The 57,671-nt window shown below is 35.7% G+C and carries 48 protein-coding genes (2 of these 48 cut by a window edge); 16 read left to right on the top strand and 32 right to left on the bottom strand.

Annotation, left to right across the window (positions count from 1 at the left end):
• A protein-coding gene (locus tag VBZ51_RS00860; RefSeq protein ID WP_305522671.1) for a thioredoxin family protein crosses the window boundary here: on the bottom strand, nt 1-324 show its 5' portion. It extends 189 nt beyond the left edge of the window; the window shows 324 of its 513 coding nt (coding positions 1-324); its start codon is at nt 322-324; its stop codon lies off the left edge, out of view.
• 81 nt (nt 325-405) lie between these two features.
• Nucleotides 406-1,644, bottom strand: coding sequence for a diaminopimelate decarboxylase (gene lysA, locus VBZ51_RS00855; RefSeq protein ID WP_058103540.1), 1,239 nt, complete (start codon nt 1,642-1,644; stop codon nt 406-408).
• Between the two features lie 153 nt (nt 1,645-1,797).
• Here lysA and VBZ51_RS00850 point away from each other — a divergent pair, with 153 nt between their 5' ends.
• The 3 genes from VBZ51_RS00850 (at nt 1,798) to VBZ51_RS00840 (ending at nt 4,483) form a co-directional block, all read left to right on the top strand.
• The gene (locus tag VBZ51_RS00850; protein ID WP_058104291.1) at nt 1,798-2,436 is read left to right on the top strand and encodes an LON peptidase substrate-binding domain-containing protein; all 639 of its coding nucleotides are present in this window, start codon (nt 1,798-1,800) and stop codon (nt 2,434-2,436) included.
• Between the two features lie 153 nt (nt 2,437-2,589).
• The gene (sucC, locus tag VBZ51_RS00845; protein WP_416575779.1) at nt 2,590-3,783 is read left to right on the top strand and encodes an ADP-forming succinate--CoA ligase subunit beta; all 1,194 of its coding nucleotides are present in this window, start codon (nt 2,590-2,592) and stop codon (nt 3,781-3,783) included.
• A 364-nt stretch (nt 3,784-4,147) separates the two neighbouring features.
• A complete protein-coding gene (locus VBZ51_RS00840) occupies nt 4,148-4,483 on the top strand; it encodes a hypothetical protein (RefSeq protein ID WP_286813343.1) in 336 nt (111 codons plus the stop codon).
• Between the two features lie 46 nt (nt 4,484-4,529).
• Here VBZ51_RS00840 and VBZ51_RS00835 read toward each other — a convergent pair whose 3' ends face one another.
• Nucleotides 4,530-4,907 (bottom strand): DUF1456 family protein, encoded by a 378-nt coding sequence (locus VBZ51_RS00835; RefSeq protein ID WP_416575778.1) that lies wholly within the window; start codon nt 4,905-4,907, stop codon nt 4,530-4,532.
• Nucleotides 4,908-5,138: 231 nt separating this feature from the next.
• Here VBZ51_RS00835 and VBZ51_RS00830 point away from each other — a divergent pair, with 231 nt between their 5' ends.
• Nucleotides 5,139-5,540, top strand: coding sequence for a hypothetical protein (locus VBZ51_RS00830; RefSeq protein WP_071341593.1), 402 nt, complete (start codon nt 5,139-5,141; stop codon nt 5,538-5,540).
• Here the strand turns inward: VBZ51_RS00830 and VBZ51_RS00825 are convergent.
• Complete coding sequence (locus VBZ51_RS00825; RefSeq protein ID WP_416575777.1) at nt 5,537-6,805, bottom strand: DUF2254 domain-containing protein; 1,269 nt, start codon at nt 6,803-6,805, stop codon at nt 5,537-5,539. The two genes, VBZ51_RS00830 and VBZ51_RS00825, sit on opposite strands and share 4 nt — an antisense overlap.
• Before the next feature lie 206 nt (nt 6,806-7,011).
• Between VBZ51_RS00825 and VBZ51_RS00820 the strand changes: the two genes are divergently transcribed.
• Nucleotides 7,012-7,437, top strand: coding sequence for an Hsp20/alpha crystallin family protein (locus tag VBZ51_RS00820; protein ID WP_058103534.1), 426 nt, complete (start codon nt 7,012-7,014; stop codon nt 7,435-7,437).
• Nucleotides 7,438-8,092: 655 nt separating this feature from the next.
• On the opposite strand, the gene uvrB is transcribed toward VBZ51_RS00820, so the two are convergent.
• The 7 genes from uvrB to VBZ51_RS00785 all read right to left on the bottom strand — a co-directional run bounded on the left by uvrB (nt 8,093) and on the right by VBZ51_RS00785 (nt 28,509).
• Nucleotides 8,093-10,081 carry an excinuclease ABC subunit UvrB gene (gene uvrB / locus VBZ51_RS00815; protein WP_091605868.1) on the bottom strand — a complete coding sequence of 663 codons (1,989 nt, stop codon included), beginning with the start codon at nt 10,079-10,081 and terminating at the stop codon, nt 8,093-8,095.
• Nucleotides 10,082-10,140: 59 nt separating this feature from the next.
• Complete coding sequence (locus tag VBZ51_RS00810; RefSeq protein WP_416576252.1) at nt 10,141-10,281, bottom strand: T9SS type B sorting domain-containing protein; 141 nt, start codon at nt 10,279-10,281, stop codon at nt 10,141-10,143.
• 156 nt (nt 10,282-10,437) lie between these two features.
• Entirely contained in the window at nt 10,438-11,904 is a 1,467-nt protein-coding gene (locus VBZ51_RS00805) for a T9SS type B sorting domain-containing protein (protein ID WP_416575776.1), read from the bottom strand.
• Nucleotides 11,905-11,916: 12 nt separating this feature from the next.
• Nucleotides 11,917-13,686 carry a T9SS type B sorting domain-containing protein gene (locus VBZ51_RS00800; protein ID WP_416575775.1) on the bottom strand — a complete coding sequence of 590 codons (1,770 nt, stop codon included), beginning with the start codon at nt 13,684-13,686 and terminating at the stop codon, nt 11,917-11,919.
• Nucleotides 13,687-13,786: 100 nt separating this feature from the next.
• Entirely contained in the window at nt 13,787-14,620 is an 834-nt protein-coding gene (locus VBZ51_RS00795) for an ABC transporter permease (RefSeq protein ID WP_058103531.1), read from the bottom strand.
• A gap of 12 nt (nt 14,621-14,632) precedes the next feature.
• Complete coding sequence (locus VBZ51_RS00790) at nt 14,633-15,535, bottom strand: ABC transporter ATP-binding protein (RefSeq protein ID WP_099189095.1); 903 nt, start codon at nt 15,533-15,535, stop codon at nt 14,633-14,635.
• A 140-nt stretch (nt 15,536-15,675) separates the two neighbouring features.
• On the bottom strand, nt 15,676-28,509 hold the full coding sequence (locus VBZ51_RS00785) for a T9SS type B sorting domain-containing protein (RefSeq protein ID WP_416575774.1): 12,834 nt from the start codon (nt 28,507-28,509) through the stop codon (nt 15,676-15,678).
• A 162-nt stretch (nt 28,510-28,671) separates the two neighbouring features.
• On the opposite strand from VBZ51_RS00785, the gene VBZ51_RS00780 reads away from it, so the two are divergent.
• Nucleotides 28,672-29,760: a hypothetical protein gene (locus VBZ51_RS00780; RefSeq protein ID WP_091605853.1), complete on the top strand. Its 1,089-nt coding sequence runs from the start codon at nt 28,672-28,674 to the stop codon at nt 29,758-29,760.
• Between the two features lie 84 nt (nt 29,761-29,844).
• Here the strand turns inward: VBZ51_RS00780 and VBZ51_RS00775 are convergent, their stop codons facing one another.
• The 7 genes from VBZ51_RS00775 to VBZ51_RS00745 are packed head-to-tail and all read right to left on the bottom strand — an operon-like array spanning nt 29,845 to nt 36,254.
• Nucleotides 29,845-30,903, bottom strand: coding sequence for a nucleoid-associated protein (locus tag VBZ51_RS00775; RefSeq protein WP_058103527.1), 1,059 nt, complete (start codon nt 30,901-30,903; stop codon nt 29,845-29,847).
• A 57-nt stretch (nt 30,904-30,960) separates the two neighbouring features.
• Nucleotides 30,961-31,458 carry an IS1096 element passenger TnpR family protein gene (locus tag VBZ51_RS00770; RefSeq protein WP_416575773.1) on the bottom strand — a complete coding sequence of 166 codons (498 nt, stop codon included), beginning with the start codon at nt 31,456-31,458 and terminating at the stop codon, nt 30,961-30,963.
• Between the two features lie 26 nt (nt 31,459-31,484).
• A complete protein-coding gene (locus VBZ51_RS00765) occupies nt 31,485-32,519 on the bottom strand; it encodes a COX15/CtaA family protein (RefSeq protein ID WP_416575772.1) in 1,035 nt (344 codons plus the stop codon).
• A 14-nt stretch (nt 32,520-32,533) separates the two neighbouring features.
• Nucleotides 32,534-33,958 (bottom strand): CCA tRNA nucleotidyltransferase, encoded by a 1,425-nt coding sequence (locus VBZ51_RS00760; RefSeq protein ID WP_416575771.1) that lies wholly within the window; start codon nt 33,956-33,958, stop codon nt 32,534-32,536.
• A gap of 4 nt (nt 33,959-33,962) precedes the next feature.
• Complete coding sequence (locus VBZ51_RS00755; RefSeq protein ID WP_416575770.1) at nt 33,963-34,523, bottom strand: L-threonylcarbamoyladenylate synthase; 561 nt, start codon at nt 34,521-34,523, stop codon at nt 33,963-33,965.
• Nucleotides 34,520-35,353 carry a glycosyl transferase gene (locus tag VBZ51_RS00750; RefSeq protein ID WP_416575769.1) on the bottom strand — a complete coding sequence of 278 codons (834 nt, stop codon included), beginning with the start codon at nt 35,351-35,353 and terminating at the stop codon, nt 34,520-34,522. The genes VBZ51_RS00755 and VBZ51_RS00750 overlap by 4 nt, the downstream gene beginning before the upstream one ends.
• A gap of 1 nt (nt 35,354) precedes the next feature.
• Nucleotides 35,355-36,254: an ATP-grasp fold amidoligase family protein gene (locus VBZ51_RS00745; protein ID WP_416575768.1), complete on the bottom strand. Its 900-nt coding sequence runs from the start codon at nt 36,252-36,254 to the stop codon at nt 35,355-35,357.
• Between the two features lie 72 nt (nt 36,255-36,326).
• Between VBZ51_RS00745 and VBZ51_RS00740 the strand changes: the two genes are divergently transcribed.
• A complete protein-coding gene (locus tag VBZ51_RS00740) occupies nt 36,327-37,145 on the top strand; it encodes a glycosyltransferase family 2 protein (RefSeq protein WP_074672750.1) in 819 nt (272 codons plus the stop codon).
• Here the strand turns inward: VBZ51_RS00740 and VBZ51_RS00735 are convergent.
• Both VBZ51_RS00735 and glf read right to left on the bottom strand, forming a co-directional pair.
• A complete protein-coding gene (locus VBZ51_RS00735) occupies nt 37,127-37,921 on the bottom strand; it encodes a glycosyltransferase family 2 protein (protein ID WP_416575767.1) in 795 nt (264 codons plus the stop codon). The genes VBZ51_RS00740 and VBZ51_RS00735 overlap by 19 nt on opposite strands.
• Nucleotides 37,922-38,080: 159 nt before the next feature.
• Nucleotides 38,081-39,193 carry a UDP-galactopyranose mutase gene (glf, locus tag VBZ51_RS00730; RefSeq protein ID WP_416575766.1) on the bottom strand — a complete coding sequence of 371 codons (1,113 nt, stop codon included), beginning with the start codon at nt 39,191-39,193 and terminating at the stop codon, nt 38,081-38,083.
• 216 nt (nt 39,194-39,409) lie between these two features.
• On the opposite strand from glf, the gene VBZ51_RS00725 reads away from it, so the two are divergent.
• Entirely contained in the window at nt 39,410-40,372 is a 963-nt protein-coding gene (locus tag VBZ51_RS00725) for a beta-1,6-galactofuranosyltransferase (RefSeq protein ID WP_416575765.1), read from the top strand.
• A gap of 3 nt (nt 40,373-40,375) precedes the next feature.
• Here VBZ51_RS00725 and VBZ51_RS00720 read toward each other — a convergent pair whose 3' ends face one another.
• Nucleotides 40,376-41,191, bottom strand: coding sequence for a 2,3,4,5-tetrahydropyridine-2,6-dicarboxylate N-succinyltransferase (locus tag VBZ51_RS00720; protein ID WP_058103517.1), 816 nt, complete (start codon nt 41,189-41,191; stop codon nt 40,376-40,378).
• Nucleotides 41,192-41,290: 99 nt separating this feature from the next.
• Here VBZ51_RS00720 and ruvX point away from each other — a divergent pair, with 99 nt between their 5' ends.
• Genes ruvX through VBZ51_RS00705 form a run of 3 tightly spaced genes read left to right on the top strand, consistent with a single transcriptional unit; the run spans nt 41,291 to nt 42,781 of the window.
• Nucleotides 41,291-41,701 carry a Holliday junction resolvase RuvX gene (ruvX, locus tag VBZ51_RS00715; RefSeq protein WP_091605838.1) on the top strand — a complete coding sequence of 137 codons (411 nt, stop codon included), beginning with the start codon at nt 41,291-41,293 and terminating at the stop codon, nt 41,699-41,701.
• Nucleotides 41,702-42,292: a peptide deformylase gene (gene def / locus VBZ51_RS00710; RefSeq protein WP_058103515.1), complete on the top strand. Its 591-nt coding sequence runs from the start codon at nt 41,702-41,704 to the stop codon at nt 42,290-42,292.
• A gap of 60 nt (nt 42,293-42,352) precedes the next feature.
• Nucleotides 42,353-42,781, top strand: a complete 429-nt coding sequence (locus tag VBZ51_RS00705; RefSeq protein ID WP_416575764.1) for a DUF5606 domain-containing protein — start codon at nt 42,353-42,355, stop codon at nt 42,779-42,781.
• A gap of 71 nt (nt 42,782-42,852) precedes the next feature.
• Here the strand turns inward: VBZ51_RS00705 and VBZ51_RS00700 are convergent, their stop codons facing one another.
• The 6 genes from VBZ51_RS00700 to VBZ51_RS00675 all read right to left on the bottom strand — a co-directional run bounded on the left by VBZ51_RS00700 (nt 42,853) and on the right by VBZ51_RS00675 (nt 48,769).
• Nucleotides 42,853-44,463, bottom strand: coding sequence for a family 20 glycosylhydrolase (locus VBZ51_RS00700; RefSeq protein WP_416575763.1), 1,611 nt, complete (start codon nt 44,461-44,463; stop codon nt 42,853-42,855).
• A 12-nt stretch (nt 44,464-44,475) separates the two neighbouring features.
• Nucleotides 44,476-45,165, bottom strand: coding sequence for a GDSL-type esterase/lipase family protein (locus VBZ51_RS00695; RefSeq protein ID WP_416575762.1), 690 nt, complete (start codon nt 45,163-45,165; stop codon nt 44,476-44,478).
• Nucleotides 45,166-45,171: 6 nt separating this feature from the next.
• Nucleotides 45,172-46,047 carry an alpha/beta hydrolase gene (locus VBZ51_RS00690; RefSeq protein ID WP_416575761.1) on the bottom strand — a complete coding sequence of 292 codons (876 nt, stop codon included), beginning with the start codon at nt 46,045-46,047 and terminating at the stop codon, nt 45,172-45,174.
• Nucleotides 46,048-46,057: 10 nt separating this feature from the next.
• Nucleotides 46,058-46,819, bottom strand: coding sequence for an MIP/aquaporin family protein (locus VBZ51_RS00685; protein ID WP_262497230.1), 762 nt, complete (start codon nt 46,817-46,819; stop codon nt 46,058-46,060).
• A gap of 204 nt (nt 46,820-47,023) precedes the next feature.
• Entirely contained in the window at nt 47,024-47,926 is a 903-nt protein-coding gene (locus VBZ51_RS00680) for an SMP-30/gluconolactonase/LRE family protein (RefSeq protein ID WP_416575760.1), read from the bottom strand.
• Between the two features lie 9 nt (nt 47,927-47,935).
• Nucleotides 47,936-48,769 (bottom strand): sugar phosphate isomerase/epimerase family protein, encoded by an 834-nt coding sequence (locus tag VBZ51_RS00675; protein WP_416575759.1) that lies wholly within the window; start codon nt 48,767-48,769, stop codon nt 47,936-47,938.
• Nucleotides 48,770-48,943: 174 nt separating this feature from the next.
• Here VBZ51_RS00675 and mazG point away from each other — a divergent pair, with 174 nt between their 5' ends.
• Nucleotides 48,944-49,720, top strand: a complete 777-nt coding sequence (gene mazG / locus VBZ51_RS00670) for a nucleoside triphosphate pyrophosphohydrolase (protein WP_099189065.1) — start codon at nt 48,944-48,946, stop codon at nt 49,718-49,720.
• 3 nt (nt 49,721-49,723) lie between these two features.
• On the opposite strand, the gene VBZ51_RS00665 is transcribed toward mazG, so the two are convergent.
• Nucleotides 49,724-50,128: a response regulator gene (locus tag VBZ51_RS00665; protein WP_083414260.1), complete on the bottom strand. Its 405-nt coding sequence runs from the start codon at nt 50,126-50,128 to the stop codon at nt 49,724-49,726.
• 350 nt (nt 50,129-50,478) lie between these two features.
• On the opposite strand from VBZ51_RS00665, the gene VBZ51_RS00660 reads away from it, so the two are divergent.
• The 4 genes from VBZ51_RS00660 to VBZ51_RS00645 are packed head-to-tail and all read left to right on the top strand — an operon-like array spanning nt 50,479 to nt 54,357.
• Nucleotides 50,479-51,846, top strand: a complete 1,368-nt coding sequence (locus tag VBZ51_RS00660) for an MATE family efflux transporter (protein WP_416575758.1) — start codon at nt 50,479-50,481, stop codon at nt 51,844-51,846.
• A 53-nt stretch (nt 51,847-51,899) separates the two neighbouring features.
• Complete coding sequence (locus tag VBZ51_RS00655; RefSeq protein ID WP_071341621.1) at nt 51,900-52,127, top strand: hypothetical protein; 228 nt, start codon at nt 51,900-51,902, stop codon at nt 52,125-52,127.
• Nucleotides 52,128-52,132: 5 nt separating this feature from the next.
• The gene (locus tag VBZ51_RS00650) at nt 52,133-52,702 is read left to right on the top strand and encodes a phosphatase PAP2 family protein (RefSeq protein ID WP_321826832.1); all 570 of its coding nucleotides are present in this window, start codon (nt 52,133-52,135) and stop codon (nt 52,700-52,702) included.
• Nucleotides 52,699-54,357: an ArnT family glycosyltransferase gene (locus VBZ51_RS00645; RefSeq protein WP_416575757.1), complete on the top strand. Its 1,659-nt coding sequence runs from the start codon at nt 52,699-52,701 to the stop codon at nt 54,355-54,357. The genes VBZ51_RS00650 and VBZ51_RS00645 overlap by 4 nt, the downstream gene beginning before the upstream one ends.
• On the opposite strand, the gene VBZ51_RS00640 is transcribed toward VBZ51_RS00645, so the two are convergent.
• The 4 genes from VBZ51_RS00640 to VBZ51_RS00625 all read right to left on the bottom strand — a co-directional run.
• On the bottom strand, nt 54,354-55,250 hold the full coding sequence (locus VBZ51_RS00640; RefSeq protein WP_416575756.1) for a lysylphosphatidylglycerol synthase transmembrane domain-containing protein: 897 nt from the start codon (nt 55,248-55,250) through the stop codon (nt 54,354-54,356). The genes VBZ51_RS00645 and VBZ51_RS00640 overlap by 4 nt on opposite strands.
• A complete protein-coding gene (locus tag VBZ51_RS00635) occupies nt 55,234-56,193 on the bottom strand; it encodes a glycosyltransferase family 2 protein (RefSeq protein ID WP_071341625.1) in 960 nt (319 codons plus the stop codon). Before VBZ51_RS00635 ends, VBZ51_RS00640 begins: the two co-directional genes overlap by 17 nt.
• An 83-nt stretch (nt 56,194-56,276) precedes the next feature.
• The gene (gene meaB / locus VBZ51_RS00630) at nt 56,277-57,266 is read right to left on the bottom strand and encodes a methylmalonyl Co-A mutase-associated GTPase MeaB (RefSeq protein ID WP_416575755.1); all 990 of its coding nucleotides are present in this window, start codon (nt 57,264-57,266) and stop codon (nt 56,277-56,279) included.
• Between the two features lie 38 nt (nt 57,267-57,304).
• Nucleotides 57,305-57,671: the 3' portion of a DUF2911 domain-containing protein gene (locus VBZ51_RS00625; protein ID WP_416575754.1), read on the bottom strand. It continues 206 nt past the right edge of the window; the window shows 367 of its 573 coding nt (coding positions 207-573); its start codon lies off the right edge, out of view — the gene reads right to left on this strand; its stop codon occupies nt 57,305-57,307.

The raw sequence follows: 57,671 nt of genomic DNA, 5'->3' as shown, positions 1-57,671 counted from the left end.
AAACTCATGATATCCTTTTCTTCCAGATGGTACAAATTTGTACGTCTTACCTTTATACTCAATAGGTTCTTTTCCTTCCCCATCGAATTTTACCATATAGTAGTTTTCCTGCATGTATGCAGCAACTTCTGGGTTTTGAAAGGTGTCTTTGTCCATTTTTTTACACCACCCACACCAATCTGTGTACACATCAATGAATACTTTCTTTGGGTTTTCTTCCGTTGCGGTAAGCTGGGCTGCTTCATCCCAAGTAATCCATTTAACATCTTGTGCATTACTAATGGTTACAACAAAGACAAGGGCTAAGAACAAAAATGATTTCATAGTATATAAAAAAGACGCTTTCATATTTTTTTATTGGATTAGTCCAACTATTATACCAAAGCTAACGTATTTATAATTGCTTTATTTCACTTTTGCCGTTTCTTTAACAGCGAACAAATCTTTTACATCTACTTGGTTTCTAATTAAATCATCAAAATTCTCCCTTTCTCGTATTAGAATTGCTTTGCCCTTGTGCCAAAGAACTTCTGGTGGTCTAAATCTTGAGTTATAGTTACTTGCCATAGTAAAGCAATATGCACCTGCATTTTTAAAGCATAGAATATCACCTTCAGTAATTTCATTTATTCTTTTGTTACTGGCAAAAGTATCTGTCTCACAGATATAACCTACGACAGAATAGTAGCGTTCTCTTCCCTTGGGGTTAGATATGTTTTTAATGGTATGTGTTGCACCATAAAGCATTGGTCTGATCAAGTGATTGAAACCGGAATCAATGCTTGCAAATACTGTTGAGGTGGTTTGTTTAACCACGTTTACTTTAGCAAGGAAAACACCTGCTTCACTCACCAAAAACTTGCCAGGCTCAAAGGCAAGGGTTAAATCTTTACCGTATTCTTTACAGAATTCATTAAAGCGTTTGCTTAATTTTTTACCAAGTTCTTCAACATTGGTTTCAATATCACCTTCTTTATAAGGTACTTTAAATCCGCTACCGAAATCAATGAAATCTAGATTTTTGAAATTTCGTGCAGTTTCAAATAGAATTTCAGAAGCATATAAGAATACGTCAATATCTAAAATGTCACTACCGGTATGCATGTGAATACCGTTAATATTCATTTTCGTTAATTCTACTATTCGAAGTAAATGCGGAATCTGATGAATACTGATACCGAACTTTGAATCTATGTGCCCAACAGAAATATTGGAATTACCACCTGCCATAACATGTGGATTAATTCTAATGCAAACAGGAATATTTGGATGTTTGCTACCAAACTGCTCTAAAATTGAAAGGTTGTCAATGTTTATTCTAACACCTAATTTTGCGGCTTCTTCTATCTCTTCTAGAGAAACTCCGTTTGGGGTAAATATGATGGATTCTGGTTTAAAACCAGCTAATAATCCTAGTTGTACTTCTTGTATAGATACAGTATCTAAGCCACTACCAAGACTGTTCATTAATCTTAATATAGTAATGTTAGATAGTGCTTTGGCGGCATAATTAAGCTTCAGTTTCTTTACTGAACCAAATGCCTTGGTCAATCTATTGAATTGTGAAACTATTTTTTCCGAGTCATAAACATACACCGGATCACCATAGGTTTTTGCAATCTGCAATAAATCCTCATTTCTCATACTATCTGTTTTTATGCGAATTTACTTTTCTAGATGTATAAGTACAAAAATAATAACATAAAAACATTAAAAATAACAAATTGTGATATTTACAACATTATATTGGCGTTATATCTTTTGGAGCAACGTAAAGACCTTTGTACTTTTAGCCATATGAAACTACCATTATTACCATTACAGTCCATTTTTTTTCCGGGAGAAACCGTTCCGCTACATATTTTTGAAGATCGCTATAAGCAATTGATCAATGATTGTAGAGATGAGGCTATTACATTTGGTATCCCCGTTTTTATTAATAACAAGATGGAATATGGTGTTGAAGTGCAGTTGGTTGAAGTTGTAAATACCTATGAAAGTGGTGAAATGGACGTGGTTTGTGTGGCTAGGCAAGTCTTTAGGTTATTGGCATTTGATAATATTATGGATGATAAACTTTACGCTGGTGGTATTGTTAAGCTTATAGAATACGATTACGTTGCCACAGATGAAAAAAAGCAGACCATTATAAATGGTATAAAGCAGTTATATGAAATTATGGAAGTGCCTTATACACCTATTAATGTGCAAGAATTCAATAGCTTTACATTGGCGCATAAAATAGGATTGTCATTTGATCAGGAGTATCAATTACTGCAAATACCCACTGAAAATGATCGACTAAATTTCATAGGCTTGCATTTGACATCTACCATTACGGTATTGTCAGAAGTTGAAAGAACAAGAAAAATAATAGAACTAAATGGTCATTTTAAGAATTTTGATCCTTTAGATTTTAAGGATATAGAGATGTAGTTGTCAATTTATACTGGGTTTTAATCACATTTTAAATAAATTATGAGCTTAAAGCCTCATTTATATAAGTAACCTTTCAATTAATCTCAACTATTTTTAGATTATTACCTACTGTTTCCTATTTTTGCTTAACAATTAAAATTCACCATATATATGAACCTTCACGAATATCAAGGAAAAGAGATATTAGCAAGTTTTGGGGTGCGCATCCAAAGAGGAATAGTTGCCCATAATGCAAAAGAGGCTGTTGAGGCTGCAAAGCAATTGACTGCTGAAACCGGAACTGGATGGCACGTTATTAAAGCACAAGTACACGCAGGTGGTCGTGGTAAAGGTGGTGGTGTAAAATTAGCCAAAAACCTTAAAGAGGTAGAAGAGATAGCAAACCAGATCATTGGTATGAACTTGATTACCCCGCAAACTTCTGCAGAAGGTAAAAAAGTACATCAAGTATTGGTTGCGGAAGATGTTTATTACCCAGGCGAGAGTGAAACTAGCGAGTTCTATATGTCAGTTTTATTAAATAGAGCTACTGGTAAGAATATGATTATGTATTCTACCGAAGGAGGTATGGATATTGAAGAGGTTGCAGAAAGTACTCCGCATTTAATATTTACGGAGGAAATTGATCCAGCAACGGGTCTTTTAGGATTTCAAGCAAGAAAAATTGCTTTTAATCTAGGTTTGTCCGGTACTGCTTTCAAGGAAATGACAAAATTTGTTGCTTCTTTATATAAGGCATATGTTGAAAGTGATTCTAGCATGTTCGAGATCAATCCAGTATTAAAGACATCGGATGATTTGATCATGGCTGTTGATGCTAAAGTTTCTATTGATGATAACGCTCTATACCGTAGAAAGAAATATGCAGAAATGCGCGATCTTAGAGAGGAGAATCCTATTGAAGTAGAAGCAAGAGAAGTAGGACTAAACTATGTTGACCTTGACGGTAACGTTGGTTGTATGGTAAACGGTGCAGGTCTTGCGATGGCTACAATGGATTTGATTAAAATGGCAGGTGGAGAGCCGGCTAACTTTTTAGATGTTGGTGGTACGGCTGATGCTAAAAGAGTGGAAGAAGCTTTTAGAATTATTTTAAAAGATCCTAATGTAAAAGCAATTCTTATCAACATATTCGGTGGTATCGTTCGTTGTGATCGTGTAGCTCAAGGTGTTGTAGATGCATACAAGAACATGGGTGATGCCATGCAAGTGCCAATTATTGTAAGATTACAAGGTACAAATGCTGAATTGGCAAAAGAAATTATTGATAACTCAGGGTTGGCGGTAGAATCTGCTGTACAATTCCAAGAAGCTGCAGATAAGGTAAAAGCTGTATTGGCTTAAAGTAACTTATTTATAAATTTTAAAAGACCATTCAAAATGAATGGTCTTTTTTTTGTTCAAGTTTTGTAGATGAACTACTGCTTTTATATTTATTGTCTTTACAGTTTTAATTTATTGTAATCAATAAAGGACTAAATCTGTAGTTTAGGTTATTGGAATGAAATAATAGTTAAGACTCAAATTACTTGTTTTTTCATTGGTTTGAATTTCTAATTTTGGGGTGTAATTATGAAATTAGTATTAAAGAGATGTTAAAAGTGGGTTTAATTGTAACATTATCATTTTATCATCGTCTTTTTAGTAATTCATCATCAATCAATTATTAATCAAGCTTCAGGAAATCTGAAGTAAAAAACAAAAAGTCATGAGAAAATTAAGTTTAGTAGTCGTAGCTGCAATGCTACTTGCAACAGGTAATGTATTAGCTAATGATGTAGTAAATGAAAACCCTACAAAAAAATTATCTGTACAGATTTCAGAAATGCTATCGGAAAACGATTTTTCTGTTGAGCATGACGATTTAACAGCCCAGGTTCGATTTACATTGAATGCAGACGGGGAAATCGTTGTGTTGTCTGTACATACAGAATTTGACAAAATGGAAGGTTTTGTCAAAGCTAGATTAAACTATCAAAAAGTTAATTTGGCAAATGTAGAGGAAGGTAAAGTATACACTATTCCTGTGCGTATTCAGGCATAACCTTTAGGGGTATTGCTTTAAAAAGATCTTGATATACAGAGGTGTATCAAGATCTTTTTTTGTTTTTATATTTTACATTGCTAATTGCGGTATCTACCTTTTTCATTTGCTTGGATTTGAAATCCCTTTTCTCGGTATTCTTTGTAGCAGGTCTTGATGTTGCGGTCGCCATACCTAGTAAAACCTCCCCAGGAATCTTAGGGTGGTCTTTAGTGCCACGTAAATGAATAACCAATCCATTTAAAAAATTACGTAACACTTGATCGCCACACTCCATGTAATTAGGGTGATCTTCTTTTCTAAAGAAAGCACCTAATTCGCTTTTAGAAATTTTAAAGTCTACTAGTTGTAAAATTTCAACAATATCGTCATCTCTGAATTTTAAGGCAACTCTTAGTTTTTTAAAAATATCATTATTTGTCATACTGCAAATTTAAGGACTGCAAGTTATCATAAAATTGTGACCTGATATATACTTATGTTGTTATTCGTATGATAGTGGGTAGAAAAGTGTCAATTGAACAGCCAACAAAGTTGGTGCCTTTGTTTAAATTATCAGGTTTATTTATAAAGTTATATGGTATATGAGTGAAGCTTATACTTTTACTCTAAAATTTGAGTTATAGTATTAATATATAATTTATTAAGTATTCGTATGCCTACTGAGAAAGAGAAGCTTAGTATATTGTCAGAAATGATTTCATTCGCTAAAGTGAACAATGAAATTAAGGAATCTGAATATGATTTCTTGTTTTCGGTAGCGCAGCAATTGAATGTTACTAAGAAAACGTTTGACAAGCTCTTTACTACGAATGTGGAGCATGTTATACCTAAATCTCAATCAGATAGGCTTCTGCAGTTTCATAGGTTGGTGTTATTAATGAATGTTGATGATAAGCAAGATGATGAAGAGGTGAACAAAATTTATGATATTGGTTTGAAAATGGGATTGCCGCCAGGGGCAATTCAACAAGTTTTGACCATAATGCATAAGTATCCTAATAAGGTTGTGCCACCTGAGATTTTGATTGCTATTTTTAAATCACACTACAATTAGGACCAAGAGAAGTAATCTGCTTCTAATTGTTCAAGATCTCTCTTGTTCATGATACTAGTTATGGCGTCTTGTCTTAATTGATCAATTTCTGCCTCAATTATTTTCAATTGATCAGAATGTACTACATGTAGTTTTAACGTTTTTAGTTTATGCATTAATTTTCGCATGACCGTAATATCATGTTTGCAGTACTGACGATAAGTAGCCATTACATTAAATAGTATTTCTGAAAATTCTGGACAGTTCAAACTTACCCAATTAACACCGTTTTTGTCCGTTAGAAATTCATGGTCTTTTTTTAGCAACAAATCAATAAATAATGAGGAAAGGTAGTCTATGGTATTCAAGGCGGTGCCAGGATCATTAATACCTGGTGACATGGCTTTAATGCCTATTTCTGAAATTTGTCTAAAACCATAAATAAAATTTTCGCCAATAAGTTCTGTATGGCTGAACAGTAAAGTTTTTTCAATTTTTTTCTTTAGTTCGTCTTTAACCGGTTTTTCTGTTAAGAAACCTACGGTTCCATCTATTATAAACTGCCCTTTATGTAGTGAAATCATTGCTTTTAAGTTATTCTCTTTACAAAGCTCTATTAGGTCATCTTTAAGTATTCCGTAAAAGTACCCTCTCTGGGTAATTTTATGTTTTTCCCAATGATCGGTGCTTGGAAAATCTTGATTTTTATCTTCTTGATTTTCTATAATGATCGCTAACTCTTTTTTAGTTCTAGAATGAATTGCAGTTAGTATGTTTCCTACTTGTATGGCTTGGGAAATATGGTGAATAAAATAAATGAAGGCGGCTAAACATAAAACTGTTAGTATAATGCCGATAAGTACAGAGAAACCTGGTGTTTGGTATTCATTTTCGGTGGGTTCAATGGAAATCAAAATAAAAATATTGTAAAGGATGGTGCCAATATAAAGTCCAAGCACTACTTGATGTTTTTGATCAGAGATTATACCTGGTAGCACTCTTGGCGAGAAATTGCTTGAAGCTTGATTGAGCAGTACCATTACCATGGAAAAACTAAAAACGGTTAGAGATATTAAACCGCCAATTAAAGTACTTAAAATCGTTTTTGCGGTATCTGTGTCATCAATAACCAAAAAGGGAGCAACATCAATTAGAAAAGAAGAAATATTGATGGATTCCAAATAAATCAACAGAAATGCCAAAGCAAGACCGCCTAAGGCTATTAAAGAAGGGTAGAAGGCAATTTTAGAGCGTATTTGTTTAAAAATATTCAGAAGTCTGTCCATGGTCAAAAATATGTCATAAAGCTAGTTTAAACGGTATTTAAAACTGGACTGATTTGAAGAAATAACAGACTCCTTTACTTAAAGAATGTCAAAATGTCATTATTAATATTGTTAAATAAGACAAAATGACAGTATTTTGCTGTTGGTATGTATTTTGTCTATTACTAAGAGAATTTAAAAATCAATTAATTTAAAAAAATATAGTTATGAGTTTAGTAAAAAGAAATGACGTTTTGTTTCCAGCTTTTATGAATGAAATATTTAAGCCAGATTGGTTTGGAGGTATAGAGAATAATAGAAATTCTGTACCTGCCGTAAATATCAAGGAGAACGAGAAGGAGTATTATTTGGAGCTTTTTGTACCCGGTAGAAGTAAAGAAGATTTTACCATTGAAATTGATGAAGCTGTGTTGACCATTTCATCTGAAATTAAAAAAGAGAATGAAGAGGTGAATGATAATTATACTAGAAAAGAATTTAGTATTTCATCTTTCAAAAGATCGTTTACATTACCAGATACAATTGCAACCGATAAGATCGATGCAAATTACGAAGGGGGAATTTTAAAATTCAATCTTCCTAAAAAAGAAGAGGCTTTACCAAAGCCAAAAAGAATGATTGAATTAAAATAGTTTTTTAGGTTGGTTTGAGTTGTTTAGTTAAGTGCTTTGAGAAATCAAAGCACTTTTTTTATACGCTCTATTCATAAAATTATTTAAAATTTTGGGCTACAAATTCAGTGATTGATGTGTTGGAGTTTTCATTTTTTGTAACATACAGATTATCTCATATGAGGTTTTTTGAACATCAAATTTACCTTTTCTTTTTAAATTGTAAATGTTGTTTCCAACATCTTAATATTTTTTAAAATTTTATGTTCATAGGGTAGGCGGTTAGCTTGAATGTTAAACTGTATTTTTAAGAAGTGGTTTTCAGAATTAGGAACATATTTAATGTCGAATCTTTAGTTTTTGGAAAGTGAAGAATGGTTGAATTTAAAGTTTGAAAACTAAACATAAAATCGTAATATTAATACTTGGATTTACGAGGCAAAGTCGTCTTGTTAAAGGCGAAATCAGAATTTATATTCTTGAAGTTAAGCTCACTGGAGAGAGATTCAAAACTTGTTGAAATTTGACCCTAATTTACCTTTCATAGTCAAAAATAACCGTTTTAGTCTTGTCTAAAAATATTATATATAAATTTGTTTTCCAGTAATTTATATGCTTTAAATTAAAGCATTGGTGTTAATTTTAAGAATTTTGCTTAAAATAGGGTTTTTCTGAGTTATTCTTGGTCTTGTAGGGACTTTATTTCATCTCTTAACTTTGCTGCTTGCATAAAATCGAGCTCTTTTGCAGCTTTTTCCATCGCCTTTCTTTTCTCCTTGATCAACTTTTCAATTTGCTCTTTTGTTAGATAATCCATATCAGGTTCGGCTGCTCTTAACTCCTCTTTTATGAAGTGATAAGTAGACACGGAATTTTTAGATAGCACATTGTCCAAGCTTTTATTTAATGCTTTTGGAGTTACGTTATTATCGGTGTTGTATTTGATCTGTTTTTCTCTACGATAAGCTGTCTCGTCAATAGTTTTTTGCATGCTTTCCGTTATCTTATCTGCGTACATGATCGCCTTGCCATTTAGGTTTCTTGCCGCTCTACCAACAGTCTGTGTTAACGATCGGTTACTTCTTAAAAATCCTTCTTTGTCGGCATCCAATATTACGACCAAAGATACCTCTGGTAAGTCCAGTCCTTCACGTAATAAATTCACGCCGATCAGTACATCAAAAATACCTTTTCGTAAATCTTGCATGATTTCAACACGTTCTAAAGTGTCAACATCACTATGAATATATCTACATCTAATGTTAATTCTATCTAGGTATTTTGCCAATTCTTCTGCCATTCTTTTGGTCAATGTTGTAACCAAAGTCCGTTCGTCTTTTTCTACCCGTACCTGTATCTCTTCAACCAAATCATCGATCTGGTTTAAACTAGGTCTTACTTCTATAATAGGATCTAAAAGTCCGGTTGGTCTAATTACTTGTTCCACATAAACACCTTGACTCAATTGCAATTCGTAATCTGCCGGAGTTGCACTCACATACAACACCTGATTTTGCAATGCTTCAAATTCTTCAAATTTCAAAGGTCTGTTATCCATTGCGGCGGGTAAGCGAAAACCATATTCCACTAAATTGACTTTTCGTGAACGGTCACCACCATACATGGCATGTACTTGTGGTATGGTTACATGACTTTCATCGATCACCATTAAATAATCATCTGGAAAGTAATCCAACAAACAGAAGGGTCTTGTACCGGGTTCCCTACCATCTAAATATCTTGAATAATTCTCAATACCTGAACAATAACCCAATTCACGAATCATTTCTAAATCAAAATTAGTTCGCTCTTCAAGTCTTTTAGCTTCTAAGGGTTTTGCAATGTCCTTGAAATAATCTATTTGCTTAACTAGGTCATCCTGTATGTTATGAATGGCATTCTGTAACACATCTTTAGAGGTTACGAACATGTTAGCAGGGTATATGTTCAAATTTTCATAAACTTCTATAATGGTATTGTTAAACGGATCAAACGCCTCGATTTCCTCTATCTCATCCCCAAAGAAATGTATTCTAAAAGCGTGATCGGCATAACTAGGGAAAACATCTACTACATCTCCTTTTACCCTAAAGTTTCCATTTTTAAAGTCTGCCATAGTTCTTGAGTAAAGAGATTGCACCAATTGATGCATTAACTTAGTTCTAGCTATTACTTGATCTTTTTTAATGGAAATAACGTTTTTCTGAAATTCAATGGGATTACCAATACCGTATAGACAGGATACGGATGCGATAACGATAACATCTCTTCTGCCAGATAATAAGGATGATGTAGCGCTTAAACGTAACTTTTCTATGTCCTCGTTTATAGACAGATCCTTTTCAATATATACACCACTAGTGGGTATATATGCTTCTGGCTGGTAGTAATCATAATAGGACACAAAATACTCCACGGCATTATCAGGGAAAAACTGCTTAAATTCAGAATAAAGCTGTGCGGCCAAGGTTTTATTGTGAGCCAATAGAAGAGTTGGTTTCTGAACGTTTTCTATAACATTGGCTACAGTAAAGGTTTTACCTGACCCTGTAACACCTAATAAAGTCTGGTATTTTTCCTTTTCATTTATGCCCTTTACTAATTCTTTTATGGCATTTGGCTGGTCACCAGTGGGTTTGAACTCTGATACTACTTTGAATTTCATGCTATAAAATTACGAAAGAAGTACCATTTATATGAGTTGGATAAAAAGATTCGTTACACCTATCGCAACAGTGAGAAATGTCCTTTTATTATTTCTCGGTTTTGGGAATTTTCAAAACGATACCAAAAATCAGAAGAAGGTAATGGTTTACCATTAAAAGTGCCGTTCCAATAATTGTCCAATCTATTGGTTTGAAAAATAAATAATATTTAAATCCTTTTAATTAAGCTTATATGTTTTGATAATATTTATTATCGAATGATGAATCATATAAATACGTATAATTAACGATTACTTTGAATTGGTTTCTTCTTGAAAGGTCACTTAAAAAAAGAAGATGTTTTACTATTATGTAATTATCTTTTCAAAGTAAAATGACCTACGATTTCTTGTCTATTTAAAAAACTAGCTTTAAACCAATAGTCTGCTTGTGGCATGGATTTGTTATTGAAAGTACCGTCCCAGCCTTTATCTTTAGGATTTATTTGTTTTATTAAACTTCCGAATTGATTAAAAATATAAATGATATCAATTACCGATTCATAATTTTCAGGAGGAGGAACATACTGCCAATAATCGTTAATACCATCTCCGTTGGGAGTAAAAAAGGCAGGAAAATCTCTTGAGGTAATGTCTCTATCTACAGATCGCTCTGTAATTCCACAACCATTTTTATCCCTAACAAAGGCAATGTATTTACCTTGGGAGATCTCAGTAAATAAAGGGGAGTCTTGATATGGTCCATTTAGGTTGTTGAGGGCATATTCATATTGCCCAGTTCCGGTAACTGAAATTAAAATAGTTTTTCCTTGTGGAAGATTTGTAACATCTATGGCGGTAATGGTAGCTGGCTCAGAGGCTACAACATCTATTAATTTAGAGCTCGTACATTCAATGTTTCCAGCATCTGTAGAAATTATATTGTACGCCTCTAGCCTATATTTTCCTGGCGAGGATATGGCAACGCTAGAAGTTTCTGATATAAGTTTTTCGTCGCTACCAATATTTGTAAGGTACCATCTAAACCCTTCAGCAGTATCATCTGTCGAAATAGTATATGGTAAATCATCGCTACAAATGCCTACTACATTAGGCAGATTAATTTTAGGCGACCTGTATATTAGTTCACCTGTTGTTTCAGAAATAAAAGGGTCACAAACATAAACTGCAAAACTGGTAGTAAAGACTTCTTCTGTGCATGATGTAGTGGAGCCAAAATTATTATAGGGTTCTATTTTTACGTAAATGTTAGAATTTTGCGGCAAATCATCTAAGGGGTCATAGCGCAATGAATTTTTGACATCAAGCTTATTTACTATTTCGTTACCATTGGGTGTGGTACCTATAGAAATATAATAGCCGGTAGCCGTTGGTGCATATTGCCACTCAATATCTGTAACTATGGTAACGCTACCAGCATTATTGTCTGGTGTTATCAATAGGGTACAAGGTGGAATTGTAGTTGTTTTTAACGTGGTAAATGAAATTTCTTGACATAGAATTGGTGGTCCGTCATAAGGTACTATACTTAAACTTGCATATAGGATAATACCATCTGGTAAACCTGTAGGTGCTGTGTAAGACGTGTCGTTTCCAATAGGTTTTCTATCTAAAATATCTTTGCCCTGTGGTGTAGTGCCAATTGAGAGAAGGTAACCATTAAACCCTGAAATCTCTTGCCAAGTAATGGTGGCGTTTACTTCAACATTTCCAGTTCCGTTCGTAGGGTAGGTAAAACTTGTACAATCTTGTGCATGAAAAAATGAAGGTGTCAATAAGAGCAACACCCACATCAAGACAACTTTCAGTTTTTGTTTAACCATTATTGCAATATTTTATCGTTTCAAACTAAAATGACCCTTAACCTCCTTATTTGAAATCGTTACCGCTTTAAACCAATAATCAGATTCAGGCAGTGGTCTACCGTTGAAAATACCATTCCAACCCTTTGTGTCCGGTGATAATTGTGCCAAAAGTGAACCGAATCTATCATAAATATAAATCACCGAAATATTGCTTTCTCCTGTTTCTATGGGGGGTATAAATCTCCAAAAATCGTTAACACCATCTCCATTAGGAGTAAAGAATTTTGGAAAACCATTAACGGTTAAATCTTGCTCTACCTGCCATTGCGCTGTTCCACAACCTTCTTTATCACGCACATAGACAGTGTGATTTTGAAGTGATATGTTGTTGAATCTATTGCTATCTTGATAGGGTCCGTTTTCATTGTCCAAGGCAAATTCATAATTACCTAGTGTAGTGGTATTGATGATGTAGTTTAGTGAGTTGGCGCCTATGTCAACAGATACGTCTTCTATTTTTGGAGCTTCTGATATGGTGACTTCAAACATTTTAAAAGAGGAACATTCAAACGTACTGCCGGAATCTTCTAATACTACATAAGCTTCATAAATATACTTTCCTTCGGTATCAATGAATACTTCTGAGCTTGAGGATAATAGAGATTCGTTTCCTCTTTCATCCAATTGGTACCATCTATAACCATCCGCTTCATCAGTTGCGGTAATTCTGTTTAATTCATTTCCATCACAAATAGAAATTGTATCTGGAAATGTTAACTGGGGGTTTAAAACGATTAAATCTCCGCTTGTTGGATCAAAATAGGGACCGCAACCCAATATAGTGGAGAACGTTTCTTGACTACACCCAATGGCTTCACCTGCATCATTAAAGGGAATAATAGAAATAAAAAATGTGCGATTATGCTCTAGGTCAATAATTACGGTCGAATTTTTAAATAGTATGGCATTCTCCAAAATATTGGTCTCAAAGGGTGATGTGCCTATAGATACTCTGTAACCCGTTGCATTTGGTACTGGGTTCCATTCCAGAAATTTGTCTAAAGGTACATTGGTTTCCCCATCAAAGGGAGTGATCATACTTGTGCATTGGGGTAATATAGCTGCCTCAGCTGTCGTAAAAATTATCGTATTGCAACCCGTTGCCATTCCTATGCTATTGTAAGGTATTATGTTTACAAAAATATTGGCTTCTGAAGGTAAGTCTGTGGGCGGATTATAAGAAAGATTGTTGCCAATATCTAAATTGTTGAGAATCTCACTACCGTTCAAGGTAGTTCCAATAGATAAAATATAACCGGAAGCACCTGAGGCTGCGCTCCATGAAATATTGGTGCTTGTATTTATATTGTTGGCATTGTTTGAAGGCAATGTAGATGGTACACAATCTGGTACTTCGGTTAAAGCTGCCGTGGTAAAACTTTGGATATCACAAACAATATTTGGTTGGTTAAAAAAGAATAATGTGATGGTTACGAATATTTCGGTATTCTCCGGTAGCCCGGTGGGTGGACTAAAGCTGGTAGATGTTCCTACATTTCTTTCGTTTACAATGTCATTACCACCAGCGGTTGTTCCAAGTGAAATAATATATCCAGGTACACCGGTTACAGATTCCCAAGTTATAGGCGAATTAACAGGAACTGAGATCGCTCCATCAGTAGGGTTTAACAATGAGGGACATTCTTGTGCAATTGATTTTAAACTGGTGAAAAATAAAGCTACAAAAAGTATGGGCAAAGCCAATAGCTGGGGTAATCGTATGTCCCATATTTCTTTCATAGCATTTTTGTAAACAATACAATATACTATATTATGAAAATTTATGGTTGGTTATCCTTGTTAAATAGGACCATGTGTTGCATCTGGTAGATGAATTAAATTAGAGGTCGCGCCTTTTTAATATTTTGTATGAGCCGTAAATGAAAATAGCTGTCCAAAATAATACTATGATGACTTCGTACCAATGAACGTGATAGTTCAAAGCTAATTTTTCTCCCATTTGATTAGCTACCGATTGTACTGCGCCTAACCTGGAAAAAGGTTCTTTAATGAGATTGAACATGGATTGTAGCGGAAACAAATTCATAATGGAATCTGTAGTTTCCCCGTCAAAAAACTTCCAACGTAAGATGCCTCTAAATATACCTTCAAAAACTTGCCAAAGGATCAAAAAACCTAAAGCAAATGCGGATCGTTTAACCAATACTCCTAAAAAAAGACAGAAGGAAAAGAAACCCGTTAGTTTAACAAAAAATGCCAATAGAAACTCTAAATCGGTAAAAATGATAGATAATTCATTAAAATCGGAATAAAACAATCCCAAAATGAGCGAAACTATAAACACGAATATTGTGGATACTAAAGAAAATGTAATTACGGTCAAAAATTTAGAAAGTATAAACTCTCTTTTTGAGAGTCCGTCTATTAGGTTCTGTTTTATCGTTTTATTGCTGTATTCATTAGACATCATTGAAACGATCACTATGGCCAAGAACAATTTAAAGAACGCGGTTATAAATGTGTTGAAATGCCATATATAGGGAAAGTTGAATATCCCTTGGTCTGCCAAATGAAATTTTATGGGACCTATATCAAATTTAATTGCCGCTACCAAAGCGATTGATGTTAATAAAGCGAAGTAAGAAATAATTAGCACTTTGCTAGCCCTGTTATTCCACAATTTTATAAATTCTATTTGAAGTAATCGTATCATTTGCAAGGGGTATTAAGCGTTAACATTTTTGGTTAGTGCCAAGAATTGCTCTTCTAGACTTTCTTTTCTTTTCACTAGGTGTGAAGCAATTATGCCATTGTCAAAAAGAAGTTTGTTTAAAGTTTGGGCATCTAACTCAGAAGTTAAAAAAGCTGTGACCAGACCATTTTCTTCTTTTATGTTACCAAAATGTTCATTGTTGTTTAAGTAGGCAAAAAGCTTATCCGTATCTGAAGATTTAAGTTCAAAAAAGCCAAAACTTGCTTGTAAACTGTCTACTCTGCCAGAATACAATTTTTCTCCTTTTCTTAAAATAACTACATGAGAGCAAACTTTTTCAACTTCGTCCAATAAATGCGATGCCAATAGTATAGTTGTGCCCTTTGCTGCGATAGTCTTAATAATCTCCCTGATTTGATGAATTCCTTGTGGATCTAGTCCATTGGTAGGTTCATCTAGGATTAAGATTTCAGGATCGTTCAGTAGGGCAGAGGCAATGGCTAAACGTTGCTTCATCCCCAAGGAATATGTTTTGAACTTGCTGTTTTTTCTATCCAGTAAACCAACAAGTTCAAGCTTTTCTTCAATTTTATCTTCAGGTACTTCTTTAATTTTACAAACCAATTTCAAGTTTTGTAAAGCGGTCATGTACGGGTAGAAATTTGGACGCTCAATAATAGCTCCAACTTTTTTCAAGGCTTCATGTGTAGAAGTGCCCCCACCAAACCAAGCAAAATCTCCACTTGATTTATTGACGACATTTAAAACGATGCCCAATGTAGTGGATTTTCCGCTGCCGTTGGGACCTAGAATACCGTAGACATTTCCTTTTTCAATTGTGAACGAAAGATCTTTAACCGCAGTTAGATACCCAAATTTTTTAGTAAGATGATTGACTGATAGAATAGTACTCACGTCAAGTGTTTTTTGATTGATTATGCTTACTTGACGACTTACTTGACAGTTTGTTACAAATTCATACTAAATTCTTGGTGTATAAAATTGGTTTTATATGAAAGTAAATAAAGACAGTTGCTTAACAACTGTCTTTATTTTTATCTGTAAAGGGTGAAATTACCTACCATTTCCCTTGTGTCAGCTTCACCATTTAATTTAATGATGTACCAATAGTCTCCGGTTGGTAATTCTGTGTTTTGATAAAAACCATCCCAGCCATCTTCATTGTCCTTAAAGGTATAAACGGTTCTACCGTATCTATCATAGATCGAAACAAAGATTTCAGGGTATATCTCTATGTTCAATGGCATCCAAATATCGTTTTCTCCATCACCATTTGGTGTAAAGAAATTTGGGATTTCAATATCAATGAATTCTATAAATATACTTGCAGTAGATTCGCATCCGTTTTCATCTACCACGGTTACATCGTATGTATTGGTTTCGGTAATGTAAAATACATTTTCAGAACCCATATCCCTATCGCCTAAATAGAACGTATAGTTTTCTCTACCTCCGGTAACAGTTGCGGTTATTTGGTTAATATTACTTTCTTCAACACTAATCTCTAGAGGTTCAAAAGCTTCTATTTCCACTTCATAAGTAGTTAAACAGCCGTTAGCATGGGAAATACTGATATAGTGACTACCTGGTGTCAACTCTCTGAACATTGGTTTCAGTTGCATCTCCAAAGGATCAACGGTGTCTAATCCAAACAGTACATCATTTTCTATACTTGGGTCGTTAAGTACAATATTTACATAATTACTTGGGAAGTTACCGTTACAACCATATACCGGTTCAACCGTTGCGCTTAAGTCAACCCCCGGATCAATAGTAACTATAATCGTTTCATCGCAGCCTTGCGCGTCTTCAATAAAGATGATATAATCACCCGCTGCCAAGTCTGTAAAGCTCAATCTATCCTGTACAAAATCTGTTTCGCTTTCCAAACGTGTACTGTAAGGTGCAGTACCGCCAATAATAGTCAAATCAATTGTACCATCTTCTTCGCCCACGCAAATCTCGGGTGTACTGGTAATGGTCACTTCAAGAATTTCCGGTTCGGTGATAGTTGCCTCAATCAACTCAAAACAACCATTAGAGTCTTGAGCAATAATGGTATAATCACCAGGTGCCAATTCATCGAACGTATTATCATCACTAAAGCGATCTAAGTTAGGCGAAATAGCATATTGATAAGAGCCTGACCCACCAAGCATATTTACAGTTATACTACCATCATTAGCTCCGTTACAAGTAACATTTACAATATTGGTATTGTTGGTGTCAATTAAAAGTTCATCTGGTTCTGTAATATTGATCATTGCCGAAGACACTTCACAATCATCGCTCTGTACTCTAACGTAGTAGGTACCGGCCATCAAGTTTGTGAACAAACCGGTGGATTGATTAGCGCGTACTTCTACAGTTAGACCGGCGTCCGAAAATAAAGCATATTGGTAATTACCCAAGCCGCCTTGTGCCTCTGCATCGATTACTCCGGTATTATCACCATAACAACTAATTGTTGGGTTATCGTTTTCAAGGTTGACCGTTAAAGGTGTAATCGGGTTGATCGTAATACTATTGCTTAATACGGATACACAACCAAGATTATCTTGAATGTAATAAACATAAGTGCCTGGTTGAACACCTGTAAATAAATGGGTGTTGGGTCCATTGGTTTCGTTCATTGCATTGAATGTAGATGAGCCATCTTCATTCCACATATATGGACCTGTACCACCAGAAGCTGTCAGTAACAATTCGGCATCGTTTAAACATGTTGCTCTTTGTGCAGTTACTAGTTGACCCTTAACCTCAATAGGCTCTACGATCTGAACAATTGCAGTTTCGTCATAACAATTTAAATCGTCTAGAACGGTAATACTGTAATACCCTGATCTTAAATTGCTGAAAGTAGCAGTAGTCTGGGTGCTTGTTGTTTGCAATAGGGTTGCTCCCGGTCCGTCGCCATCATAGGTGTTAAGAACATACCTATAGTTAGTGGAAACCGACCTAGGTGTAAACCCGGCTGTTATTTCCCCATCTGCATCACCTTCGCACTCTAAACCTTGAACAGATTGAATATTAGCTATAATTGGTTCTGGGGGAGTTAATGTAAATGCATTGGTGAAAGTTTCTGTACAACCTAAACTATCGGTTACTTCTACAGTATATTGACCGTCGCTTAATCCAGTAAATAAATTGCTATTTACTTGGTTGGCAGTATAATTAGTACTTGTGCTAACATGTGTTAATATAATATTGAACGGCCCTTTACCACCATTAGGTGTAATGTTGGCACTTCCCATATCATTGCTACAGCCCACATCTGTAGTGGCAATAGTAGCTAACGTTATAGGTGCGCTAGGAGAGGTAATCGTAAACGACCTTTCTTGTACACATTCTGGAGTACCCACTTGTGATGCTCTCAATATATAACTTCCGGCAGCAACCGGTATGGCAGCTGTAGTTCCTGTTCCATTGAAAATTCCAGTATCATCCGTTCTTGTGGTAGATGTGCCGTCGGCATGTAAAACTTCCCAATTGAAATCTCCGGTATACGTGGCATCTGTAAATGTTACTTCTATGGCCCCGTCTGTTCCAAAACATACCACATCTGAAAGTTTATTTACTTCAATATCGAACGTATTTGGGTTTTCAACGATATGGGTTCTAGTAATTTCACAACCAGTGGTCACATTCCTTATTCCTATGGTGTACGTGCCAATTGCAAGATTTACAAAGGTATTGTCACCTGTTTGATAGGTTGCAGATGGTAAAATTCTAAATTCGTAATTACCTAGGTTTGCAGTTGTATTTGTTACGGTGCTATTTACATTTATAGTAATGTTTTCTCCACTGTTTACACAGTCTAAATCTCTATCCACTATGATGGTTGCATCTATGAAAGTGTCATACGGGTCAATAGTTACAATATGTTCGGCAGAACAACCTTCATCGTCATAAACACGAACAATGATATCACCACCTGCCGCGTCTGTATGGGTATAGGTTAAACTACTACTGTTTTGTAATACGGTAGAAGTTGCGTCATCTATAAACTCAAAGCGGTTGTAGGTTCCACTACCGCCACCAATAGAACTTGCATTGATGCTGATAGTTGCATTGTCCGAATCATTTCCTGTAGCACATCCAAATTGATTAGGTACCGGTGCGGTGAATGTTATTGCTGTATTTTCGTCTACCACAACAGTCTTTACTGTGGTACAGTTATTTTGTCCCGTAGCGGTTACGTCATAAGAACCACCTGGTAAATTTATAAAAGATTGTGTGCCGGCATCCCATGATGCACCAGCGGGCATAGGGGTTAGGGTATATGAAAGCGGATTATTTCCATTGTTAACTTGAACCATTTCAATTTTTCCATCTTCAGCCCCGGCACAACTAACTTCAATTGGAGTTGGTGTAAAATCCGGGCGAACGGTCGCAGGAATGGTGACATCAAAAGTTCTGAAGCAATTTGGTGATGCAGTACCTATATCATATACATTTACCGTATAAATGGTATCTATAGTATTGTCTGGAACGCTTACCGGTACGTTCATGGCACCGCCCGTAAGAGTTTGTCTTGCTTCCACATTTGAAGATGCACTATCTAAAATTTCGAACTCATAATTACCTGAGCCAGAAATACCTTCTATAGCTATTTCAGCTTCATAACCTGCACCACAACCTAATTGCTTATCTAAGCTTGCAGAGGCTTGTAGGGTAGGGTGTACCACAATATTTGTGTCTTCGGTACAACCAGATTCATCTTTAATGAATACACTATAACTACCTGCTGGTACCGTGTTATAGATACCTCCATTATTTTGATAAGTAGTACCACCATCAATGGAGTATAGAATTGTACCAGAACCTGACGCAGTGATATTTACAGATGCGTTTGTACTACAATTTGAAATATCTATACTGTCAATAGTAGGTGCAGCCGTAAAGCTCATGGTAACATCATTAAGTGGGTAAGAGCAACCATATTGATCTTCTACCGTAACGGTATAAATGCCTGCTGGTGATCCAGCTGCAATCTCAATAGGGTTATCACCTGTAGCCGTAATAGTGCTAAAAGGTGAAGGTCCTGTAATGGTGTATGAATAAGTGCCGCCGCCACCTTGCACATTGTCTATTAAGATCAACCCGGGGTTTTCACACGAAATATCTTGAATAGATTGTGGGTTTCCGGTAATAATATCCAATTCATCTAGAATAGCATTTTCACTGGCACTGATACATTGTTGGACACCACTACCATCTATTTGGGTTACTTCTATATAATATTCGTTTGGTGAAAGACCAGTAATTGTAATGGTATTGCTATAGGTTACTATACCTGCACTTTGATCAATTACATTATTGTCAGTATCAAATAATGTCCATTGCATACTTGGTTCGGTAAAACCGTCTTCATCAACTATAGTATATGTTATTTCTCCATTGTTAGATAAATTACAAGAAGGATTAATTTCTGGAGTAATGGTCATTGGTAGACCTCCGACAATTTCGTTAACATTTACTGTACTTTGTCTAATACATGTTACTGGTGTATTGTTATCTCTAACATAGAAAACATAGGTTCTACCAGGTATCAAATTTGTAAACTCGTACATACCATGTCCTGCAGGTACTGTACTACCGTCTAAGGCAGTAGTGCCACCTGGGTACCACGTGGCGGTACTTTCATCAAAATTTGCAGGGTCACTTGAAAAAGTATATTCGTATCCTGGAACTCCTTCGCCACCTTGTACTTTTACTTTTAATTCATCACAATTTTCAACTACGGATGTAGTCGTAATATCTAAATCATCTAATGGGTAAGGAATGATTTCTCTTGGTAAATCTGTTTGACAAATTAGATTGCCACTACCGTCAATTGATCTAATGGACGGGAACACTTCATCACCAGAAGACAACCCAGTTCTAAAACTAGTGCCTGTTTGCCATGTGCTACCGCCGTCTTGACTATATTCTATTGTACCTGGCAAACCAGTAGTAACGTTGGTGAAATCGAAACCAAAATCAGTATCCGCTCCGCTACAATCACTTGCATAGGCTAATACAATATCTGCTGTAAGTTCAGCTGGTGCTGTGATTGTTACAGATTCCGTTTCAGAACATCCGGCTTCATCGGTAATTATTACATCGTAATCACCTGGTGCAAGATTATAATAGGTTTTAGTAGAACCAACAACATTGGTTTGTACTTGGTCTGGTGTGCCGTTGCTATTATCCACTAATCGGTAATCGAAAGGAGATAATCCGTCGTTAATAGTAACTTCAATATTACCTGTGCCGTCATGACATTCTGGGTCAGTTGCTACAGCAGCGATGTCCAATACCGGATTTGCCGATATGGTTTCGGTTACCATAGTTTCGCAAGCATCCGTACCATTTGCTTTATCCCTTACATAGATATCATAGTCTCCAATATCCGCCAAGGCAATTGTTGTAGAATTACTTGCTGAAAAATCAGCATCCGTAACCGTAGTTCCAGATGGAACAAAAGCATACATGAAATTGCTATCTCCGCCCGTTGCCGTTGCCGTCAAGCTTCCGTTGGCACATACACTTGCATTTACCGGTACTACACTAAGGGAAATTGTAGGTGCAATGGTAATGGATTGTATGGCTGAAACACAGCCATATTCATCATTTACCTCTACATCATAAGTACCTTCGGATAAGTTGCTGAATGTATAGGTAACGTCGGTTATTGGAGAAGGTGTTTGCCATGCTCCGCCGTTAATTCTAAATGAATAATTACCGTTACCATCGGTTACCGTGGCTGTAACAGTACCATTGTTTTGACCGTCATAACATTGTGTTGCCGTTAAACCAAAAGCAATAGTCTCTGGTTGAGTTACGGTTACGGTTGCCGTTGAAACTGCTTCACAATTATTATCATCCCTTACTCTTACATGGTAGGTACCTGCCGGAACGTTCAAGAACTGTGTTGAGGTAGCGTAGGTCCTTATTACGGTATTATCTGTTAATTCCAACTGATATTCATAACCTGGTGTGCCTTCATTTGCAGATGCTTGTAAAGTTGCCCCAGTATTAAAGCAAGTAAATTCAGCAGTTTGTTGAAGATCTGCCGTTAAAACGTTTGGCGAAGTCAACGTAGCAGATGTTGCTGAGGTTGCGGTACATGAATTGTCATCTACTTTTTCAACCATTACAGTGTACGTACCATCTGCTAATGTTGCAGGGGTTGTAATAGGTGATGTAGTTTCCGTTGTCCAAGTTACACCATTATCAACAGAATACCGGTAACCAAAAGTTGGGTCAAAGTTAGATACTTCAAAACGTATGCTACCATTATCACTACCGTTACATGTAGGATCGGTGCTACCTAAAATGGCAACTTCAAAAGTTTTGCCAGATTCTACGATTACTGTAATGTCTTCAGTTTTTTCACATATTTCCGGAGTTTGAGATGCCTGGATATCATCTAGCACCAAGAAATTACCGTTATCACTATCAAGGTTGGTACGTAGAACCACTCCTACTGCAGTATTTGCACCTGGATTGAATGTAACGGTTCTTAAGTGCCAATCATCGGCATTATTATTTTGGGGAATAGCAGCGGTAGCTTGACTGCTGATAACATTTCCAGAACCGTCTACCAATTCTACCAATACTTCTGGGTCGTTGCCAGAGGCATTGTCCACCAAAATATTGTAAGCGTAGAATGATATGGTGATATCTTGATCGGCAAGAGCTTCCAATCCGGTTCTAGACCATAATACATTGTTGTTTCCTGCAGACGTACTAACGCCAATTGCCATAAACCTGCCATCTGTTATGCCCGTATGGTCATTAGGACTTCTCCAAGATGTGTTAGGGTTGGTAATTCTGTTCGTTATTGCATATTCCGCATTTACAAGTATTCCTGCAGGACCTAAGTTACAATCCGTTTCAGTTCCATCTTGTGGTTCGTAGCAATATCCTGGTCCTATTTCTGCAATTTGTGTAGTAACCCCAGCACCAAAATTCTCTAAAAATAAGGTACTTTGCTCCGGAGCAACAGTACTGGTATACCCAACAGTTATCGTTTGGGTACCAGAAGCCACATTGTTAAAAATATTGTTATCTATTGGGGCATTATCAGTACCGTTTAATTTATAGGTATAGGTAAAGTCGGTCGTGTTAGAAGGCGTGATCGTCACTATGCCGTCTCCATCACACTCATAAGTAATAGCATTGGTGAACGTAGGAGCTATAGCAGAGCTTGGTACCGTAATCTCTAAAGGTGTTTCACAACCTAGGGCATCTTTGATGGCTAATTGATAGTTACCGGGAGCCAAACGTTGCTCATCAACGCTGGAGAATGTGCTACCACCATCAAAACTGTAGGTGTATGGTGCTTGACCACCACTTGCATTTAAAATTTTTACTAAGGCGGTTGGTGTTGCGGCCCCAGAGGTATCACAAGAAGCATCTTCTATTATAGAAGGTGATGCTGTAAGAATGAACGGTTGGGTTACTTCATATTTTAAGGTTTCCGTACAAGCATTACCTGGGTTACTGTTAGTATCCATTACGGTAATGGTATACACTCCTGCGGCTATATTATTAAAGAAGTTTTCTGTCTGATAAGTTACTCCGCCATCTAAGCTGTATTGATAAGGAGCATTGCCACCAGTTGCAGTAATCGTCAAAATAGATGTAGCTGAATCTGCACAGGTAATATCTGTGTTCGATGCCGAAATGCTTATGGTACCTAAATCTTCCATTGATACGATATTGGAAAATCCATAACATCCGTTATCATCCCTAATTACAAAAACATAATCACCATCTTCATTTGGAATATAGGTAGAAGGCGAACCTCCATAACCGAATAGGAATGTTGGGTTAGAGGTGAACTCCGAATCTGGAATAGTAGTTTCATCAGCATACGGAGCTACACCATCTTTACTATAGATGGCATATTCATAACCTGTTGTTCCACCAGTTGCCGTTAAATTAATTACTCCGGCAGAACACGTGATATTATCTTGATTTGTTGCGGTTAATCTTAATTCTGGAATTTCGACTACCTCAATTGTTTGTTCGTTGGTACAACCGTCTACAGTAGTGGTTACAATAACATAATCATCTGCTGCAAGCCCCGTAAACGTATGTGTATTATCCGTAGAAACTAAATTATTGGCTACCAGTGCGCCTGGGCCACCACTGCCATTGTCAAAATATAGTTCATAGCTATATTCCGGTGATACGTTTAAGGCTTGTATCGCTATGGTTCCAGCATCGGTACAATCAAACGGGGTGGAACTAGCGGTTACTTCGAAAATTCTTTCGGAAATACCAATTTCTTCCGTTTCAAAGATACAACTGTTGGCTATTGGGTCACCTGTTGAAGGATTTAGTTGTGTAATCTGTACTTTGTATGTTCCGCTTGTCGCAATTTCAAAGTTAGGACCTTGACCTGCGCTGAATGGTACTGATACCGTGTTGTTCTCTACATCGTATAATTGATATCCGTAACCTGAGCCTAAATCTATAACTCTAATGGAACCATTGGTGTCGCAAATGATATCAGATGAATCTGGTTCAGGAATATCCAATGTATTTTGATATGCATTAAAATAGAACCTACTGAAACAACCGCCTTCATAACCAATAACTACTCTATATTTACCACTTTCGGTAACGGTAAAATTATTTTCATCGGATTCCTCTTCCCATGTCCAATTTCCATCTGTATTGGCACAGTTGTCGCTTACATCGCCACAAGTTGCGTTGTCACAACTTGTTTCGTCAAGTTTTTCCCAGGTAATGCTCAAAGCATCGGTAATGCCCAATTGTATAAATGCACTATCCAAATCACCACATAGAAAGATATGTGGCATAGAACTGTTGTCATTAGAACAAGTTACCGTCTCACCTTGAATGTCATTATCTGGATTACTGTCACTATTTACTTGATTTAAATAGCTGATGATTGGGTTGGTCTGTGTTTCTCCATAACGCTCAACCGTAATTAATTCTGTATGGTTTGCACACCCTGATGTTGCTGTTTTTTCAACAATATAGTTACCTATAGTAGTTACGGTTAGAGTGTTAGATGTACCATCATCTAAAATAGTATCTCCAGAATCTATAACACCATTATTGTTATTGTCGATTGCCCAAGTATACGTATCAAAACCTAGACCTGCGGAAAGCGTGCCGCTTGCACCACAAAGTTGAACGGTACGGGCTACGTTACAATTTGCCAAGGCATCTGAAACATTGTTGGCTGCAACTTCTAAAGTAGTGGTACAAGCACCTGCCGGATTACTACCATCTTCATCAGAAAATGTATTGGTGTTCAATGTACCCGTGTAATTGGCATAGGCATGGTTTTCTAGTTGTGAGGCACAGGCCGCAACAAACTCAGAACAGTCCCCAGCTACAGATACCGTTATCTTTATTTTGTACTCAGGGTCGTCAATTTGAACCAGACCGTCCGGTATGGTAAAGGTTATTGTTCTGGTGCTTTCGTCGTAACTGTTGGTTACTCCCGGGGCATCATCAATGTTAATATCATCTAAGCTAACGTTATCCGGTAAAACATTTTTAATCGTAAAATTGGTAGCATCATCATCACCGGTATTCTGAAAACGTATGACATAATTGAATGTGTCTCCTAAGTCTACATTTTCACCGTTGATGTCAGTACCACCTAATAATTCTGAGGTATTACCTAAAACAATTACCGGTGCAAATACTTGAGTGTAAGTTGCCGCATTTACCGTACCATCCGTTGGGTCCACTGCAGGAACTCCTGTGCCATATTCACCACCATCACCACCGTCGGCAGCATCATCTTTGTAATATTCGTTAGCATCGCTACAACCATCGCCATCACTATCTAAGTCTAAGTGATCTGGAAAACCATCCAAATCGGTATCTAGATTTGCACAAAATCCGGAAAAGGACGCTGTATTATAGGATAAAAAGGCAACATCTGCATTTGAACTAAGTTGTAATCTTAGATAAGCAACGTCAGCTAAATTGGCGGTAGGTATGCCAAATTCTGATAACTCTACAGTTGCCAAGCGGTAATCTCTAGTAGTATTATTGAAAAAAATGCTACCATTAGCGTTGTAAATATCCAATCTGTAAGAACCAACTATATTTGCAAGTGCGCCGCCGCTATAGGCTTGAACACGTACTGCATTTCCTAGAGGTGCACCTGTAGCATCATAAAGACTAACTACGTGACCAACACCATTTGGGTCTGCCACTTGGGTCAGTAATATATCTGGTATACCATCACCAACATTGGTAGCTACTATAGGATCTATTTCATACGTCCATGTGTCACCAATATTGACAATACCAGAACCAAGATCTAATCCATTTTGTCCGTGGGTCAATAAAGGATTTAATGGGTCTGTGGTAGGGTCGTTAATAATGGTCAACCCTAAGGCATTATCGTTGTTTCCGTCATTTAAATTCGCTTCAAATGTTCCTTCGCCATAAATATTATTTGAAGGGGTTAAGGCCATCCAGCTAGATTCTGTAGCTGAAATATCTGAAAATCCATCATTGTTGGAGTCTATTCCATCTAATAAACCATTACCGTCAGTATCAAAAAGATTATCGTCTGCAACCCCTGTGGAGAAAGTAGTTCCGCCAGACGTGAATGCCAATAATTCATGTGATAAGTTTGGTAAAACCGGATTTCTTGATGTTGTAGAACTTCGCCAAAAACCGGAGTAGTTAGAGAAAATTTCTGTTACCGCAGTACCACCTTGAACAGTGCTGGAGGGTGAACTGAAATTAACTTCACTGGATATAATACACATTTGTTCAACAGCATCATAAATTCCATCATTGTCATCATCTAAATCAACACTATCTACAACCCCGTCATTATCAAAATCATTATGTACTATAATTCGTGCAGAAGGCTCATCTCTTGTAAGATTGGCGTCTGTTTGGTCTTGAGTATTGGTTGCTGTATTGACGAGGTTCAGTAAAGGTAAAATGTCAATTTCGTCTGCAATTACCTCTAAAGTTAAAAATGCTACTTCACCGGGAGCCAACGTTCCAATATTCCACACACTGCCATTAAACGTACCTGTTATTGTTGTCGCTTGTACTAATGAAAGACCAGCGGGAATATTATCCGTAACCTGTAAGTTGGTAATATCATTAAAGTATAAATTCTCTGCCCTAATGGTAAAAGTTGCGGTTTCCCCTTCAACTATTTCAGGTTTGTCCACTGTTTTTTCTATAAGTACGTCTGGTTCACAATAGAAAATTTTAATGGTTTGTGAATCATAGGTACAAGGACCTTTGGTACCTCTAACGTAGTAATCACCTGCAATAGTAGCGGCATATTCAAAAGAATTAGCTCCAGGTATGATCTCACCATCAAAATACCACTGATATGCATCAAAATTGTCATCTGACGCCTCAAATATACTTGAACCGGAAAAACACTCGCCTTCAACACCGCCATTAATTCTTAATACAACTTCTGGTACGGTATCAAATCCTGAAAAGTATCCTGCAACTCCTTGAGCGCCATTATAACCAAAAAAGCCAATAGCCATTGGTCCGGTTGAGGTTACACTGATATCACCATCTAAGTTAGGGATGTAAAAAGTTTTCCAATCATCAGAACCGGCAACAGGATCAGAGGCAGGTTTTGAAATTTCAACGCCGTCTTCAAACACCTTAACATTAGAATCCGCTGTATTAACCGAAGCAATAATAGTTAACCCGCCTGTAACCGTAGTACCTGCTATGTTCCTAATATCTGGAATGTTGTCCATTACATCTGGTAAAAGACAGTTGACCGGAGCAACGAAATTTAAACCTTGGGTATACAAATTACTAGATCCCGCCATAGATTGGTAGGCATAGACGTCTTTTGAGGTTTGAACGAACATGTTAGCACCTACTGAATTAGAAGAGTAATAACTGCTAGGAATTTTAAAGTACTCGCCATTATCAATAGTTGCTAAAGGTGTTGTGCTTCCATTCACGTATACATGAGTGTTGTCTGCAGTGGCAATAACTAAAGGAAACTCCGTAAGACCGTTGGTGTTACCGTTTCCTCGTATAAATACATATTCCTTACCAAGTTTATTGATCGGTACAGGTTGATCAATGCCGGCATCTCTATGGCTTTGTCCGTCTTGACTTCCAAAGTTTATAGAACCATTACTTATTACAATATCTTTGGTAGATACGATAGAGGCACCTATCCAACCGTCTTCATGTGCCTGTGTATGTGTATTGCCAATATATGTTTCATACACGAAAGATTCATTGGCGTTCAATGTTATAGTATGCGAGTTGGCAGTTATACCAGCTCTGTTGCCGCCTACCCTAAATTCACAACCAGGATCATAACCGGATAATACAACGGTTGTATTATCTTCCGTGGCCATAATGCCCAATGTATTCGATTTTGATGAATGGGTACCTTTGTTTGGAACACCGCCCCATTTAAAGTTGGTTCCCATTGCTTGTCTACCTTTGGCGGTTAACGATGCTGCCTGTGAACCAGATTTACCTCTATAGTTCACATAAAACTTTTCTCCACCGGCTGATACAAAGCGCAACCCGCTATTGGTCAATACTACTCCGGTATTGTTGTTGTCTACAAGGGTGATGTTATTGTCTCCATTACCCAAAGTCCAAACACCAGGGTTTAGATTGTCTATGGTAATAGTCCTTTCAATGGTATTAGATGTACCTCTGTACACGTATACGTTGAAAGGCGTAGTTTCTGGAGTAGATAAATAAATTGCCTGGTTTTGAATACCTGCATTATTTTGACCTTGCTTCATTGGTGGTAAATAATGCAAGTCGCTCAACTGGGCAGTTCCCAAAAAAGAACTGAAAGCAAGCAGAAAAAATAAATAGGATTTGGTAAGGTGTTTAATCGAAGTAATCATCAGTTTGGTTTCAAGTAGTACTTAAAACAAATAACGATACCTTTTACCTGCTTTCTAAAAAATTGTTGTATAACCGCGTATTATGTCAATGTATGGCCAAATTCTATATGCATGAAAAAATTTATTGGAATGAATTGTGTATTTTGTTAGTAAATTCGTGCTATGTCAGAAGAAAAATTAATGTCGAAAAAAAAGCCGGCTTACCCCGTAAGCGAAGCTTTAGATGGCTACCTGGAACATTACAGTAGAAAAATTGAAATTCCTATATTTTATGACGATTTACTAAGGTTTTCAGGGTCGGTCGTTGTCTATGATAAAAATGATGAAGATACGCTTTGGGTACGCGCATATTATTCTGAATTCGATAGAAAGGAAATAGATGATAGTTTAAAGAAAGTATATTCCATTTTATTATCTGATGGTAGTGATAATATTCATCAATATTTAAATGTTGACGCGGTGGATTTTTGCACGTTTGGGAATTCAAAACCATTTCGGATAAAAATTCGAAATGTTCTAAACGATAACTTTACTTATTTCTATATAAAAAAGACCGATGCATCTCGTATTTATGGGTTGGAATTGGAGCATATGCTTTCTCCCTACAACCTTAATTTTTTGGTTTATAAGGATACCTTGATTGAAGAACATATTGCCGGTATTCCCGGAGATGAATTTATCAAGAATAATTTACCTAAGTGTACCCCACGAGAAAAGGCGCAATTGGCGAAGGAATTTGTTAAGTTCAATGAGCGATGTATGATTAGGCTTTTGGGAGATATGCGATCATATAATTATGTCATTGTACCTACACATGATTTTGACCATGTAGTATATAAAATACGTGCTATTGATTTTGATCAACAGTGTTTTGAAGGGAAATTAAAGGTGTATAGACCTCAGTTCTTTAAGGAGAACTATCAAATGGTAGAATTGGTTAGAAGTAAGCTTACCCATGATTCTGTTGATCAATATAAACTGGAAGAACGTTCTATGGTAGCTAAGCGTATTTTAAGTTCTGGTAATAGAATAAAGAAGTTACGTGCTATTTGTAAGACCGATGAAATATCTACACCAGATAATATTGCCATGTTAAGGGAACAAATTGAGGTATTGACCATGGATATGGATTTTCAGAATTGTAAGACCATGGGAGAGGTGCTAGACCTAGCTTTGAACTTTGTTCGTAGAAATTATGAAGATGTCAGTGTAAAGCAGATTATTGAGCATAATATTAAAATAAACAGCTAGTATATATTATGATAGTCATAGTATTAAAAAAGCCATTTTTCGTGTGATGAAAAATGGCTTTTTTAATACTAAAGTTAGACAAGGCTAGCTTTTCTGTTCTTTGTTGAAATACACTAAGTAATAGTACATTTGTCTTTCCTCGTCCCAGCCTTTTTCTACAAATTTTTCAGCAGATTCAGGATTTATGAAATCCATTTTGATCTGTATGTTGGTGTCAAGATTAATAACGTTCTTAATTTTTTTACGAGCATCTGATACCGCTTTATTGGCAATGTCAAAATTGGATACATCTTCAATGCTGAACTTAGGTCCTTTTTCCGTTTTGTAATGTTTGAACTCAGGAATCAATTCTGGGTTTTCCATTACTTCATTTAAGAAAGAAGACTCTTCAAAAGAATCGTTTTTTGCAAAATGGTTAACCGCTCGGTTCATAAAAAGAACCTCTTGTTGTTTATCTTCCGCTGGTAAAACCACGTCCTTTGCAAAATTCTGACAGAACTTTAAATAGTTTTTGGTCTTGAAATTATCATCTGAAAGCGGGTCTACACCCAAGAAATTTTCTAACCAATATTTGGTGTCATATTTATTGCTATCTACTGAAAGTACTTTGTAACCTTCTTCTTTATCAACATTGAATATTAAACAACCTTTGTCAAGCTTGTTAATGTTTATACCCTGTTGAATAACAATATCCAAATTGCTCCCTTTTTCTTCAAACTGAATAAAATCATGCTTGAGCTCACTTTTAAAGATACCTATGGCATCTACTTTTTTATTGTCCAACAATAGACCGGATAGGTAAGCTACGTATACCTCACCACTTTTAATATGTGGGTGATTAGATTGTTCAAATAATAAAGAAGCTACCTTTTTAGAGTTTAAATGTGCTTTAGAAGGGTCCTCAAAAACTTCACTGACAATTTTGAACAATTCGTTGAATTCCACATCAACTTCATTGGCCAGTTTATAATAATTTTCTTCCTTTTCCCTAAAAGGCTTAAAGAAGTATTCTTTTAATAGACCTGTAGTTTCGTCATTAAGTCTAAATGGTTCTTCAGAAAGAAATATACCTTCATTTTTATTTTTGTTACCAACTCTGTGTATAGAGATACTTTCTATTTGGGTAGCATATAGGTTGATCATAAAATGTTCTAAATTAAATGGTTATACGTGACTTTGGTTCATTTGGTAACTGGTAAATTAATTCCAGTTCTCATCAAAATCCAAGTCATCATAATTATCAAAGGTATCATCAAAATCAAAGGCACTGTTCTCCGCCTCAAAGTTTTTTTCTGGTGGGGTCTCAGGTAATTCGCCAAATGTGAATAGTACATTAGGGTAAGCACGACCATCTTCTTTTGGTTGTATATCCGCCAGTTCTACAAAGAAGGTCCACATGTTCATGAAATCATAAACGTAAATCAACTTTGGGTTGTTTTCGTTCATGATGTCCTCTAAAAAAGTTTCGTTCATTAAACGAACGTCAGAACCAGATTCGCTCATATCAAAAAGTGCAATTTCTTCGTCTTGTTTCCACTCTTCATCGCAGGTGTAAAAAGATGCCATTTCATTGCCTAAAAAGCCAAATGCCTGGGTAATAGTATTATGAAAGTCCTCTAAAGAGTTATGAGCTTCAATTTCTAAATCTCTAAAAATATCTTCTTCGGCGTCTAGAATCACACGAATTTTATAAATCATACCTTAAATTTTGCGGGAGGGCAAAGTTACGAAGTTTTGATGTTTTTCCTAGGCTTTAATGCATCTAAAAGTATGTAGAATTGAACTCCAAATAGAATTGAAGCCAATACCAAGTGTAACGGCTGACTTGCAAAAGGAAAATCTAAATAGTTCATGGCTATACCTGTAATTACCTCTACTACCAATAAAAACAAGACCCAGTAAATTTTAAAATGTCCTAAGTTTAATTTGGTAATCCGGTAAACCAAGTATACATTGATTAAAAGTACGATGATTGAAAAAGATCGATGTATATAGAATAAAACCTCAGGATTTTGTAGCCATAGACTTTTAGCGTCATAACCAAATATATCTATTTGCTCGTCTACAAATTGACGAACCTGTGTGCCCATACCAATTTGTACTAAGGTTAACACTAATGCTATTAGACTAAAATACAGTACCGTCCTGTCATACCTTAAACGTTTGTTTTCTTTATTGGCCAAATAAATGATGTACAAGAGCATGGCAACAATGACCAATGCCATGAGCATATGTATGGTAATTTTGGCAGGTTCTAAAACTGAGTATACTACCGTAGCGCCTAACCATGCTTGAAAAACCATACCTACTACCACTAACCATGATAATATAGAAATACGCTTTTTCTTTTTCCAAAATTTTAATGATATAATGGCTAGCAAAAGTGTAGCCAACCCAGCTAGGGCGCCAAACAATCTATTAATATATTCGATCCAAGTATGCCAAGGGTTGAATTCGGCGTAGTCATGCTTGGTATACATTTCCCAGTTTTCTTCATTAAATGAATTTGTAGTGGTAAATGTTTCTTTTGAAACTTGTAAGGTTTCGTTCCAAATAATCACTTGTCCTTTTTCAAACGTTCTATCTGCTTGCCACTTAATTTCCGTAACATCTGTTGGCGGAATATAATAACCAAAGCATTTGGGCCAGTCTGGGCATCCCATGCCACTGCCTGTCATTCTTACTACTGCACCGGCAACAATTACCAAGTAAACTAAAACTAACGATATTTTGGCAATTTTTCTAAATGTAATATCCATAAAAAGTATCCATTCTATTTAGTAGTCTGTAAGCCTAGTTCTGCACCTTTAAGATACATAAATTCTTGTGCAGCTTTATATTCATTTGGAATTTCTCCTTCTAAAATAGCCTCTTTGATCGCTTCTTTGATAATCCCGATTTCTTTAGACGGTTTTAGGGAAAATGTTTCCATAATTTCTTCTCCACTTATAGGTGGTTGAAAATTTCTAACATGATCGCGAGCTTCTACTTCCTCAATCTTTTGGCGAACAATTTTGAAATTTTGATGATACCTTCGCTGTTTTTTAGGATTCTTTGTAGTGATATCCGCTTCGCATAAGGTCATTAAATCTTCCACATGGTCACCTGCATCAAATATTAACCTTCGTACGGCAGAGTCTGTCACAAAATCTTCTGATAAAACTATAGGTCTAGAACTCATAAGTACGAGCTTTTGTACATATTTCATTTTATCGTTCAATGGCATGCGTAACCTTTTGAACAGCTTATAGACCATTTTAGACCCCACAAATTCGTGCCCATGAAATGTCCAACCTATTTTTTTATGGAATCTTTTGGTTGGTGCTTTTCCAATATCATGTAATAACGCTGCCCAACGTAACCAAAGACTGTCTGTAGCTTCAGATATATTATCGACCACTTCTAGCGTATGCCAAAAATTGTCTTTATGTTTTTGCCCTTCTATTTCTTCAATGCCCTGTAACGCAGTAAGCTCTGGTAGAATTAAAGCTAAAAGTTCTGTTTTATGAAGCAGTGAAAACCCTACGGACGGTTTTTTGCACAACATAATTTTATTGAGCTCGTCTAATATTCGCTCGTTGGATACGATTTTTAAACGGTCTTTGTTTTCGGTAATAGCTTGTAAGGAGGGTAGTGCAATTTGAAAATCTAATTGAGTTGCAAACCGTATAGCCCTCATCATGCGTAAGGGATCATCTGAATAGGTTACCCCTGGTTCTAAAGGAGTTTTGATTATTTTGTTCTCAAGATCCGTTATACCGTTAAAGGGGTCCAATAACTCACCATAGTTAGATGAATTTAAAGAAAGTGCTAATGCATTAATGGTAAAATCCCTTCTTTTTTGATCATCTTCCAAGGTGCCGTTTTCAACAATTGGTTTACGGCTATCCCTGGTATAACTTTCTTTACGGGCGCCAACAAATTCTAGCTCAATGCCATTACTTTTGATCATGGCGGTGCCAAAATTCTTAAAAACAGAAACTTGAGGTTTTCCCTTTAATTTTGAAGCTACTTTCTCGGCAAGTGCTATGCCACTGCCAGTAGCAACGACATCTATATCTTTAGGAATGGATCTCTTTAAAAAATAGTCTCTGACAAAACCACCAATAACATAGCAGTCTACAGAAAGTTCTTCTGCAGCTTCTGAAATAGTTTTGAAAATAGGGTTGTTTAAAGCGTCTATATGGCTCTCTTGCATGTTCTTATTCTCGAATAACCTTCACCGTATTGTCATTAGAAAGTCTAATAATTGATGAGGCGGAGCTATTCTGTTTCTCTCTGTGCAAATTTACCACATAGTCTACACCTTTTAAAATGGCTTGATCTATATTTTGGAAAGAATTTGGAGTGTTGTTTCCTGATATATTGGCAGATGTTGATACAATTGGTTTTTTGAACTTACCAATTAGGTAACTGCAAAATTTGTCAGAAGCTACTCTGACGGCTAGGGTATTGTCCGCTGCAATTAGGTTTTTGGCAATACCACGTGGATTATCGTAAATTATAGTGGTTGGTTTTGTAGAAAGGTCCATAAGGTCATAGGCCAGGTCAGGAACTTTTTCTATGTGCTTCTCAAGCATTGCGTCATTGGCGACCAAACAAATTAATGCTTTACTGTCTTCTCGTTGTTTTAATCGAAATACTTTTTGAACCGCTTCTTCATTGGTGGCATCACAACCTATTCCCCAAACGGTATCGGTAGGGTAGAGTATGAGTCCGCCATTTTCTAAAACTTCTATGCATTTGTTGATTTCCTCGATCATTGAGATAAAATAATTTTGTTAATACCGTATTCTTGATCAATGGCCTGCCATTGAACCGTATTCTTATCTTTTTGTAAATTATCTTTTTTTAAAGCTACTTTTTGTGTTCCAATAATTGGTATGGGCTCTTTAGGCGTTTCGGTTGCTTGAATTGAAATAGTATTGTTCAGAATAGCCATAGCTTTAAACCATAGGTCATCTGCTTTTGGGGCTAAGGTCATCATCTTATCTAAATTGAAAACCTCTTTATGAAGCGATTTTGCTGGGTATAGAATACCCCATGCACCTATTGGTACAAATGCTTTTTGATTTATAGTAGTCTTAAATTCATTTCTCCATTTCTTAAAGGGTAGGGAATTACCATTTTCAAAATTTATATGAGATGTTTTTATGCCGATGATATAGTTAGGGTTTTTTTGATGTTCCTTATATATTACATTCAGCCAATTCTTCCGGTACATTAAGTCATCATCGCAAGTAATGATTGCTGTTTCTGGATAATCCGTTAATGTATGGATCAATTTTTTATGAGAACAATGAAGCTTGGTAAAACGAATTTCAAAAATAGATGACTCTAGTTTTTTTACATTTTTAGGAATAATGCCTTTGTGCTCTTCATTTAACCAGAGTATTACTTTCTTAGGTAATATGTCTTGGTTCAATATGCTTTTAATAACTAAATGTAATGTACCAAACCTTTGTGGAATTGAGGTCAATGAAACTATAACCGGAGCTGTAGGCTTATTTTTTTTGGTAAAAAAAATTGTAGGTAAAACTGTGTACTTTATACTGTATAATATAGATAACGGTAATTCTTTTATTACTTTCATACTATAGGGAGGTAATAAATTTTTGACCTTCAGGAATTTCTGGAATGGTAATATAATCTCCTATAATTTTATTGTATTCATTGGGGATGAATTCTAATCTGCCATCAGCAGGGTAAAAGGTCATTTCTCCAAAAATTATTACACCATCTAAGTTGTAAAGGTCTACTCTAACAAAAGGGAACGTACCTGCTAATTTCTTGGCTACTTCTACCATTTCATTAAAATTCTTGGGCTTTTCAGTCTCACCTTCTATAGGTCCTATACTTTCGTGGGTAATCGGTAATTTGTTCCAGTCAATGTCATAATATGACCTTAGGTGTTTTGAACCACGGTCTATATCGACATGTAGAAATTTGGGTTCGCCATCAAAACAAAAAAACTTATAATCGTTTATATCTTTTTTACCTATTTCAGATAGATATTTTTCAACTATAAATTTTGGTTTGATATCCTTGTAGGCCCATTCAAGTCCTCCACGTGTATATTGATCTTTTCTTAGCCATTTTTCTAGTTTAAGCCTGGCTTTGGTTTTGTTAAGTTTAGACTTATCCTCTACGAGAATATTAAAGTGGTACCCGTGTGTAGCCTTTAATACAAATTTTTGTGGTAGCACATCGTAATCTATCTCTTTTGGATAATCATAAACCGCAATCAATTCGTTTAAATACTTTTCTCCAACTTTTTCTTTTACATATGACCTAACTTCATATTTATCAACAAGTTGATGTAGAATAGGGACTCTGTAGTATACTTTTAACCACTGTATTTTTTGGTTAAAATCCTTTGGGTCATTTAAATCTAGTTTCTTCCCAGAATAATATTCATAATATATTTTCATGTAAAATGGAGCAGGTAAGAATTTCATTTTCTTTAAAAGCCCATAAGTTATTTTTTTGTTCATATATTATTAGCTGAATTATTTACAAATATATAGATAACACTTTTATATTTTTGCAGTAATTTGAAACGTAGCATGGAGATTCCTAAAATAAGTATCATTGTTAGTACATATAATGCCGAAGAGTGGTTGAAGAAGGTACTTTGGGGCTTTGAGCAACAAATTTTCAAAGACTTTGAAGTGGTTATTGCCGATGACGGCTCAAAGGAACCTACCAAAATTCTTCTTGAAGAAATGGCAAAAAAGGTTCATTACCCCATAGTTCATGTTTGGCAAGAAGATGACGGATTTCAAAAATCTAGGATACTTAATAAAGCGGTTACGGCTTGTTCTGCAGATTATATTATCATGACCGATGGTGATTGTATACCGCGAGAAGATTTTGTTCAAGTTCACTACATAAATAAAGAACCTGGTTATTTTATTTCTGGTGGATATTACATGCTACCAATGAATATCTCTAAATTAATTACTTTAGAGGATATTGAAAAGCAACGTTGTTTTAATATTCAGTGGTTAAAAGAAAAAGGAATTCCGCAAACATTCAAGAATAATAAGTTGACGGCTCGGGGGATCATTTCAAAGATCCTTAACTGGGTAACACCTACCAACGCTAGTTGGAACGGTCATAACTCTTCTGGTTGGAAGAAAGATATTGAAAACGTGAACGGATTTGATGAGCGTATGCAATACGGTGGTCAAGACAGGGAATTGGGCGAAAGGTTATTCAATTTTGGTATAAAGTCAAAACAATTACGTTACAGTGCTGTTTGTGTTCATTTGGATCACAAAAGAGGTTACAAAACACCAGAGTCTATTGCAAAAAATGTTGGAATTAGAAATGCCACCAAAAAGGAAAAAAGTGTGTGGACACATTATGGCATAACCAAATAATAGGCTAATTCATTTTTTTGCTCTAATCTTTTTAGTTCGTTGAAGCGTTCTAAAACACCCAATGAATTCAGGTAACAAATAGTAAAACCTTTTTTGCCGTCAAGTATACCAAGTCTTAATATATAGTGGTTAAAAAATTTCCAGCTAGTTTTTAAGACCATCATAGCATAACTGAACTTCTTTTCTTTATAAAAAGATTCAATAGCCTTTAAACGCCCATACTTCAACATTTTACCTTTGTAGTCTTCGTAGTTTTTGTAACAGTAATGTGTCAATTTTTCTTTAAGAATTCCAGAGGTTCCGTCAACATCTAATGTTTCATGGACAATTTTGCAATCGGAAAATACAGCTTTACTTTTTCTAAAAAGACGATAGTTTTTATCTGTTTGCCATCCGCTAAAATTCAATTTTTCATTTTTGAACATGAACTGTCGATAAAACCAAAAAGCAGCAATTTCGGTACCACTTGATATTGTTTCTTCTATTTCATTTTGCAAAGCTTTAGAAACAATCTCATCAGCATCTAAAAATAAAACCCAGTCGTTTTTAGCCTGTTTTAAAGCAAAAGATTTTTGAGCGGTAAAGTTTTCGAACGGATTTTGAATGACTTTTACTTTAGGGTGGTCCTTTAAAAACTCATAGGTTCCGTCAGTACTAAAAGAATCAACTACAATAATTTCGTCGGCAAAAGAAACAGATTCTATACATTTTTCAATGAAACCAATTTCATTATACGTAATTACTAATGCGGTAAGTTGTTCTTTTTTGGTAATCATACAATCCAATTTGATAGGTTTGCTCTAATCGGAGCGAACAAAGTTATAACAAAAAAAGAATTAAAAAATTGTGTCAAGAAGTAAAATTCTTTCAGGTTTAAAATCCGGTATTATAACTTGGTTCAGTTTATAAGAGGGTATATTTTAGAATGGTTGCGTTCAATTATCAAAAAGTTTTTTGGTTTTTGCTAACGCTGCTCCAATAACCTGGTGCATATCATAGTATTTATATTCAGCTAGCCTACCTCCAAAAATGACTAAGTCTTTGGAAGCCTTGTTTTTATATTTTAAATACCTACTGTTATTCTTATCGTCGTTAATGGGGTAGTAGGGTTCTAATTCAGTTGATGCCTCTAATGGAAATTCTTTTGTTATGACCGTTTTCTTTTGTTGCCCAAATTCAAAATGTTTGTGTTCTAAAATTCTAGTATATGGTATTTCTACTGCTGTATAATTGATAACTGCATTGCCTTGAAAGTTTTCGATATCTAAAATTTCATGGTCAAAACGTAAACCTCGGTATTCTAGTTTACCAAATTCATAACCGTAGTACTCGTCAATTTTACCTGTAAAGACCGTTTTGTGCGCCATCCCATCTAAGGCAATTTTATCTTTAAAGTAATGGACGCCAAGCTGTACATCTATACCTTCAAGTAATCCACCAGTAAGTTCGTTATATCCGCCTATTGGAATGCCTTGGTAGCTATCATTAAAATAATTGTTATCGAATGTAAATCTTACCGGTAGACGTTTTATTATAAATGCAGGTAATTCTGTGGCTTTTCTTCCCCATTGCTTTTCTGTATACCCTTTAATTAGTTTGTAATAAATATCTTCACCAACCAATGAAAGTGCTTGTTCTTCTAAATTTTGAGGTTTTTTTGTTTGGTGTTTTTTGCTTTGCTCTTCTATTATGTTTTTAGCTTCTGAAGGTGTTTTTACTCCCCAAAGCTGATGGAAAGTATTCATGTTAAAAGGCAAATTGAACAATGAACCTTTATAATTGGCAACTGGTGAATTTGTATATCTGTTAAAAGGCACAAAGTCGTTTACATAGTCCCAAATTTTTTTGTCGTTGGTATGGAAAATGTGTGCTCCGTAGGCATGCACATTGATATCTTCTATTTTTTTACAAAATGTATTACCTCCTATATGTTCCCTTTTATCTACTACTAAACATGTTTTACCCTTTTTTTTTGCTTCATGGGCAAAAACTGCCCCGTACAGACCTGCGCCTACAATAAGGAAATCATACTTTTTTGTGGATGCCATTTTTTAAAATTTATTGTTCAAAGATACAGTTTGAAATCTAAATTTATTAACATGAAAATATATACAATTGTTTAAACTTAAACTTAAAAACTTTATTTTAAAATGGTATAATTGCATGGCAAAAATGGCTTAATGACTACCTACATGAATTCTAATAATCTTTTTTTTATTTCTAGGAATTATAAATTTTCAAAGAATGCGGCTTCTAAACCAAAAATGGACTGCGAGATAGTTCTTGAAAAAAACGGATTTAAAAATTTGGGTTTTAAACAAAGTAATTACCCCAGTTCGGCGATAGGTGCGGTTATTAGTTTTTTCGGAATCACAAAAGGGTTAATTCGCTTGCCAAGAAAGTCGGTTTTTTGCATGCAATATCCATTGAGTAAGTTTTTTGGGTATATCACCAACGTCGTTGCTTTAAAAAAATGTACACTAATTATTATCATTCATGATGTAAAATTTTTAATGGGGAAGTCAAAAGATTTAAACGGTGAAATGGCGAAGTTTAATAAAGCTGATTTTATCATCGTTCATAACGAATCTATGAAAAAGTGGTTTCAGGATAATGGCTGTACTGCACAGTTGGTCAGCTTAGAATTGTTCGATTATATTCATTCCAGTAATAAGCATGCCACGCTCAACACTCCTTACGATGTAGTCTTCGCAGGTGGGTTAGGAAAGGAAAAAAGTGAGTTTCTATATAGTATGGACAACCTTAACCCTTTAAATTATAAATTGAAATTGTATGGTAATGGTTTCAATGCCGCTGATGCTGAGCAAACTAATTCTATTCTCGATTACCAAGGTGTTTTTTCACCAGATGAAGTAATTGATAAAATAGAAGGTTCGTTCGGGTTAATTTGGAACGGTAATGCTTTGACCGAATGTTCAGGGGATTTTGGTAAATACCTGTTATATAATAATCCGCACAAGACTTCTTTATATCTCTTGTGCGGATTACCTGTAATTGTCTGGAAAAAAGCAGCTATCGCTAAATTCATTGAAAAAGAACAAATAGGTATTACCTTAAATTCTTTAGACGAACTTGATACTGTTTTAGCTAACCTTGATTCTAAAGACTATGCTACTATGGTTTCTAACGTAGAAAAGGTAAAGGTGAAGGTGTCTTCCGGTTATTACCTTTCTCATGCTATCAACAAAGTAGTGGCATTGGTTTAAAATTTAAACCGCTACATCATACTCTCTAAGTGCATCGTTCAATGATGTTTTTTTATTGGTGCTTTCCTTACGCTTACCAATTATTAATGCACATGGTACTTGAAATTCACCAGCCGGGAATTTTTTGGTGTAACTGCCAGGTATAACTACTGAACGAGCAGGGACAACACCTTTGGTCTCTACCGGAGTTTCGCCTGTAACATCAATTATTTTAGTACTCATGGTCAAAACAACATTTGCACCTAAAACGGCTTCTTTTTCAACTCTAACACCTTCTACAACAATACAACGGGAACCAATAAAGGCACCGTCTTCTATGATGACAGGTGAAGCTTGTAAAGGTTCTAAAACACCACCAATGCCAACACCGCCACTTAGGTGTACATTTTTACCTATTTGAGCACAGCTACCTACTGTTGCCCAGGTGTCTACCATGGTTCCTTCATCAACATAAGCACCAATATTTACATAGCTAGGCATTAAAATGGTACCTGCTGAAATATATGCTCCATGTCTTGCAACGGCATTTGGTACTACACGAATTCCTTTTTCTTTGTATCCTTTTTTTAATGGCATTTTATCATGGTACTCAAAAATACCAGCTTCTAAAGTTTCCATTTTTTGAATAGGGAAATACATAACTACCGCTTTCTTGACCCATTCATTGATCTGCCATCCATCTTCAGTAGGCTCGGCACATCTCAATTTTCCTAAATCTAAAAGATTTACAACCTCTCTAATACTATCTTGGGTAGCAGACTCCTTCAAAAGGTCTCTATTTTCCCATGCTTTTTCTATTTGAGCTCTTAATTCTGTCATTTTCATAAAATTTTCTCAAATATAAGTTGAAGTACAGTAATTACCCATGGTCAAGGGCACATATAACAAATTATCCTTTATTTTTGCCAAAAATTTAGTTTGGGAAAGATCCTTGCAATTGATTACGGAGAAAAACGTATTGGGCTGGCAGTTACCGATGATATGAAAATGATAGCTTTTGGTTTAACTACTATTGCTACTCCTGAAATATTTGAATATTTAGCTGACTATATACCTAATGAAAACGTAGATACCATAGTTGTGGGCGAACCTAAACAAATGGATAATACCGCTTCTGAATCTGAAGTACATATTGCTCCTTTTTTAGTGAAGTTGGCAGAGAAATTTCCTAAGGTGGCCATTAAAAGACATGATGAGCGCTTTACCTCTAAAATGGCTTTTCAGACCATGTTGGATAGCGGATTAAAGAAAAAACAAAGAAAGAACAAAGCATTGATAGATGAGATCAGTGCAACCATTATATTACAAGACTTTTTAAAAACAGTTTAAATGATATTACCCATTATTGCCTACGGTGATCCCGTATTAAGAAAAGTTGCGGATGATATAGATAAAGATTATCCAAAACTGAATGAATTGATTGCCAACATGTGGGACACCATGTACAATGCTAGTGGCGTAGGTCTTGCAGCTCCTCAAATTGGGCTTCCAATACGTATTTTCTTGGTAGATTCAACACCATTTAGTGGTGATGAGGATTTAACACCGGAAGAACAAAAGCAATTGGACGGATTCAAACGCGTGTTCATAAATGCGACTATTGAAGAAGAAACTGGTGAAGAATGGGCTTTTAACGAAGGTTGTTTAAGTATACCGGATGTTCGTGAAGATGTTCGCAGAAAGGAAACTATTAAGATCAGTTATTTAGACGAAAATTTTAAAGAACATGTAGAAACGTATAGTGGTCTTTTGGCACGTGTAATTCAACATGAGTATGATCATATTGAAGGAGTACTGTTTACCGATAAATTGTCTTCTTTAAAGAAAAGAATGATTAAGGGCAGATTGGCCAATATTTCAAAAGGAAAAATCAGTGTTGAATATAGAATGAAATTTCCGTCTTTAAAAAAAGGACGTTAAAATCATATCATAATTAATAGAAAAGTTTAATATTTGTCGACTAAAATTTTAAAAGAGTATATGGGGTTAGAGAAGATTTTATCCGTTGCAGGAAAACCAGGTTTATATAAATTAATTACCCAAACTAGAACAGGGTTTGTGGCGGAATCCTTGTTAGATGGAAAAAGAATTACGGTAAGCTTACGTAGCAGCGTTAGTGTTTTGTCTGAAATTGCCATTTATACACTTGAAGAGGAAGTGCCTTTAAGAGATGTATTCAAAAAAATACAAGAAAAAGAAGATGGTGGTAAAACATCTATTGGGCATAAAGAAGAGAAGATCAAATTAGAAGAATACTTCTTTGAAGTATTACCTAACTACGATGAGGATCGCGTTTATGTTAGTGACATTAAAAAGGTAATTCAATGGTACAATATATTGGTAGATAATAAAATCACCAATTTTTCTAGCGAAGAGGTTGCCAACGAAGAAGCTTCTGAGGAGGAATAACCTTTACTGTTATAATAAATAAAAAAGCCTTGGTCTCAACGATCAAGGCTTTTTTAATGGACTATTAATCTTTAGTCTTTTTCTATGGTTTCATAGGTATATTCACTCTTTTTCCAGTCAATTAGAGCAGAAGGATAGTACTTAACGTCCATACGATCTAAAAATGGAGCTTGGTCTGCCAGTCTTACTTTATAATTTTCCCAGTTTCTGTTTTCCTTTATACTCCAACTAAGTTCAGAATAGCCAATAATTCTAGGAAAAGCTAAATACTCTAGCTCATCAATATTACTAATGGTTTCTGACCAAAGCGGCGCTTCTACACCTAAAATATTTTCTAACGGAATACCATATTCTTCTGGTGTCCAAATGTATGCGGTATCTACCGGTATATATGCTGCCCAGTGCAACCCGAATTTAGAAAGGGTATCATACTCCATATCCAAGTATGCTTTCTTTGCAGGGGACACTATAATTTGCATGCCTTTGTCAACTGCTTTTTTAGCATTTTCCTCACTGGCCCACCATTGTGAAATTGAGGTTGAATCTACATCTGCAATGGCAACTTCATCCCATCCGATCATTCGTTTGCCATGTTTTTGAACTATTTTTTCTACCTTATTTATAAAGTGTATGTAATCTTTCTTTTTAGTTACATGGCTTTCATCTCCACCTACATGAAAGTATGGACCAGGCGTAATGGCAGCAATTTCTTCTACTACATCATCTATAAATGCATACACGGTATCTTTTCTTGTATCAAACGTGCTAAAACCAACACGCATACCTTCGTACAGTTTAGGTGTTTTTCCGTTTCCGTTTAAAAAAGGATACGAAACCGAAGCGGCATTGGTATGGCCCGGCATATCAATCTCTGGTATAATGGTCATATACCTTTCCGCTGCATAACGCACAATTTCCTTATAATCTTCTTGGGTATAAAATCCGCCTGCTTCGCCACCAACTTCTGTGCTTCCGCCAATTTCTGTAAGTTTGGGCCAAGATTTTATTTCTATACGCCAACCTTGGTCATCACTAAGGTGTAAGTGAAGAACGTTTATCTTGTAATATGATAATAGGTCTATATATTTCTTTACATCATCTACACTAAAAAAATGTCTTGCAACATCTAACATAGAACCTCGGTAGGCAAAGTTTGGGTTATCAATTATTTTACCCGATGGTACTGGCCATATTTTCTGTGGAGCCAAAGTGTCATTACTTTTAAGCGGCACCAATTGTCTTAAGGTTTGTATACCTCTAAACGCACCTTCTGCGGTATTGGAGTTTATGATGATAGAATCTTGGTTAATATATAATTGGTAGGCTTCTGGTGTTTCTAAATCGGTACTGTCACTTTGGTTGATGTAGATTACACGTTCTACCGTGTTAGAACCTTCACTATTTACGGGTATACTCAGGTTAATTTTGTCTTTTAATTTAGTAGCTAAGAACGTACCAACCTCTTCAAAGCCAGTTGCATTTTTAGAAGTGTATATTGCCGTAAATTGATCTAATGCAAATGCAGAATTTGTAGGTATGGTTTTTAAAGGTTTGGGTATTAGACTAACTTTAGATAAATCAGTGCTAGGCATTGCAATTCGTTCTTTCTTCTTCTCTGCACAAGCAAGGCATAATAGCATTAAACTTGTGAAAAACAGACTTCGAATACAAAAGGTTTTCATTTTCTTTAATAATTAAGGTTGGTTTACTAAATCTTTCATGGCTACATACCAAATATCATAACCTTTTTGGTTCATATGTAAACCGTCTTCAATAAAAATATCGGTTTTTAGTTTTCGCTTGTTCAACATAGGTTTCCATACATCTACATAGAACAAATTTGGGTCGTCTTGGGTAAAACGTTCCATTTTTCTATTTAACCTTTTATATTTTCCTCGAATTTTCCAACGGCTAATACTTGGTTTTGCCGATATTAATATAACTTGTGTTGAGGCGTTTTTTGCTTTTATTCGACGGATGATATCTGCGGTAGTATCAAGAACATCAGCAGGTCTTTTTTTAGCCCACAAATCATTATCACCTTCATATATAAATACCTTTTTAGGGTTGTAAGATAATATCAGTTCATCTATAAAGTATAAAAGGTCAGATGCTTGTGATCCTCCAAAACCACTATTGATGATTTGATGATCGGGAAACTCCTCTTGTAATTTTCCCCATAGGCGTACGCTTGAACTACCTGTGAATACAATGGTCTCTTTACTGGAATCCCAAATACTGTCATACTTGGCGGTGATGTCCTTTACCTCTTTTGTGAATACATTTTCTACTTGCCCAAAACTGGTTAAGGAAACAAAAAAAATAAGAACAGTAAGTGTTCTTATTTTTTTTATGGTTTTAAGGTTGAGTTGTTGTTGAGACATACTTTTTTATTTATTAATGGTTTCTGTGAATTTTTCAGTTATTGCCCATTGGTAAACCTGTGATATCCAATTATCCGATGCTAAATTTTGGGTTTTCATCCCAAATCCATGTCCACCTTTAGAATACATGTGCATAGCGGTATTTTTGCCATTTGTTAACCATGCGGAATATAAATCTGCACTGGGTTTAGCTAATCCTAAAGGATCATCAGATGCACAAATTACCAACATAGGCGGCGCATCTTGCGGTACACTATATTCCCCTAAAACTGTCATCCAAGGATAAACTGGTACTATGAAGTTTGGTCTGTTGTTTTCCGTTGCATTAAATGTAACTCCCATGGTAACGGCCCCGCCAGCGGAAAAACCCATAAAGCCAATTTTATTGGGGTCCAATTTCATATTACTTGCATTGGTTCTTACATATGTAATGGCAGAAAGCCCATCCGCAATAGATAAAGGTAAAACGGGCGTTACCCTTTCACCTATTTTAGCCGGGTTGGTTGCTCCTTCATCGGTAATCTCCTTTATACCATCAATACCGGTAGGTACTAACCTATATTTTAAAACAAAAGCAGTGATACCTTTTTTATTCAACCACTTTGCAACTTGTCTACCTTCGCTTTCGATACTTAAACCGTAAAGTCCGCCACCTGGTGCAACAATGACACTGGTGCCGTTTGGTTGGTCAGCTTCAAATACCTCTAATCGTGGTACGGCAACATTGGTGACAACTTCGTTTTCCCAAATATCAGAATAGTATTCTCTTTCTGCCGTTGACCAGGTTACATCGGCATTTTTTTCAAAGGGCAAATCTACCATCTTTTGTGCAAGTACATTCATGGAGATAAAAATACAGGTAACTAAAATAATTTTCTTCATAATATATTTTTTATTGCAATGTTTCAATAAGCATGAATAGTAATGCGGCTAGTACTCCGCCAATTATAGGACCTACAATAGGTACCCATGCATAGCTCCAATCACTTTTTCCTTTATTTTTAATGGGCAAAATGGAATGTAATAATCTTGGTCCAAAATCACGGGCAGGATTTATAGCATATCCCGTAGGGCCTCCTAATCCAAAACCTATACCCATTACCAATAAGGCTACTGGTAGGGCATCTAATGAACCTAAAGAAACCGGACTATCGCCTACAGTTCCACCGGCAATATAAAATACACCGAATACTAAGGCGAATGCTCCTATGATTTCTGTAACCATATTCCAAAACGGACTTCTAATGGCGGGCGATGTAGAAAAGGTGGCTAAAATAGCACTTGTATCTTCCGTTGCTTCATATTGTTTTTTATAATTGAGCCATACCAAAAAATTTCCCATCATTGCCCCAAAAATTTGAGCAAGGATATAGCCAGGTGCCAATGACCATGAAAATTTACCGGCTACGGCCAAACCAATGGTAACAGCTGGGTTTAAATGGGCACCGCTGGTATCTGCGGAAACAAAAACACCAATAAAAACGGCTATACCCCAAGCTAGGGATATTCCTGTCCAGCCAGAATCGCTTCCTTTGGTACCTTTTAAAACTAAATTGGCAACAATACCATTTCCTATTAAAATGAGTAATGCGGTTCCAATAAATTCAAAAATATATGTTATCATAGTTTGGTTGGATTTTAAGTCGTTTAAGATAATTAAAATCGAGGAATTATAAATTTTAAATCCTTTTATTGAATATATGATAATATAAGATCATTGTAAATGCGTTTTTTACATGAGACCTTTAATTGCTGATCAATGTGTTTGATTTATTTAATTAGGTTATGGGCAAATAATCAAATGTAATCCCTCCTTTTAGAATTATTGCAGCTTATATATCTCAATAGCCGTATTCAGCTAGTACCTAACACCTTTCACATTCATTTTTAGAGTGTAAATAGCACCCATTGCCGTAATGAATAGTATGTTTTGGTCCTTACCTCCAAAAGTGATATTGGCCGTCCAGTTTTCGTTTATAGGAATATGATGTAATTGTTCGCCTTTCTTGTTAAAAACAGTAACACCATCACCTGTAAGATATATATTGCCTTTATTGTCAATGGTCATGCCATCTGAACCCATATTGGTGAAAAGTTTTTTACCTGTTAGGGTTCCATTAGGTTGTATGGTGTAAGCATATGTTTTTTTACCCCCAATATCAGCAACGTAAAGTGTTTTACCATCTGGAGTACCTATGATACCATTGGGTTGAACAAAACCAGAAGCTATAATAGATACCTCTTTTCCATCTGGAGATATGTAATACACATTCTTTTCTGAAATTTCTGCCTTAGTTCTTGTCCAGTATTCTCTTTGGTAATAGGGGTCGGTAAAATAGATACCACCTTTTAAATCTACCCAAATATCATTAGGACCATTAAGTTTTTTATCTTCAAAAGCAGTTAATAGGGTATCAACATTTCCGTTACTGTCAATTCTCCATAGTTCATTATTTTCATCTGCAGCGGCCAATAAATTTTCGTCATGGTCAAAATATAGACCGTTGGCCCTACCCGAAGGTTCTTTGAATATACTTAGCGAATTGTCATTTGCATGCCACTTAATTATTTTATCATTTGGTTGATCGGTAAAATAAACATTGCCATCTTTATCTGAGGCCGGACCCTCCGTAAAACTGTATGTACTATCTACTTTAACGAGCAACGCATCGTTTGCTATTATAGATGAATGTTGGGCTTTACAAGAGAATACAAGAATGCTTAAGGCAAGAGAACTGATTATGGTATACTTGGTTTTCATGTGTTAAGCTTATAGATTCTTTAAATAATTCATGTTATACTGCATGCTTTCTATAGGTGTGCTACTATATTCTTCTTGTTCAATGTAAATATGTTCAGCACCGGATAATTCTTTTAACTCAAGCATTAAAGGTATGTCAAGCACACCTTTACCAAATTCAGTACTTACTTTTTCATGCATATTCATATCCTTCAAATGCCATAACGGAAACCTGCCGGGGTATTTTTTAAAATAATGTAAGGGGTCTTTACCGGCAACAACCACCCAACCCAAATCAAGTTCCATATGCACTAGATCCTTTTGGGTATTATCCATAAGAACATCATAAAGAATCTCTCCTTTTTCAGATTCAAATTCATATTCATGATTATGATAGCCAAATTTTAAACCTCGTCTTTTACATGCTTCACCAGCGATATTGAACTTTTCAGCAACCCTTTTGTAATTATCTACAGTTTGTCCTTTAGAAGGTAACGACGAACAAATCAAATATTCCTGTCCAGATGCTACTGCATCTGCTATGGTCCGTTCAAATTTATCATCTAAATGTACATGGCCACTGGTAAGTGTCATGCCTAATGCTTTACAGGTTTCACCCATTTCCACAGGTGATAAACCATAGTAATAGCCTTTATTTGACCCTGCACTTTCAATTTCCTTAAAACCTAAGCTTGCAATTGTTTCCAAGGCTTTTTTAGGATTTTTCAACATGGCTTCTCTAAATGAATAAAGCTGTACGCCGTATATTGAATTTTTAGTAAATGCTAAATTAAGCTGAGGCGTTAAAAGGGTAGCGGCACTGAACAGACCTGCCCGTCTAAGAAAATTTCTGCGTGTTTTCATAGGTGTGATAATCTATTGTTGTTAGTTGTTGTTTTAGCAATTGTAATTTCATTTGTAATGGTTGCATGAGTATTGCAAATGATGATAACTACTTATGATTTTAAATGTACGAAAACAAAACAGGATTTTTAGCGAGAGAATCTATGGTTGCTTACTTTTGTGAAAACCGCATTCATGAACAATAGAAAGGAACAATTACAGGCACTTGATCGATTATTGACTATCATGGACGAATTACGGGAGCAATGCCCTTGGGATAAAAAGCAGACCATGCAATCCCTTAGACATTTGACCATAGAGGAAACCTACGAGTTGGGTGATGCCATTTTAGATAATGACCTTAATGAGGTGAAAATGGAATTGGGAGATGTACTGTTGCATATTATATTCTATTCAAAAATTGGGTCTGAAACCAATGATTTTGATATAGCTGATGTAGCTAATGCCATTTGCGATAAATTGGTGAATAGACACCCACACATTTACGGAGATGTTAAGGTGTTAAATGAAGATGACGTTAAAAGAAATTGGGAGCAGATCAAGTTAAAAGAAGGTAAGAAAAGCGTATTGGAAGGGGTTCCAAGGAGTTTGCCGGCTCTAGTGAAAGCAAATAGAATACAAGACAAGGTAGCGGGAGTAGGGTTTGATTGGGAAGAACCACAACAAGTTTTTGAAAAGGTACAGGAAGAATTAGGCGAACTTCAAGAAGAGGTGCAAAAAGGTGAAATTGAAAAGATCGAAGCTGAATTTGGTGACGTACTTTTTTCAATGATCAATTACGCTAGATTTTTGGGGGTTAATCCAGAAAATGCGCTGGAAAGAACCAATAAGAAATTTATTAAGCGTTTTCAATATTTAGAAAATAGCGCAAAGGAAATAGGCAAGGATATGAAAGATATGACCTTAGAGGAAATGGATATCTATTGGAATAAAGCTAAGACCTATGAGTAATTTTTAGTTATTAAGTTCAACGTCCATGATTTTCTCTAGATCTCTATGTTTTATAGGTTTTATGAAATAATTTGAGATTTCAGGAAAGCTCTTTGCTATTTCTACATCTTCTGCGTTTATAGATGAGGTTAACATGACAATTTTAATTTTCTTATTTATTTTGGACGCTACTTGTTGAAAGTCCCTAATAAAATCGAAACCGTTTAAAATAGGCATGTGAAGGTCAAGAAAAATTACATCGGGTAAATCTTCAATGGCATTGACGTTATCCTGTATAAATTTTAAGGGCTGTAAAGAATCTGGAAAGTCAACAATTCTACTTGCGGATAATTGTTTTAAATAACGTTTCATTACATATTTAGATATATCGTCATCGTCTATAATCCAAATTAATGGGTCTTGGGACATAATTAATGGTAATTGGTGTGTTAGGTGTATATAACGAATCGCTAATGCATAATAGTATCTTTTGTGTTGGTTGAATAGCTAATTGGTCAAATTTTAACTTATTTCCTTATTAGGATTTTTAATCAATTTTTTAATTTAAATTAATGATGTTGAGTGTTTTATAATATTTTATTCTAACTTTTGAATGGTTAATTTAATTTTAATTTATTGTAAAATTTATTTGTTATCCACCATCTTTTATGCTGATGGATTGGAGCAACTAGTGCTGTAAAATTCAATGATTTTAACTGGCTGAAAGCAAAAAAATATTGTTCAATTAGCGGTACCTTTGTTAAAAATTAGATTCAGTTTTGTTAAAGAGCTACACGAAGGAATTTCGATATAACATTAAGCTTTCTGTTCCGGTAATTTTAGGAATGTTGGGTCACACCTTTGTACAGTTGGCAGACAATATTATGGTTGGTCAATTGGGCACAGCAGAATTGGCTGCGGTATCTTTGGGTAATAGTTTTGTTTTTATTGCCATGTCATTAGGTATTGGTTTTTCAACCGCAATTACACCTTTAGTAGCTGAAGCAGATGGAGCAGGTAATAAAGAAAATGCCAAAAGCGCTCTAAAACATGGTCTTGTTTTATGCACTGTATTGGGGTTGTCATTGTTTGGTTTAATTCTATTGTCAAAACCAATTATGTATGCCATGAAACAACCATTGGAAGTGGTTGAGTTGGCATTGCCCTATTTAGATTTAGTAGCATTTTCTTTGGTACCCCTAATTGTTTTCCAAGCATTTAAGCAGTTTTCAGAGGGACTTTCTCAAACTAAATACCCAATGTATGCTACTATTATTGCCAATGTCATAAATATAGTTTTGAACTACCTATTGATTTTTGGCAATTTTGGATTTCCAGAAATGGGAATTGTTGGTGCTGCCGTAGGCACTTTGGTATCAAGATTCTTTATGGTTCTCTACTTATGGTTCATCCTAAAAACAAAAGAAAAGTTCAAGTATTACGTCACTAAATTCAATTTTGCCAATTTGGAGAAGACGGTAATGCAAAAAATTGTAGAATTAGGTTTTCCATCTGCCTTACAAATGTTTTTTGAGGTAGGTATATTTACCTCTGCTATTTGGTTAAGTGGGGTTTTGGGTAAAAATGCCCAAGCGGCAAACCAAATTGCACTTAATTTAAGCAGCATGACCTTTATGTTTGGAATGGGGCTTGGAGTAACTGCAATGATCAGGGTTGGTAATCAAAAGGGTTTGGCTAATTTTAAAGAATTACGACGTATTGCCCAATCTATTTTCTTATTGACATTTTTGCTGGAAATTGTATTTGCCGCGTTGTTCTTGATAGGTAGAAACTGGTTTCCATCTTTATATTTAGATATTGATGATATGACCAATTTTGCGGATAATACAGAAGTATTGATCATTGCGGCAGAGTTGTTATTGGTAGCCGCTTTCTTTCAAATTTCAGATGGGGTACAAGTGGTAGTTTTAGGTGCTTTACGTGGTTTGCAAGATGTAAAGGTCCCTACATTGATTACATTTATATCTTATTGGATTATTGGCTTTCCGGTGAGTTATTATCTATGTCTTCATACTGATTTAAGAAGTACGGGAATTTGGGTAGGATTGCTCACAGGGCTTACGGCATCAGCTATTATGTTGTATCTTCGATTTAATTATTTAACTAAAAAACTAATTGCTGCTTAAGAACGTATTTTTGATCTGTAGCAGTTTATATTCAACTTATAGACCAGATTTTTATGGAATTTCCAAAATTTTTATTGGGCGATAATACTGATTATCCAACGGCAATTTTTGTTGTGCATACCGAGTTTCCTCGATTTATAATCAATCTTGAAAATGATGAGGTGGAATGGCTTGAAGAATTCTCCAAGGAAGATGAAAAAGAGTTGGAAGACGAAGCCGAAAATTTAATTGAGGCCGCAACTGCTTTTTACGATCGCGAAGTTTCAAGGTACGAAGATTAACTACTATGCTTGAAGAGCTTTTACAGTTAGATCAAGATTTCTTTTTATACCTCAACGGACTAGGTACTAAGAATTGGGACAATTTTTTTCAGTTTGTTTCCAACAAATTCAGTGCTATACCACTTTACCTTTTTTTGCTCATTCTTTCCTTTCAGAAATATGGGACCAAGAAGACGTTGGTGCTTTTATTTACTGTGGCCCTTTTAATTACGGTTACTGATCAATTGGGTAACTTCTTTAAGTATGGGGTGGCAAGGCTAAGACCTTGCCATGATCCGGAGATAGCTCCTTACATGAGACTGGTAAAGAGTTATTGTGGTGGCAAATTCGGGTATTTTTCGGCTCATGCCTCTAACTCTTTTGCTCTAGCAGTTTTTTTTGGTAGTATTCTTAAATCAAGTGTAAGGTATTTGGGTGTGTTTTTGGTGTTGTGGGCTGCTTTGGTCGCGTATAGCCGTGTATACATTGGCGTTCATTTTCCTTTGGATATTTTGACAGGGGCTTTTATAGGCTCTTTGTTCGGCTGGTTGTTTGTAAAGTTATTTATATTTGCACTTCGCAAATTCTCCCTATGATATCTAATCTAAGGTACTGGTTTTTAATTGTTTTAGTTTTTTTGGTATACGTTGCAGGTATGTTTGTAACGTTGTTTGAAAATGATTCCGCCCAATTTTCTGTAATGGCCATGAGAATGGTACAGGAAAGTGATTTTTTTAGCCTCTTTAAAGGACCGGAAGAGTATTTGGATAAACCGCACATGCATTACTGGTTGGCAGCTCTTTCCTATAAGATCTTTGGTATACATGAGTGGTCTTACAGAATTCCTGGAATATTGGCCACCTTATTGGCAGCCTATAGTTGTTATGGTTTAGGGAGTTTACTATACAATAAAAATGTAGGTAAACTTTCTGCTTTGATATTTATGACTGCACAGACGATCGTACTTGGGGCAATTGACGTGCGTACCGATGCAGTTTTAACGGGCTTTAGTATTCTAGCTATATGGCAACTAGCCGCATATATAGAGAAAGGTAGCGTAAGGGCTATTATTATTGGAGCGTTTGCAGCCGGTATTGCCTTCTCTACCAAAGGTCAAATAGCGTTATTGGTTATTGGTCTGCCCATCTTATGTCATTTGTTTTACACAGGAAAATGGAAGGCTTTTATAAGCTATAAGGTATTGGTGGCGCTATTGGTTTTTGCAGTGACGATAACTCCAATGTTGTATGCTTACTATCTTCAGTTCGATTTACATCCGGAAAAAGTTATTCGTGGTAAGGCTAACCGAAGTGGCATATTCTTTATTTTTTGGGAACAGAGTTTTGAAAGGTTAAGCGGTGAAGGCATTGGAAAGAATAGCAGTGATTACTTTTTCTTTTTTCACACATTTTTATGGGTGTTTCTACCATGGACTATTTTGGGTATTGTTGCCTTTTATAGTAAAATAAGAACATTTATCGGTCAAAAATTTAAGTATGCAAATGGGTCGGAATTTTTAACCATAGGTGGTATAACCTTAATATTCATAATCATCAGTTTTGCCCAGTTTAAACTTCCTCATTATTTAAATATTACAATCCCGTTATTCGCTGTAATTACCGCGGCATACATTAATAAACTATATACTGTTAGTAATACAAAAACTGTAAAATATTTAATGATAGGGCAATATTTTGTTCTAAGTATTGTCTTTATTGCTTCGGCTTTAATTTGCTTCTATGTGTTTAAGTTACGTAGTATGGTGGCTTATTTCTTTTTATTGGTTGCGGTAATTATTATTGTGTACTATGCCCTTAAAAGAGAAGGTGTTTTTATGAAACTGGTTACCATTTCAGTATGCGCTTCGTTATTGCTGAATGCCGTTTTAAACTTGCATTTTTATCCTAATTTATTAGACTATCAAGCAGGTTCATCAATGTCAAAAATTATAGCGGAAAAGGATATTCCTGTAGATCGAATTTTTAAGGTAGGTAAGGATCATACGTGGTCATTAGATTTTTACAATCGTTATCCTGTTCAAATTACATCTCCAGAAATGTTGAAGAACAAAAAAGACATATGGGTCTACGTAAATGATGAGGAAATGGCCAACTTACAGGAACAAGGTTTTGATTGGGATTCACAACTTTCTGTAGACCAGTTTAGAATTACTCGTTTGCAAGGTAAATTCTTAAACCCTAATACGCGTAAAAAGGTGACACGTAAAATGCACTTGTTACATATTTACTAAACCTCTTTTGTTTGTTGTTTAGGTGATTCTATTACCCGTAATTTGATTTTTTTGAAGTGATACCATACTCCAATTAAAGATACCAAGGCGGTAATTAAAAAGAAAAGCACACTAACACTTACAGATACATTTTGATCTAGCTCTAAGAACTTAGCTCCGTAAAAAAAGGTCACTTCTCTACTGCCAATACCACCTAAGGTTAATGGTACTACCGCTACGATAGAAGAAATTAAGAAAATAATGAGATATGATATTTGATCGGTATCAATATGAAGAGCTAATAGAATACACCAAATACTTATTAATTGTGCAAGTTGTACCAGCGCTGATAATACTGTTGATTTCCAAAATATGGGTAGTACATAATTGAAGAATTTTTTATTTAGAAGCCAAAAAATAACAACAGAAAATGGTATGGTAGTAAAGAATATCCAATGATAACCTGTTAATAGTTTGTTATCCAGAAAACCAAGCAGCAAACATGCATAGATAAATAATAGTAGTAAGCCTCCAAGACGGTCTAGTACAAGTACGCTTACAATCCTTTTGGTCTTAACTTCAAATGTTTTTTTTAGGATATACCCTTTGTATGCATCACCACCTATACCACCGGGTAAAAATAGGTTATAGAACATACCTAATAGATACAGCTTAAAGTTGCTCTTATGGGTGAGCATAATTTGCAAGCGATGGAAGTAAAGATTTAATCTTACTGCGGCTACAAGCTTAGAGATGACGAAGAATAGTAAGCCAAGTAATAAGTAAATTAAATTACTGGTGGACAGTATACTCTTTATTTCACTAACATTGATTTTAGTGAAAATAAAATAGATTAAAACGGCACTGATCAGTACTTTTAATACGGTAGTTACTTTCTTATTTAACTTGGCCACCTACGCTTACTTTTTTAATGCGGTACGGTCTTTTGTTCTGAGATTCATAATAGGTTCTGATCAATAATTCCATAACAATACCTATTGTAAACAATTGAATACCTGCAAAAATGAACATCATACCTACTGTCAATAAAGGTCTTGTACCGATATCTTCGCCCAAGCCGAACTTAACGATCAATAGATATATGTTAATGAAAACACCAATAATAATCATTAATGAACCAGAAATACCGAATAGGTGAATTGGACGTTGAAAGTATTTGCGAATAAATAGTAACAGCATCATATCTGCAACTACTTTAAATACACGTTCCAACCCATATTTAGAAACCCCTGCATTACGTGCATGGTGTTTTACGGGTACTTGCTTTATCTGTCCTCCTTCAAGAAATGCCAATAGGGTTATAAACCTGTGCATTTCTCCATAAAGATTTAAATCTTTGGCAATATCTCTTGTAAAAACCTTCAAGGCACAACCATTATCCTTGATATCTAGTTTGGTAACACGCCGAACCAAGAAATTGGCAATTTTAGAGGGTATCTTCTTAACTAGAGAGTCTTTTCTTTTTTGACGAATACCAGTAACAACATCATACTCGCCACTTACGGCATAGGTTAGCATTTGAGGAATATCAGAAGGGTCATTTTGCAAATCCCCATCCATAGTAATGATATATTCTCCTTCGGCATAATCTATACCTGCTGCCAACGCCAAACTTTGTCCGTAATTTTTCTTTAGTTCTATAAGATGCACCTTGTCATCTTTTAAATCTTTTACTACTTTCTTGGTTTTGTCTTTTGAAAAATCATCAACGTAAATGATTTGATAGTCATAACCTACCAAACTTTCGTGAATTTTTTGGGTTAAAAGAGTAACATTATCTTCCTCATTATATAAAGGAACAACTACCGAAAGTAGAGAAGTGGTAACAGGTTGCATTGGGTTGTTTTTGAAATCAATGCAAAGTTATGTTTTTTATACTAAAGAAGGTCTACTGGAGCATGAGTAACGCTCTAGGAAATTTAATGGGTTTTTAATGCCTTTAAGAGCTTTTCTGCAGCTAAGAAAGGTGATGAATTTCCGTTAATGACTTCATTTTTTAATTGTGGCAGTAATTCCATAGTCTTCGGGTGACGATAAAACTCTGATAATAATTCTTGTTCCAAATACTGAATGAGCCAATTTTCATTTTGTCTCTTACGGTTGTTTAAAAAGTGACCAGATGCTTTCATGGTATTACAATAGGTTACTATTAATTCCCAAATTTCATGTAAGCCTTTAAGTTCAATGGCAGAACAGGTCAATACTTCTGGAGACCAGCCATTTTCTTTGGGTGGAAACATATGTAGCGCTCTTGTAAATTCCATTTTTGCCAGTTTTGCACGTTGTATGTTGTCTCCGTCGGCTTTTGTGATTACTATGGCATCGGCCATTTCAATAATTCCTCTTTTTATACCCTGTAGTTCATCACCCGCACCAGCTATTTTTAATAATAAAAAGAAATCTACCATGTCATGAACTGCCGTTTCGCTTTGTCCTACCCCAATGGTTTCTATTAAAATACAGTCGTATCCAGCGGCTTCAAGTATTACGATACTTTCCCTGGTCTTTCTTGTGACACCGCCTAATGATGAACCAGATGCAGATGGTCTTATATACGCATTGGGATTTTTAACCAATTCTTGCATACGTGTTTTATCTCCAAGAATGCTTCCTTTGGTTCTTCTGCTTGACGGGTCTATGGTCAATACGGCAACTTTTTTACCCGTGGAGGTAATCAGATCTCCAAATTGCTCAATAAATGTGCTTTTACCGGCGCCAGGTACACCGGTAATACCAATTCTTATGGAATCTTGTTTTTTTGATATACACCCGCTAATTATAGCATTGGCAATTAAACGATGTTGAGGCTTTGTGCTTTCTACAATAGTAATAGCCTTACTAACTATGGCAACATTATTTGCATAGATACCTTCAAGAATTTCAGATGTCGTAAGGTTGGCTAAATTCATGGCAACGGCTTCTATTGTGTAATTGTAACGTAAATGTACTATTTGTAAATGGGAATCATGATTTTGGTAGTATCCCAGGCTAAGTCCAAATAATCTTGCTGCTGTATCCCTTCTTTCAAATGCTCAAAATCAATGGAGAAATTCTCTACGGGATTTTCTAATGTTTTTACCGGGACTTCAACCGTTAAATAATCAAATCGTGGATCATGTGTGGTTTGGTTACCATCTACACGGGTTACTCCCCAATCTGGTATTTGAGTATTGAATATAACTTTCCAACTATTCCGGTTAGGTACCGTCCATAATGAATATTTACCCGCAGGTAATATTTTATCAATTATTTTAATGTTTTGGGTAGTAGAAAAGGTGGTAGGTTCATTTGCCCCGGTTCGCCAAACTTTACCA

The sequence above is a fragment of the Maribacter sp. HS genome (genome assembly GCF_048059195.1).
Taxonomy (GTDB): domain Bacteria; phylum Bacteroidota; class Bacteroidia; order Flavobacteriales; family Flavobacteriaceae; genus Maribacter; species Maribacter dokdonensis.
The sequence above is the reverse complement of the archived record's forward strand: the minus strand, read 5'-3'. Positions and strand labels throughout refer to the sequence as shown.

What these genes read in the sequence shown, in the direction of transcription:
- VBZ51_RS00675 (WP_416575759.1), bottom strand. Translation starts at nt 48,769, where the DNA reads ATGAAAACACGCAGAAATTTTCTTAGACGGGCAGGTCTGTTCAGTGCC.
- VBZ51_RS00760 (WP_416575771.1), bottom strand. Translation starts at nt 33,958, where the DNA reads ATGCAAGAGAGCCATATAGACGCTTTAAACAACCCTATTTTCAAAACT.
- VBZ51_RS00800 (WP_416575775.1), bottom strand. Translation starts at nt 13,686, where the DNA reads ATGAAAGAAATATGGGACATACGATTACCCCAGCTATTGGCTTTGCCC.
- VBZ51_RS00650 (WP_321826832.1), top strand. Translation starts at nt 52,133, where the DNA reads ATGCTTGAAGAGCTTTTACAGTTAGATCAAGATTTCTTTTTATACCTC.
- VBZ51_RS00770 (WP_416575773.1), bottom strand. Translation starts at nt 31,458, where the DNA reads ATGATTTATAAAATTCGTGTGATTCTAGACGCCGAAGAAGATATTTTT.
- VBZ51_RS00665 (WP_083414260.1), bottom strand. Translation starts at nt 50,128, where the DNA reads ATGTCCCAAGACCCATTAATTTGGATTATAGACGATGACGATATATCT.
- VBZ51_RS00755 (WP_416575770.1), bottom strand. Translation starts at nt 34,523, where the DNA reads ATGATCGAGGAAATCAACAAATGCATAGAAGTTTTAGAAAATGGCGGA.
- uvrB (WP_091605868.1), bottom strand. Translation starts at nt 10,081, where the DNA reads ATGAAATTCAAAGTAGTATCAGAGTTCAAACCCACTGGTGACCAGCCA.
- VBZ51_RS00835 (WP_416575778.1), bottom strand. Translation starts at nt 4,907, where the DNA reads ATGACAAATAATGATATTTTTAAAAAACTAAGAGTTGCCTTAAAATTC.
- VBZ51_RS00840 (WP_286813343.1), top strand. Translation starts at nt 4,148, where the DNA reads ATGAGAAAATTAAGTTTAGTAGTCGTAGCTGCAATGCTACTTGCAACA.
- VBZ51_RS00780 (WP_091605853.1), top strand. Translation starts at nt 28,672, where the DNA reads ATGTCAGAAGAAAAATTAATGTCGAAAAAAAAGCCGGCTTACCCCGTA.
- VBZ51_RS00725 (WP_416575765.1), top strand. Translation starts at nt 39,410, where the DNA reads ATGGACTGCGAGATAGTTCTTGAAAAAAACGGATTTAAAAATTTGGGT.
- VBZ51_RS00745 (WP_416575768.1), bottom strand. Translation starts at nt 36,254, where the DNA reads ATGAACAAAAAAATAACTTATGGGCTTTTAAAGAAAATGAAATTCTTA.
- VBZ51_RS00645 (WP_416575757.1), top strand. Translation starts at nt 52,699, where the DNA reads ATGATATCTAATCTAAGGTACTGGTTTTTAATTGTTTTAGTTTTTTTG.
- VBZ51_RS00775 (WP_058103527.1), bottom strand. Translation starts at nt 30,903, where the DNA reads ATGATCAACCTATATGCTACCCAAATAGAAAGTATCTCTATACACAGA.
- VBZ51_RS00830 (WP_071341593.1), top strand. Translation starts at nt 5,139, where the DNA reads ATGCCTACTGAGAAAGAGAAGCTTAGTATATTGTCAGAAATGATTTCA.
- meaB (WP_416575755.1), bottom strand. Translation starts at nt 57,266, where the DNA reads ATGAATTTAGCCAACCTTACGACATCTGAAATTCTTGAAGGTATCTAT.
- VBZ51_RS00805 (WP_416575776.1), bottom strand. Translation starts at nt 11,904, where the DNA reads ATGGTTAAACAAAAACTGAAAGTTGTCTTGATGTGGGTGTTGCTCTTA.
- VBZ51_RS00695 (WP_416575762.1), bottom strand. Translation starts at nt 45,165, where the DNA reads ATGTCTCAACAACAACTCAACCTTAAAACCATAAAAAAAATAAGAACA.
- VBZ51_RS00690 (WP_416575761.1), bottom strand. Translation starts at nt 46,047, where the DNA reads ATGAAGAAAATTATTTTAGTTACCTGTATTTTTATCTCCATGAATGTA.
- VBZ51_RS00740 (WP_074672750.1), top strand. Translation starts at nt 36,327, where the DNA reads ATGGAGATTCCTAAAATAAGTATCATTGTTAGTACATATAATGCCGAA.
- sucC (WP_416575779.1), top strand. Translation starts at nt 2,590, where the DNA reads ATGAACCTTCACGAATATCAAGGAAAAGAGATATTAGCAAGTTTTGGG.
- VBZ51_RS00705 (WP_416575764.1), top strand. Translation starts at nt 42,353, where the DNA reads ATGGGGTTAGAGAAGATTTTATCCGTTGCAGGAAAACCAGGTTTATAT.
- VBZ51_RS00680 (WP_416575760.1), bottom strand. Translation starts at nt 47,926, where the DNA reads ATGAAAACCAAGTATACCATAATCAGTTCTCTTGCCTTAAGCATTCTT.
- VBZ51_RS00795 (WP_058103531.1), bottom strand. Translation starts at nt 14,620, where the DNA reads ATGATACGATTACTTCAAATAGAATTTATAAAATTGTGGAATAACAGG.
- VBZ51_RS00850 (WP_058104291.1), top strand. Translation starts at nt 1,798, where the DNA reads ATGAAACTACCATTATTACCATTACAGTCCATTTTTTTTCCGGGAGAA.
- VBZ51_RS00635 (WP_071341625.1), bottom strand. Translation starts at nt 56,193, where the DNA reads ATGCAACCTGTTACCACTTCTCTACTTTCGGTAGTTGTTCCTTTATAT.
- VBZ51_RS00785 (WP_416575774.1), bottom strand. Translation starts at nt 28,509, where the DNA reads ATGATTACTTCGATTAAACACCTTACCAAATCCTATTTATTTTTTCTG.
- mazG (WP_099189065.1), top strand. Translation starts at nt 48,944, where the DNA reads ATGAACAATAGAAAGGAACAATTACAGGCACTTGATCGATTATTGACT.
- VBZ51_RS00765 (WP_416575772.1), bottom strand. Translation starts at nt 32,519, where the DNA reads ATGGATATTACATTTAGAAAAATTGCCAAAATATCGTTAGTTTTAGTT.
- VBZ51_RS00820 (WP_058103534.1), top strand. Translation starts at nt 7,012, where the DNA reads ATGAGTTTAGTAAAAAGAAATGACGTTTTGTTTCCAGCTTTTATGAAT.
- VBZ51_RS00720 (WP_058103517.1), bottom strand. Translation starts at nt 41,191, where the DNA reads ATGACAGAATTAAGAGCTCAAATAGAAAAAGCATGGGAAAATAGAGAC.
- lysA (WP_058103540.1), bottom strand. Translation starts at nt 1,644, where the DNA reads ATGAGAAATGAGGATTTATTGCAGATTGCAAAAACCTATGGTGATCCG.
- VBZ51_RS00700 (WP_416575763.1), bottom strand. Translation starts at nt 44,463, where the DNA reads ATGAAAACCTTTTGTATTCGAAGTCTGTTTTTCACAAGTTTAATGCTA.
- def (WP_058103515.1), top strand. Translation starts at nt 41,702, where the DNA reads ATGATATTACCCATTATTGCCTACGGTGATCCCGTATTAAGAAAAGTT.
- VBZ51_RS00735 (WP_416575767.1), bottom strand. Translation starts at nt 37,921, where the DNA reads ATGATTACCAAAAAAGAACAACTTACCGCATTAGTAATTACGTATAAT.
- glf (WP_416575766.1), bottom strand. Translation starts at nt 39,193, where the DNA reads ATGGCATCCACAAAAAAGTATGATTTCCTTATTGTAGGCGCAGGTCTG.
- VBZ51_RS00825 (WP_416575777.1), bottom strand. Translation starts at nt 6,805, where the DNA reads ATGGACAGACTTCTGAATATTTTTAAACAAATACGCTCTAAAATTGCC.
- VBZ51_RS00750 (WP_416575769.1), bottom strand. Translation starts at nt 35,353, where the DNA reads ATGAAAGTAATAAAAGAATTACCGTTATCTATATTATACAGTATAAAG.
- VBZ51_RS00655 (WP_071341621.1), top strand. Translation starts at nt 51,900, where the DNA reads ATGGAATTTCCAAAATTTTTATTGGGCGATAATACTGATTATCCAACG.